A 57,671-nucleotide genomic window follows, 5' to 3' on the forward strand; every position below is an offset into this window, starting at 1 on the left:
GTCGCGGGTCAAAGCGAGATTCGGTTCTAGCCTGAAATCACCCGGCAGCTGCAAACCATCGGCAGCAGCGCTCATGCGCGCGAGTGGTTTCTGGAACATGTAGCGAGGCACCGGCAACCCATGTCCGACGGCAGCCAGCAGTTCCTGAAAAACTGGCGCCATGAAATCCACAGCAACGTCATTGCACTGTACCCAGCAATGAAAGGCGTCACTATTGCTCTCCACGCGCTCACCATCGAGCACGCCAAACGACAATGCAGCACTGTCATCCTGACTGATCAGATAGAAAGCAGCGCCGGCAACCGGGAAGGCATTGAGCTTGTAAAACTTCTTCAATATCTGCGCCGCGGTGACGCTAAAGAAGAAACTGGCAGCCGGGATATTGGCGTCGACACTGTCGAGCACGGAATGGATGACACGGAAGATACGCTGGTAGTCAGCCAAAGGCAGCAAAGGGCGAGAAGATGTTTTCATGCGCGCATTTTCTCACATCCCCCGGTCGTTCAGACCAGTTGCTGCAAGTCATTGCGGTGTGGGATCGTGCAAGAAGCAGGTGCAGCCAACTTCATGGTATCTGCAGCAACGCTGCATCGCCCCCAGCCGCAGAGGTGCTACTTCGTCTACCAGCAAACGCGCCAGACGCTGGCGCGAATACTTGAGCTGCCGTGCATTGCGGTATGCATCAATCCGCACAAGCAAGCCCATTAGCAACAGCCACGAGCCAACGTAAGTTACCAGCATCAAAGCAAAATCGTTTTGTGCCGCATCAATGATGACTTCCATGAAATTTTCCTTCTCCAAGTCATGCTGTAACCGATGACTTCATGATAGAAAAGGATGCGGTATCTAACTATCGGAGAATTCCTGAAGCTGCTTTGACAATGTCGACGTCGGCAATTGCTAGCGATGTAGAGCTTGCATCGACTCAGCCATTGCCGCGACTCTGGGCCTGTGCATCGATATCGGTTATCGATTCACGACCACGCTGGGTGATGTCATAGGCTTTGGTGTCAGCCCTTTCCACAATGTGTCCTTTGCGGCTTAGAAACACTGCAACATCGGCATCGACACTGGCATTAGGATCAGCAGCAAGTGCCCGCAGTGTTTCAATACAGCGGTAGATGAACAGGGTCTGCTTACCCTTCTCTGTCAGGGACAACTGCCCGTCGCGACCATACTCCATCAACTTGATCCCGGTCAGGCGCTTGACATTGCGCGCCACGCAGGCACTAGGACGACCATGATGCTCACGGCGGCTGACTTGCCCCATGGCGTCAAACTCATCTCTTGTCAAATCATCGCTCATGGGTTCCTCCGGTGATGTTAAAGCGCTTTCAAGGGCGCCCATGGTAAGCGTCCCAGCGCCGTCCGGCAATCGAAAAATCCTTTGCAAGGTCGGTGAAAAGCCAATTGCATCGCGAGCATCTTACCCACAAAGACTGTGAACAGCTCTGTGGATAAGCTGTGGGAGATGCGCGCAAACCTTTGCTAGTAGCCGCCCGGCAACAAATTGATTAATTCTTGAGCAACACCGCAAGAATACACGGACATAAAAAAAACCCGTCAGGCAAACGCTTGACGGGTTCAATCTCAAAAACTTCATCCAGGAGGTTTTGTGAGGAGACAGCTCCACTGTAACCCAAACCTTACATGCAGAAAAAGAAGATAAATTCACTCTCTTATACCGATATAAGCATAAAGAGGGAATCACGCCATTGCACTCAATTGAACAGTTCCTTGAGCATGAAGGCTCTCAAGCCGGCCGTATCCTCTTCGCGCGCGGACAGCGTCACGTCACGTCCCAACTTATAGGAGCGCCACACAAAGTCACCCTTGTAACTAAGACGGATGACGCGAATCATGTCGTCCACGATGGCTCTTTCAACATCGCCGCCAGGGCCAGCATCCACGGTAAAGGTCTGTGCCCGACCATGCCGCGGATCAGGGTTCCAGCCTCGGAACACATATTGAGCCACGCGCGGTCCCTTGCTGATGATTTCAAAGATGCCGCCCTTGTTACCTTCGGCCCGACGTTCCTGGAACGCAATATTGGCGCGCGCGATATCGTTGGCCGACGGCTCAGCTTCGGCCGCACGCGCAGCAGCGTTTTCTGCAGCGGCTGACTGGTCAGCCGCACGACGCTCCGCATGACGCTGCTGAATCATGGTCGACATATCCATGTCGGCCGGGAAGTGCTGCATGGTCGAAGGTGGCGTCGGAGGGGTCGGTGTCAGCGCATGGGGCGACGGTGCGCGATTACTCTGTGAGCGCGCTACCTGAGGCACGCGCGGTCTGGGTTGTGGCTTGGCCACGGTTTTCGGTGGTTTAGGCGGTTTGGGAGGTGCTGGTGGCTCGGGCTTAGCAACTGGCACGGCCGGTTTAGGCTGAATCATGCTCACCTGCAATGGCGGCGGCTCAGAGGAGGCTGGCGGGGTAATGTCGAGTACGCTGTTTTTGATCAGCAGGAACAGGCCAATATGCGCCAACACCGACAAAATGATGCCGAGGATGGTCCTGTTGCGTGCGCGATAACGTGCAGCTCTCGAAGAATAGTGCGTATAAATCGTCATTCCATGCAGCAACAGAAGGTATCCATTTTTTTAGCGTTCATCATACCCGATGCCGCTCCCCCAGCCTGATTCGGCAAGCCGCAATGCTACTGGCTTGCCGTCAGGAGTGCAAATCCGGCATGGCAATGTGGCTCCACAGATTTCAAAAAGCACTGTCAGTAGACATACTTATGCCCGATCATGCGCTGACTCACTCAGACATACCAGTGTGATTACGTTTTGTTACTGGCAGCACGCCAATGTGAAGATTGCCATTTGAGCCCCAGTTCAATCGCCGCTAAGATGATGCGCGAGCGACTGGCCACAAAGCACAGAGCACTTACCAATGAGCAATCATCACACCCTAGCAACCAGAACAAGATAAAGACCACATATGACACCACTCTTCGCCCCCATTATCGTGATTGCACCAGACTCCTTCAAAGGCTCTCTAAGCGCCGAGGAAGTCGCCCGCGCCATGGGTGCCGGCGTACTGGCAGCGATCCCGCGGGCGCAGATCCGGCTCTGCCCGATTGCCGACGGCGGCGAAGGTACGCTCGACGCCCTCCTGCATGCCGGTGGTCAACGCCAGTTGCTGCAGGTACATGGTGCCGCTGGCAAGCTGCGAAACGCCGCTGCCGGCTTGCTCGACGATGGCAGTGCCGTGATCGAATCGGCCGAGATCGTTGGCCTGACCGATACCGACGGTACCGCAGTCGCCGTGGAGCAGCGCTCCACCCGCGGTATTGGCGAAGCCTTGCTGCAATTGCTGGAGCAAGGTGCCCGACGCTTCCTGATCGGCCTTGGCGGCAGCAGCACCAATGATGCAGGAATTGGCATGCTCAGTGCACTTGGCATGCGCCTCTATGACAGCAACGAACAAGCACTAGAGGCACTGCCAGCCAATCTGGCACACCTGGCACGGGTCGATCTGAGCGGTCTCGATCCACGACTGGCCGAGCTGGACATTGTCGCCATGTCAGACGTCGACAATCCACTATGCGGGCCCCATGGTGCAACTGCGGTGTTTGGCCCCCAAAAAGGCGTGCAGCCCGAGCAGGTCGCGCCGCTCGATGCTCAGCTCGGCCGCTTTGCAGCCTTGCTGGAGCAGGCCAGCGGGCACCGTGCTGCCGACGCCCCCGGCGCAGGAGCAGCCGGCGGGCTCGGCTATGCCTTGCTGATGCTGGGCGCACAATTTCAGTCAGGCGCGCAAACCGTCGCCGATTACATTGGTCTGGATGAAGCGCTCACCGGTGCGCATTGGCTCATCACAGGTGAAGGCCGCAGCGATACACAGACCTTGCACGGTAAGGCTCCCTTCATCGCGGCACAACGAGCCCGTGCCGCAGGCGTCGCCAGCTCACTGCTGTCAGGTGGCATCGACAGCCAGGCATTGCCGGCCCTGCAGAACAGCTTTTCAGGTTGCTTTTCGATTGTGTTTGGCCCGCTATCACTGCAAGACGCCATTGCACATGCGGCACCACTGCTGCAACAAAGTGCCGAGCAAATGAGTCGTTTGTGGCTGCTGGGACGCCAACAGGGCTGAACCTCGATAAACGCGCCGGGCTATCGCAAAGTTACTCACAAAAAATGGGGGTAACTTTGTGGATAACCCTGAGGAGTTTGACCTAAGACTTTGATTAATAATGATTATTCACCACTGATAAAAGTGGATGCATTTCAGGATCAGGCTAACATCGGACGAACATCAGGCACACTGCGGGAGCCCAAACTCCTGCGCAATCAATTCATAAGAGCGCTTGCGGGCAGCATGCTCGTGGATGATGGTGATGATCATCACCTCATCGGCGGCATATTCTTGTGCCAGTTCCTCGATCTGCTCGCGCACCCGGCGCGGCGAACCAATGACGGCACGACGCCCTGCTGGCAAGGTCGAGATGGGCAACTTATGTTCCTCAAAAAACCTGAGCGCCGTCTGTACCGAAGGAATAGTGTCGAGTCGCCGCCCACTATGCATATGAATCAGACGCATACCGTAACTGCTGGCCAGCAACCGTGCCTGCTCATCCGTTTCCGCACAGATCACCTGCACCGCAACACCTTGATGCGCAGTTGCACCGGCAGTTGAAGGCTGAAATTGCTGGCGGTAGCGCTGCGCAATCTGTTCGCCGCCGGCATGAATGAAATCGGCAAACATATACGGCAAGCCCCATTGCGCGGCCCACACACCGCTCTGCGCTGACGAGCCCAGCAACCAGGGTTGCAGTCCGGCGGGATCACCTGGCAATGCTGCCAGACGCGCAAAGGGATGCTCGGCGGGCATGTCATCCCACAAATAAGCCAGCAGTTCCTGCATCTGCTGTGCAAAATCATCTTCCGGCGTATGACGACGATCCCGTTGCAGGGCCGCCGCGGTCAAGGCATCACTGCCGGGCGCACGGCCCACACCGAGGTCAATGCGGCCACCATATAGGCCATTGAGCATGCTGAAGGATTCCGCCACCTTCAACGCACTGTAATGCGGCAGCATCACACCGCCACTACCGACCCGCAGCCGCTTGGTGGCAGCCGCAATCGGGCCGATCAATACTTCAGGACTGGCACATGCCAACGCGGTCGTACCGTGATGTTCGGCGACCCAATACCGGGCGTAACCAAGATGCTCGGCTAGCACGGCCAGATCCAGCGTATTGCGCAAGGCCTGCGCACTGCTGACACCCTCCGGTACCGGCGCCTGATCCAGAACACTGAGTGTGAAGGGACGTGACGACGAGGGCAAAGCCGAGTCATTGGGTTTAGCGGTCTGCACAGCTGGCGAAATGGGCGAAGAGTGGGAGTCAGGCGAAGCGGTCATACACGATGCAAAGTCATTGCGTAAATCATTAACGCGTCTAGGATAGTCGAAAACAGCAAACCCGTTTTTTCCGGCCCGGATTTCCCAGCGACCCTAAAAATGGAAAAAAGGCTACATGGCAGAAACAAAATTTAAGACTGAAGGTTGACGACACACAACGAAACAAATGCAAAATCAAAGTTACAATTTGGGAGTATTTATTTGAAATATATTTTGTCTTTTTTGCAACTTGAACAGGAAAAACTTCTGCAGTTAAGTTGATTGTTTTTGAAAAATAGACCTGTTTCGCTTAACATTGCGGCACTTAAGTTGTCATCTGCACAAAATTTTCCTTTCTGATAACCGTGCCGCAGTGAAACAGCAAGGGTTTTGTCATCCGCCCACGGAGTTAAGCTTGCGCCGAATTACCTCATTTCTGTTGTCTCTCGCCGTTGTGCTGGCGGTTTTGTCTTACCCGGTTCAGGCTCAAGTTCCTACCGATCCGACGCAAAATCTGAATTTGATGACAGCACCCGCGGATACCTTGTCCACGCCGGGCCTGCCGTCCTCAGTTGTCACCGATACCCGGGTGGGTAATGGCGACGTGATCCGTGTGACCGTATTTGGACAACCGGACCTGTCGGCTGAAGTGGGCGTCAATGACAAAGGTATTCTGACGCTCCCCCTCATTGGCGGCATCGATGTTAAAGGCCTCACCACCAGTGAAATCGCCGAACGCGTGACTCAGGCGCTGCGTCAGGGCCAATACGTGATCAAGCCGCAAGTGTCGGTCGATGTGGTGCAACTGCGTAGTCAGATGGTGTCGGTATTGGGCGAAGTCACCCGTCCCGGGCGCTATGTGATTCCGGGCCATCTGAGCGTACTGGAATTACTTGCCACGGCCGGCGGACTGACCGAACAGGCAGACCAGACGGTCACGCTGATGCGCCGCAAGACCGACGGTGATGCCGGGCAGACCAGCGACAAGATCAGCGATGTACGCATCCCGATCCTGCTGGGCGATAACACCAATCAGCCCCAGACCCCGCTCGACGTTGAGCTGCGCGCCGGCGATGTAGTCTACGTCAATCGCAAGAAACTGTTCTACATTCATGGTGAAGTGAACAAACCAGGTAGCTATCCAATGGAAAAGGATATGAATGTCATGCGGGCCATCGCCATCGGTGGCGGCATGACACAACGGGCATCGCAGCGCCGCATTTTCATCAATCGCGCGGTGCCTGAACAAGGTATCCAGGAAATCAAGGCCAAGCTGACCGATCCGGTACTACCCGGCGATGTGGTCTACATCAACGAAAGTCTCTTCTGATGCAACAAACTGGTCAACTCGTTGCGACACAACTCCCCGACGGCGGTTTATCGTCGAAGCAAATTACGTCGATGCTGGCGGCGCGGCGTGGCACCATTTTTACCACACTGGCAATCACTGTTGCGCTGACGGTAGTCATCACGGTACTACTGCCTAAAACCTATACCGCGACGTCGGACGTCTTTCTGGATTACAAAAATAACGATCCGATCGCAGGACGGCTGTTCTCGCCCATCCTCGACGAAAGCTACATGCAAACCCAGCTGGACATGATCAAGAGCCAGCCAGTTGCCGAAAAGGTACTCGACGCGGTCGGCCTGGAGCGGACCGCTGAATATCAGGAAGCGGTAAAGCGTTACGGTGAGGCACGTGCACATGCCCAGATGATCCGTCGCATCAACGATCAGACGCAGGTCATCACCCGTCGCTCCAGCCGTGTGATTGAAGTCGATTACGAAGCCGGTTCGCCCGACGAGGCACGCGATGTGGCCAATGCCATTGTGCGTGCCTACATGGAACTGAATCAGGAAATTTCCACCGTATCGGCCCGCTCGCGCCGTGAACAATACAATGCACAGCTCGAAGAGTTGCGCAGAGAGGCCGACGAGATTCAGGAAAAGCTGACCCAGTACCAGCAAAAAGTCGGCATCATCGATACCGCTGAGCGTACCGACGTCGAAACACGCCAGCTCGGTGAACTGATCACCACGCTGGTCGCGGTTCAGAACCAGCGCCAGGAAGCTACTGCGCGCAAGAACGCGACCGACACCATGGTGCGTAACGGTACGCCACCTGATCAATTGCCGGTGGTGGCACAGCGGATCAATATTTCCGATCTCAAGTCACGCTTGAGCGATGCCAATCGCCGCCTCGGAGAAATCGACGCCGTACTGGGCCCGCGCAATCCCAAGACGATCGCCCTGGTGCAGGAAGTGGAAGGTCTGAAGGAACGCATCAATCGCGAGTCCGTCAGTGCCGTTGACGCCGACCGGATCGACGAACTCCGCCTGTCCTCGCAAGAGCAAAGCCTGAACCACCAGATTGATATACTGCGGGTCAAAATGCTGGAGCAGAAAGAACATCGCGACACCATCCTGTCCTATCAACGCCAGCTTGACAGCGTGCAACGGGTATATGACTCGGCTGTAGCGAAGTACGACGATATCCTCATGGCCAGCAACATTCACACCTTCGACCTGACCGTACTGCGTGAGGCAGAAGCACCAGCCACCCATACCAAGCCACTGATGTCGCACAATGTTGCCGCCAGCATCGTGATTGGACTGGTACTTGGACTGGCGATCGCGTTGGTCGCCGAACTGGGCCGTCGACGCGTACGCTGCGAAGACGATCTGGCGCGTAACCTGCCGTTGCCGCTGATCGGCCACATCGGTATCCGCTGAGACTATGAGCATGGCAAACGAAACCCAATCCACCCGTCCCGTGCCATCGAACAACGCCGACCAGATGGGATCGCGCTTCATTGAAGCGGGATTGCTGACGGCAGCACAGGTTGAGCGCGTCGTTGAGTTACAAAAAGTCGGCAACCTGCGTTTTGGCGAAGCCGCTGTCCGTCTGGGACTGCTGACCGAGCAAAATGTCCAGATGGTGCTGTCAGAACAGTTCAACTACGCAACCGCGCTGGTGCCTTCTGACAGTCTCGACAAATCGCTCGACATTGCACTATCGCCGTTTGGTATCGAAGCCGAGGCAATCCGTCAGATCCGTGCTGAACTATCGATCCGCCTGAGTCAACAGGAAAAGATCTCGCTGGCGATCGTCAGTGCGGTCGAAGGCGAAGGCAAAAGTTATCTGGCAGCCAGTCTGGCACTGGCGTTCTCCCAGATGGGTAAGCGCACGCTACTGATCGACGCCAATATGCGCTCGCCCACACAGCACTTACTGTTTGGTCTGGAAAACAAGACCGGACTATCCACCATTCTGGCAGGCCGTACCGCCGTATCGGCAGGCTCACTGGCCGAGGGATTTCCGCATCTGCGGGTACTCAATGCCGGTCCCCAGCCGCCAAATCCACTCGAAATCCTGCTTCAGCCTGCGTTGAGCAAGCTGATGCAAGAGTTGGCAGATGACTTCGATGTATTCATCGTGGACACTCCAGCGGCGCAAGTCTCTTCGGATGCGCAAACCATCGCGCAACAGGCTGGCATGTGCCTGCTGGTGGCGCGTCAACACCACTCCGATCTGGCAGCCCTGCGTACTACAGAAGCACAGATGAAGACTTCGGGTACCCAGATCATCGGCACCGTCTACAACGCATTCGCTGAAAAAGAACAGCTCGACCCGAATGCCGGCAAGCTCAAGAAATACTGGCAGCGTCTACGCAAATGGCTGAGCAATCCTCCCCGCTATTGAACAGCGGCAACGCTGACAAGGCAGACAGCGCCATCAGTACCGGCGGCACCGACAATTCCGACAGTACACAACGGTCCGGGGGCGAAGGGAGCAGCAGGCGATTGCTGACGCATTCACTGGCGTCCCTGCTGGATCAGGTACTGCTCAGCGGCCTCAATTTCAGTATCGGCCTGACCTTGATCCGGATGGCCAGCAAGACTACCTACGGTTTGTATTCGCAACTGTTTGTAGCCGGTATTTTCACGGCCGCAGTCATTGAAGCCTTGATTACCGATCCGCTGACAACCATTGTCTCCGGTGAACCGGGCCCGCTGCGCGCGCGCCTTTATTCGCTGCTGCTGCGGTTTCAGTGGCAGCTCAGTATCACGCTGGCGTTGCTGTGCGGGGTCGCCAGCGCGATCCTGGCACGCTTTACCGGCATTGATGTCGATCCGCTCTGGCTGGGGTTGAGTTTCGCACTGTACGTCTTCAGCAATGCCCAACGTGAATACCATCGCAGCATCAGCTTCATTGAAGCCTTGCCCCTGCGCGTGCTGCGCACTGATCTGGTGTATGCGCTGGTGGTTGCCGGGGCTGGCGCGCTGTTGTTACTCACGCATACGCTAAGTGTACCGGCACTGTTTGCGGTCATGGGAGTCGCCAATATTGCTGGCATGTGGGGCACCACGCAACAGCATGATGCCGGTATCCGCACGCTGCGTGCCACCCAGCCGGCATTGTGGCGCAGCGAATATCGTGGTGCTGTCGGTGCGGTACTGCTGCGCGGGCGCTGGGCCTTGCCGGGCGCACTGGTCGCATGGGCCACCAACTACAGCTATCTGTACCTGGCGGCATTGAGTCTGGGGGTTGCTGCGACTGCTGATCTGAACGCTTCACGTTTGCTGCTGACACCGATCTCGCTATCAGTACTGGCCTGGTCCCGTGTGGCCCGGCCGTTAGTGACGCGTTTGCTGGCAGCGCGCGACTGGAAACATCTGGACCGACTGGCATGGGCTTCGGTCGCTGGCATCGAAGTGGTAACTCTCGGCTATGTGGTGGTGCTGTGGCTGATGCTACCCTGGCTGGAAGCCCACATACTGGGCAGCAAATATCATGGACTGGAGCCACTGGTACTGGCCTGGGGTGGCTACTTTGCGATCAACGCTGCGCGCTGGATCGGTTCCTCCTGGCTCACCAGTAACGATCAATACAAATTGCTGCTCATTAGTGGCGTCGCCTGTTTGCTGGTCATGCTGGTCGCCACCGCCATGTTGATCCCGCTGTTTGGCAGCTGGGGCGCCATCCTGGCGCTGATCGTGGTCGAAGTGTTTGATCTGGTGCTGATCTGGTTCATCTTTCTGCCCATGCTCAGAAGGAAACCCGTATGAGCCAGCCAATGGATATCAGCATCTGCATCTGCACCTTTCGCCGGCCGCTGCTACTGGATCAGTTACTGCACGCCTTGCGTCTGCAGGCGCGTGGCGAACTGCGCATCGAAGTCATCGTGGTCGATAACGACCCCCAGGCATCGGCTTTACCGGTACTCACACGCTGGCAGTCACAACTACCAGTGACCTTGCGTCATTACCATCAAGCCATCCCCAATATTGCCGAGACCCGCAACCTGGCTGTGCAGCAGGCGCAGGGGCAATGGGTGCTGTTCATTGATGACGACGAAGCGCCTGATGCCGACTGGATTCTCAAGATCGTCGCGGCGCAAGAACGCTATCAGGCCGATGTCGTCTTTGCGCCTGTACTGCCACGTTATCGCGCTGATACGCCGGACTGGATCCGTGCCGGTGATTTCTTCAACCGACCACGTTACCTGACAGGCACCGTGATCGGTATCAGCGATGCACGTACCGGAAATGTGCTGATCCGCCGCCAGTCATTGCTAGCCATCCCTGGGCCGTTTGATGCTGCCTTTGGCCGCAGCGGTGCCGAGGACACCATGCTGTTTCGCGACATGCTGGCCAATGGTGCACGCTTTGTCTGGTGCGATGAGGCCACCGTCAGCGAGGAAGTCCCCGCCGAACGTGCCAAGCTGAGTTGGTTGCTACGGCGCTCCTATCGCCTGGGACAAACCTATATGCGCTCCGAGCTGGTGCGTCTTGCGACGCTGCCACGACTGCTGCGCGCCACCCAACTGGGGTTGCGCGCCCTGCTACAACTCGTCGTGGCGGCACTGCTGAGCCTGCTGCTGTTGCCCGTTTCCCGCATCAAGGCAATCCGCTGGCTGCGCACGACGCTGGCACAGTGCGGCAAATTAAGCGCACTGCTTGGTCACCGTTACCATGAATACGGTCACTGACATGCGCCACTCAGCCAATCAGATCACCACCAGTCGTACCGACAGCTTGCTGGTCAGGCTGCTGGTGTTCATCAGCATCCTGTTCGCCTTGTTGCCCTCCGGCTTGCGCTGGGGCGACCCGGACCCCAACGCCAATTATTCACAAGGATCGCTGGTCGTTCAGCTGCAGTTCGGCTCTGTATTCCTGCTCGGTGCCTGGCTGGCATGGCGCAACTTCGGCTGGAGTCTGAGCCATGCCCGACGCCTCAATCCGTTTCTGCTGGTACTGATCGGCTACTGCTTCCTCAGTACGATCTGGTCGCCCTACCCGGTGGTGACCATCAAACACAGTATCCAGTTGATCGGTCTGGTAGTGGTCGGGATTGCCGTTGCACCACCAGTCGGTGGCAAGCAAGAGATGTTACGCACCTTGCTGGTGACGTTGATGCTGTTGCTGGTCATTTCAATGCCGGTCTCATTGCTCATTCCCAGTATCGGCGTGGACTACGAGCTTGGCGGAGCCTGGCAAGGCATTCTGCCGCAGAAAAACGCCATGGGTGCGATCTCTGGTCTGTGCGTCATGCTCTGGCTGAAAGAAGGCAATAATAATGCCATTCCGCGCGTGATTTGCCTGTTTGCCATCCTGTTTAGTGCGTTCATGCTGGTGATGGCCAAGAGCAGCACGGCGATCCTGGTGACGGTGATGGGCTCGGCGTTTTATCTGCTGCTGCGGCGACGGATTCTGGCGGGTGAATCGGACGGCATTCGTATGCTGCTGATCGCCTTCATCGCAGTGCTGACCTGCCTGCACTTCTTTTATGTGTTCGAGGCGCGTCTGCCAGATCCGGATGAAGTCATCGCACCGATCACAGCCTTGTTTCACAAGGGTACCGACCTCACAGGCCGTACCGACATCTGGTATCTGGTTCTACAGGAAATCGCGCGCCACCCGCTGCAAGGGATCGGCTACGGTGCTTTCTGGATGGGCCAGGGCAGCCCTTCTCAATTCATTATCGATGCCTTGCACTGGGTCCCGCTGCAGGCGCATAACGGCTATCTCGATATCGTCAATGAACTGGGACTGATCGGTTTGTCCATAGTGATACTGATCTTCGCCTGGCATATCTGGCAACTGGCCCGACTGATCCGCGTGGATCGGGAAGAGGCGGCGATCCATTGGGCCATCTTCCTGCTCATCGCCATCAGTAACACCTCAGAGAGCGAACTGTTCCGTGGGCTCATGTTCCAGAACATGTTCTTCATCTATTCGTCGACACAGATCTCGGCACGGTTGAATCTGGCCCGCCTGGAGCGACTGCAAGCCCCCCCGGTAGCTGCCAATGCGGTCACAGATGCAGCCACCACAGACAAGGCACTGCCATGAGACTAACCAGATTTGTGCTCTCTCGTGCGCTGCTGGTGGCAGCCTGCTGGCAAGCTGTTGCCTGCGATCTGGCGGCACAACCAATGATTATGCAAAATGCGCCACGGCCAGCAGCAGACTTTACCCGTGACGATGGCGGCGTGCAGTACTTCAACTTTGCCATCGACGAAGACAAGCTCGCTGGCGCACCAGATCGCTCTTCCCTGAATCAGCCGCTGGATGCCGCCGCCCGCCTGTTCGTCAAGGATGGACACTTCTACCGTGTCGGGCCTGATCATCGGCCGAACTCCGGCGACGACAGCCGGGTACGTCTGTATGGCGTCAACCTGACCTTTGCCGCCAACTTTCCCTCGGCTGCCGATGCCGAGCGCCTCGCGCTGCGCTTGCGCAAGGCGGGAATCAATGCAGTTCGACTGCATCATCTGGACTCCAGTCCCGATACTCAGAACGATCCGCCACGCAGCGTTCTCACCCCGGGCCCCTACCCCAGCTTCAATCCAGTGGCACTGGCGCGTCTGCGCAACCTGATCAATGCCCTGAGCCACCAAGGGATTTACGTCGACCTGAATCTGCATGTCGGCTATCGCTTCCGTCCGCTGGAAGACCGTCTGCCGCCACTTGATGGTAAAGCCGAGGCGACCGCACTGGGAGCGCCGGTCCATGTCTACACCGCGCGCATGGTGACACTGCAGGAAGACTATGCCCGGCAACTGATCCGCGCGCTTGGCCTGAAGGACAACCCGGCGCTGGCGATGGTGGAGATCAATAACGAATCGTCCCTGCTCGACGCCTGGCAGCATCAGCAATGGAAGCAGGCGGTACCGCTTGCCTATGCACCAGAACTGAAGCGGCAATGGCAGCAATGGCTGGTCAAGCGCTACGGCTCGACCGCCAAGGCCTGCGCCAGCTGGAAGTTGTGCGACGATGATGCGAACGCCAATCCCGAAATTCCGCTGCTGTCGCCGTTGGATGGATCGCAGATCCATCATTGGAAAGAGCAGGTGCAGGGCAAGTTGCGTAGCCTCAGCGATCACCTGTTCGGGCCCGATGACCCGGGCGATCTGATTGGCGGCGGTAAAGCCTTGCGGGTGCGTGATTTTCTGCTGTTTCTGGCCGATACCGACCGCGCCTATTTCAAGCGGATGCGACAAGTGGTGCAGTCCGAGACCGATACGCTGGTACCTGTGACCGGCACCCAGATGAGTAGTGGCGGCGTACTCAACTACGATTCGCAGGCGGACATGGATTACGTCGACGAGCACTACTATGTCGATCATCCTGATTTCCCCGGTGTCGACTGGGACGATAACGACTGGCGCATCCACAACAGTGCAATCAGTGGCGGCGAGCTCAAGGGCTTGCAGGCGCTCGCCTTGCTGCGCGATGTGCGGCGACCTTTCGTGGTGAGCGAATACAACCAGCCCTTCCCGAACCAGCAGGACAGCGAAATCCTCCCGCTCATGGCCACGCTGGCAGCGCAACAGGATTGGGATGGGTTGTTCCTGTTTGACTATCTCGATGGCAATACTTGGGCCGCCACCCCAGGCGAATTCGCGCTCAGCGGAGACTGGTCGAAATACGCTGCCATTGGCCAAAGTGCCATGCTGTTCCGTCAGGCATTGGTGGCACCGCTACCAGCACAATTACGCATTCCGCTGGCGGCGCAAACGCGTCAGGCCATTGCCATGCGTGGCTTCGGCGCGTATGAAACCCATCTCGCGGTGCACCTCGGCGTGACCCCGGAGCTGTCCACACAGGCGCGGCTAGGGATCGATCTCAGTGGCCAGAGCACCCTACCGATACAAAAGAATCCTGCCAAGACCGACGCGAAGCGCACGCTACGCTCGCCCAACGGCGAGTTTGAGTTCCAGCCACAACAACGGCTTATCTTCCTGCGCACGCCACAAGTCCGTGGTGTCTTCGGATTCTTGATGAACCGTCGCGTCGGGGACGATCAGCTGGCAGTCGAACTGCTGGGCAAAAACCGTGGTTTCAGCAGTATTGTGCTGACCGCGCTGGATCAGCGTCCCTTGTCACAGTCACGCCAGATCCTGATTTCTGCGGCCAGTATGGTGACCGGTACCCAACCAGGATCGAAGCCCCTGCGCCCCAAGAATCTGGTGCACTACAAGAATCAGTCGGACTGGTGGACACTGGAGCCGAATGCTGGCGCAGATAACAAACCTTCCGGTAGCCGCACCGCGCTGGGGCCGGTTTGGATGGAGCGCAATCAGGCCCGCATCAGCCTGCGCACACAAGCCCGGCACCTGACGGTCTATCCGCTCGATGGTCGCGGACAACGCCTGCCAGCCCTCGATGGTGCGCATGTCGTGCTGCGCAATGGCGTCGTCACTATCGAGATTCAAACAGATCTGGCGCACACCAGCCCGTGGTACGAGGCGGTGGCCGATGAGTAATAAGTCACTTGCACGTTGGCAAAGACTGGGCCGCACGCTATTGCTGGCGCTGGCAGGATTCATGTTTGGCGCACTCTGGACCACGCCAGTGCACGCGAGTGCAGAATATTCGCTGCAGACCGGCGTCAGCTGGTATCGCTTCAGTAACCCGTTTCAGTATCCGGACGGCGTATCCAGCCCGCTCAACACTAATGGTTCCGCCTGGTCGGACGATTTGCGCGGCGCACTGTTTCTGCCACTGCCAACCGAGCGCAGCAGCCTGCAAGTGACCGGGATGGTCTCGCAGATGCGCTATAACGCGCCCTACAACAACTACACCGACCAACTCAGCACCAGCGGCTCCTACAATCTGGACAGACCGATCAAGCAGATAGAGGCAACCTATAACTGGGAGTTCAGTGATCTGCTGCGCGGTAGCGTCACACATCGGATTGATGACAGGCTGTTCAGCTATCTGGGAGGGGAAATTGTCCCCAACATTGATTCGGTACCGCCCAATGTCTCCAATGTTGAGCCGGAATACCCGCACATCCGTGAAGACACGGTGGAAGTCGCCTATCGCGTCAACAATCACCTCGACCTGCCACTGACCTGGGTCGAGCAAACCCTCAGCTATACGCTTCCGGGCCGGGCCGAGCTGCTCAACATGAACAGTAACGCGCTGCAGGCGGCAGTGCGCTATAACGCCAGTACCAACTCGAACTTCCAGTTTGGCGTGCGCCGCAACAAGGTCAATTTCCCTGGTCGTACCGCATCCGATATCAGCCAGTATGACTCCGGTTATACCGATACCGAATACTTTAGCGACATCGATTGGCTGGTGACCTCCGATACCTTGTTGAAGGTCCACTTTGGGCGGGTCTCACGGCAGTTCGACACGCTGACCGCCAACAACAGTACTCTGCCGTCAACGGAAGTGGGAATGATCTGGAATTTTTCACCAAAGACCACCTTCATTACGCGACTCTGGCATCATCCGCAACCGAATGACGAAGCGGATAACTTTCTCTATGTCATGAGTCGTGGTACGGAGACCATTGCCACCTGGCAGCCCACGCCGAAGACACGTCTGTCGGCGACGGCATCGGTGGAACTGGATAGCACGCAGGGCTTCCCGGGCAGCAATGCCGGCAATGTACTAACCAATGGTACCGACCGGACCAAGCGACTGAGTCTGCGCTACGACTACAACATGACGCGCAATCTGAACCTGCGCATCGATGCCACACGCGAGGTGACCGACACTAATCCCGGTACCCCTGCGACCTATCACGGCAATATGCTGCGCATCAGCCTGAGCTATTCCTTCGACAATCTTGGCGGCACCGTTGATCGTACCAATCCGCTTGGCTTCAATCGTGCGCATCAGCAAATCGAGACCATGCGCTCTGAGTAAGCACAGCTTGGGCTATCATGATGATTCTGATCGTTGCCATATCGCCGCCGGCGTCGCCTGAAATCTCATGACCGAATCCGTTTCCCGACTCTCCCTGCGTATCAGCAGACGCCTGTCACAGCACGCGTTCAAACAGAACCTGCGCCTGCAGGGATCCAACGGCGTGGTCTGCTTCACCTTTGACGATGCACCCGCGTCGGCCTGCCAGACCGGTGCCCGCATACTGGAACAGGCCGGCGCACGCGGCACCTTCTATATCGCCGGTGGCCTGACCGGCCACAGTGAGCAAGGTAAGCCATGCCATACCGAAGCCGATCTGCGCCGTCTGCTGACAGCGGGACATGAGCTGGGCTGTCATAGTTTTTCGCACGTGCGCTGCGATACCTTGACAGCAAAGGCACTGCAGGACGAGCTGGACAAAAATGCGGCGTTTCTGGCGCAACTGGGTGTGGATACCCGACGACTCAATTTTGCCTACCCTTTTGGCGCCTATGCCTATCAGGCCAAACGCATCGGTCGTGCACGCTTTCGCTCCAGCCGGGTGACCGGTGGCGGGCTGGAATCCGGACAGGTCGACCTCAACGCCCTCAAGACCCATCGCCTTTACAATGTGCCGGTCGATACCGATAGTGTCGAAACGCTCATCAGCCGGGCGGCACAGGAACAGGGCTGGCTGATTATCAACACCCATGATGTGGAAGACACCCCGAGTCGCTACGGCATCTCACCGGCGCGTCTGGAACAGGTCGTGGCAGCCGCCCTCGCAGCCGGCTGCAAGCTCATGACCATGAACGCGGCAATCGATTACTGGCAACAACAGGAAGATGCAGGCACCGATTAGCCTTCCCTTACTGGGCAGTGATCGGCGCCCGTCCGCGCAGTCGTCTGACCAGATTGCGCAGTCTGGTATTGGCTCGCAACCCGGCATATAGGTCCTGCCAGCGTTGATTGACGGCGACTGCCATCTTGCCGCGTCGGGTGACGCCATGTTGGCCGCCATAGAGCATCAGCGTGTGATCTGCCCATTGCTGCTTGAACGATTCATCACCGACGGTCAGATCGAATATCTTGAGCCCAGTCGCGATGCTGTGTTTAAGCACCGCATCGAGTAACTGGCGACCGACTGCATAACGGGTCCAGTCGCCATCCTGATAGGCTGGCATCAGCCAGTAAAAGCGCTTGCCATAGCGCAGCCCCCAATGCGTAGCCACCAATTGTTCGTCTACGTATAAGCCTGACAACACCACGCTACCGCCCGTGATGCCCTGTGCTGCCAACGTCTGATAAAAGTCCAGATAGCCGGGTTCGCGAAAGATATCCCGCGCCTGTGTTTCGCGCCAGCGGCGTGACTTCTGGCGCGCCATCGTCGCCACCACTTCGGCGCGCTGTGCACCGACAGCATCGATCTCGACGCGTACCTTGCCGATGGCTTCCAGATTGCGCAAGCGACGACGGGTATCGGCAAACATTTTGGCGCTACGGCTTTTCTGAAATTCGGCATAGGTATCCGGCAACGTCGCAGCATGTGCCTGCTCGTTGGCCTCGATACCCGGCAGCAAACTGAATGGATTGCAGATATTTTCAATCGTGGCCGGCATACGTCGGCTACGAAACAGATCCACCTGCAACAGCGACAGTAAGGCCGTCCACAGGCTGCCAAATAGTGTTGTCGGAAAATCAGAGGCAATCAGGGGCGCACGATAGTCGGTAAGTTCACCACCGAGAAAATCCAGCCTGCGCAAGCCAACGATGCGGCGGATCCCCAATGGCAACAGCAGACGAATACGCCCATCGCCATCGCGCAGCACGACAATGCGCACCTGCCAGCCTTGCCGCTGCCCCAGATGCTGCTGCCAGCAAGCCAGCCATTCATAGGTCTGAAACGCGTATCCCTGACACTGTTGGCGGGCTTCCTGCCAGCAGGCTTGTGCTGCCTCACATGTGGTGTAAATGGCGATACTGGCATCCTCTCCGAGACTCGCACAGGCTGACGGCAACAGGTCACGCAGCGCGATGCGGGAAACAGACAGGTGCTTCATAGGATTGCTAATTACGCCACCAGCTGCACCGACTTCAATAGGCATGACGATCCTTCAATACGATCAGAACGGTGCGCAAAATGATGCGGAAGTCGAGCGCCAATGACCAGTGACGGATGTAGTAGAGATCAAACTCGATGCGCCGCTGCATCTTTTCCAGGGTATCGGTCTGACCGCGCAAGCCGTTGATCTGGGCCCAGCCGGTGATCCCGGGCTTGACCATGTGACGCAGCATGTAACCCTTGACCTGTTTGCGATACAGCTCATTATGCTCAACCGCATGCGGACGCGGACCAACGATACTCATGGAGCCTTGCAATACATTGAAAAACTGCGGCAACTCATCCAGTGAGGTGCGCCGGATCAGGCGGCCAAACCAGGTCACGCGCGGATCATCAACGGTCGCCTGCACGACCTCACCATCGATCGACGGCGGCTGTTGGCGCATTGAACGGAACTTCGAGACCATGATCTGCTGTCCTCCAACGCCATAACGCATCTGACGGAACAGGACCGGCCCTGGCGACGACAGTTTGACGCCGGCGGCAATGGCCAGCATCAGCGGACTCAGCAGCAGCAAGATCAACGCCGACAGGACAATGTCAACAAAGCGCTTGAGAAAGCGCGTCACGCCAAGAAAGGGGGTTTCATAGGCCACCAGCACCGGCGTACTGGCCAACTCGGCGTATTGGATATGACCAAGACCAAACAGGGTCGAATCCGGCACAAAATAGACCGATGCCACCGAATCATGCAAAGCGTCAACGACCGGTGCAATGTCGCTGGAGCGGGCTTGCAACAAGCCGACAAAGACCATATCGACCTTGTTGTTCTCGAACCACTCAATCGCATCGATGAGACGTCCCAGCCGTGGCAGTTCCAGTCCCATACGGTCGCTCGTCTGGCGGTTGTCGAAGTAACCAAGTGGCGTAATACCGAAGATGGGCGAGGTCTGAAAAGACTCGGACAAACGTTGCGCATCTTCACTAAAGCCGACAAAGACCGCCGTACGACGCTGCCCTTTGGCAGTATTCATGCGCAACACCAACCAACGGCACAGCAATGACGTCAGCGTCAGCGTAAACGGTGTGCACAGCAGCCACAGCATCATCACCACACGGGAAAACTCGGCAGCCGACTTGGTCAGATAGAGTGCCAACACGACGACAAAAAAGATACCGCTCCAGAGCCGCACAATGGCTGGAAAGTCATGCAGTGTGATCGCCCGGTTATCGATCGTATAGCGACGCGCATCGCTAAACACAATGAAACTGGCGATACCTGCAACTGCCGCCACAAAATTAAAGGTGGTGAATTCCGCAAATTGATACAAAGCGACGCATAACTCCAGCGTCAGCAAAATGGTCAACGCATACACAGCCCCGACCAATGGCCCCAGCCAGGCGGTTTGATGATTGCGTTTATCAGAATAAAAGCCCACTGCTGCCATCCTTCACGTTGATCTGGTTGATCTTGTTACTGTTGTTACGACTGCGGCCTGTGCGATCACGACTGTCGCTTCTATCGTTTCTGTCGCTCACGGCGCCACATGCCAATAAAACGCGAACCCTGAATGATATAGCGGCGCCATAGGCGGCGTGGCTCGGAGAGCAGCCGCCAGAGCCACTCCAGTCCCGACTTCTGCATCCACAGCGGGGCCCGCAGCTTGAAGCCCAGCGCAAACTCCATGGCAGCACCAACGCACATGACCACACCGGCGTCGATCTGCTCACGCAGCAGCAAGGCCCATCGCTCCTGCTTGGGCATGCCGAGACAGACAAAGACGATGCCAGGACGACTGGCATTGACGCGTCGCAAGGCTTCCAGGCCTTCTTCACCAAGCGGATCAAACTGCATCGAAGGGCAATACAGCTCAACCGACAGGCCCGGATAAACGCGCTCAAACGCCGCCGTTAACATGGCTTCCTGTCCCGGCATGCCGCCGATCACAAAGATTGGCAAGCCCTGCCCGGCACATGCTCGCGCCAGTAGCACAAACAGATCCGAACCCGTCACCCGTTCTGGCAACCGCACCGTGTTACCACGACTGGCCCAGACCAGAGGCATGCCATCGGCAAAGATGTAATCTGCCTGGCAATACAACTGCTGAAAGGCCGGGTCCGCATCAAGCCGCACCAGATGATCAACATTCGGTGTCACCACCACCGCTGGCGGCCCGCTGCGAGCTGCAGCATGGGCTAACAATTGCGCGCACGCCTGCGCCTGCGTGGTCGCACTGATATCGAGACCAAACAGTCTGGTGGTCGTAAAAACCTTGTTTTTGCTCATCCGATCGAGGCTCCCGATGTGACAAAAAATGGCGACATTCGGGCAAATGCAGTTAGAATTAATGCGGTAGCATTTTAACAATATTGCAGTTTATATCTCGAATATTTACCAATTTCCCGATTTTAAAAAATTGCAGTTGACTCGCGCTGATTTGTGCTGATTCGTGCTGCTACAGGATGCCCAGCGTAAGGTATCCCAACAAGAACACAAGGATGTGACATGCAAGACCAGCAGCATCAGCCATTACAGCCCGTCGCGGCACCACCGGCTGTGAACCCGCGCATTGTGCCGCTGGTGGTGATTTCGCCGGTGCGCGACGAGGCCAAGTATTTGCGACTGACCATGGACTCCATGGTGGCCCAGACCTGCCGTCCGGTTGAATGGATACTGGTTGACGACGGCTCTGAAGATGAAACCGCCGATATCGTGCGTGAGTATGCTGAGAAATATGCGTTCATTCGCCTCGTTCCCCGTCAGAACCGAGGCTTCCGCAAGCTGGGAGGTGGTGTCGTTGCGGCCTTCAATTTTGGTCTCGAACACGTCACCCACAAGGATTACCAATATATCGCCAAACTCGATGGCGACATGTCATTTGGCCCTCTGTATCTGGAACGCATGCTGGCCAGGCTGGACGCTGATCCCAAGCTGGCTGCTGCCTCCGGCAAGGTCTATCGTCACGAGGACGGCCGCTACATTGAAGAGAGCCACATGGAGCAACAGGTGGCTGGCCAGTTCAAGCTCTACAAGCGGGTTGCCTTTGAGGATATTGGCGGATTCGTACAGCATTTGTCGTGGGACGGGATTGACGTCCACACTGCCTGGATGAAGGGCTGGGAGACGTTCTGCTACTACGATGCGCATGCCTGGCTGTGGCATCACCGCATCATGGGATCGTCAGACAAGCACATCTACGAAGGACGGCTGCGCTGGGGGCGCGGTAACTGGTATATGGGTTACCACCCGTTATATGCGATCGCCACCGGCATCAATCGCATGCGTGACAAGCCGGTCATCATCGGCGGCCTGCTGATGATTTTCAGCTACTTCTGGTCTGCACTGCGCGGCTTGCCACGCTATGACAATCCTGAATTCCGACGCTACCTGCGGCAATGGCAGATGACACGCCTGAAAAATTTCGTGCTACGCAAAAAATAAATCATTCCAAGGATCCTATGGTCATGCTCGCGGCACTGCCGGTCGACACCCAGTTTGACATTTGTGTGATGGGAGCCGGCCCGGTCGGGCTGACGCTGGCGCTGGAGGCGGCCGCACAGGGGCTGCAGGTACTGGTACTGGAGGCCGGCACGCAACAACCCAGCCCGACCAGCATGGCAGACGTGCAGGCCGAGATTGCCGATCCAAAGACGCATGCGCCATTAGCATTGGCCACCAACCGCGCCTTCGGCGGCAACGCATGGCTATGGGGTGGTCGTTGCGTGCCATTTGAGGCGATTGATTTTGAGGCACGCGCCTACGTGCCGCATTCTGGCTGGCCACTCACGCTGGCCGAAATCACACCGTGGTATGCCAAGGCCGCAGAGTATCTTGATTGTGGTCATGCCCAGTTCCGCGATGAGGCGCCCAGCTGGAGTGAACTTCATGCGGGACCGGTTGCGCTGTCCCAGCTGGAGCGCTGGGCCCGCCAACCGAAGCTGGCACCGCGACTGGGTGAGCGCGCCTTGGGCCACCCTCATATTCACTTCCTGTTTGACGCGACGGTCACCGGGATATCACTGACACAAGACGGTGCCGCCGAGGGGCAGGTTACGGCATTGCAGGTGCATCACCGGCCAGCCCAGCAACAGCAACCTCAACAGCCGCCATTGATGGTACAGGCGCGTCATTACGTACTGGCCGGTGGTGCCCTGGAAATTACCCGCCTGCTGCTACTCACGCAGCAACGTCATCCCGAATTACCCACCCTGTTCGGCGGCGCAGAAGGACCTCTGGGTCGCTATTACATGGGGCACATTTTCGGTAGCATTGCCAGTATCGTGCTGAAGCAGCCACAGGATTTTGATGATCTGGATTTCACCCGTGACAGCAGTGATACCTATGTACGCCGCCGCTTCACGCTATCGGAACTGGTGCAACGCGAGCAAGGTCTGCTTAACACCTCCTTCTTTGCCGATAACCCACCGTTCTACGATGCACGCCATCGCAACCCGACCTTGTCGCTGGTCTTTCTGGCACTGGCCATCCCGGCAATCGGACGGCGCATGCTGTCCGAGGCGATCCGTCTGATGCATCTGGGACCACCGCCCCATCGCTATGGTGCGCATATCCTCAACGTGCTGCGGCGTCCCTGGGCGGCAGCCACTGATGTGCTGACCATCCTGCGTCTGCGTTATCTGTCATCGGTACGCAAGCCGGGCTTTGTGTTGCGCAATCAGGGCGGTACTTATGCGCTCAAATACCACGCCGAACAGATTCCCAATCCTGATAGCCGCGTGACCCTGGGTTCCGAACGCGATGCACTGGGCGTTCCGCGCCTGCGCATCGATTTCCGATACCTGCCGGAAGATGCACAATCGGTGCTCAAGACCCATACGGTATTGGATCAGGCCTTGCGTGCCAGCGGTAAAGGCACGGTTGATTATCACCGCGCCCCTGAACAACGTATGCAACATGTGATGGAGCAGGCGACCGATGGCTTCCACCAGATCGGTCTGACCCGCATGCATGCCGATCCAACGTTAGGTGTGGTTGATAGTCACTGTCGCGTACATGGCATCGGCAACCTCTACATCGCCTCCAGCAGCGTCTTCCCGACGGCAGGTGAGGCCAATCCGACCTTCCTTGCCGCCGCACTGGCAGCACGTTTAGCCGCGCATCTGGTCCAGCTTGGCGATGCCCCTGCAGACAAAACCGAGCTGCCGGTCAAAGCCACAGCGTAAGCTGCGTCTGCCAGCTCAGTGCGGGTTACCTATGTTGCGTAAGCACCGCGTCAGATAAACGGCTTGCGCGTCGTAACTGGCCATCTTGTCGCACAGGCGTTGGTCTATCCCGGCGTAATCATCAAAACCACGCTCACGCCAGTAGCCTTGCGACTGATTGACGGCCGTCAGTGCCAGACTGTCAAACCCGTGGGCCTGCGCCTGCCGCACCAACAAGTCGACCAACGCGATACCCAGCCCTGCACCGCGAGTGGCCTGAGTCAACGCCAGATCGTGCAGATACAGACAGTCTGACTTGGGATTACATCGGTGGAGCAAGGTATCAAGCGCTGGTGGCTGACCCAGTACCGCAGGGTGTGCAATGGCATAACCATGCAATTGAAATTGATCACGGTCGTCGGCAACTACCCAGCACGTCGCTGGCGATAACACCAGCCGCTCCGCAAAGACTTCGGGTGACTCGGGATAGTCAGGATGCACAATTGCAGCAATGGCGTTCACCTGATGCAGGTCTTGCTGGTGCATGGCGCGCCAATGCAATGTGGCATGGGTAGTCATTACGTTTTATGGATTGATCGTGTGATCCAGACAAAAAGAGCCGCCTCAGGCAGCTCTTTGATTACAGACAGCATCTACACTACTCAAAGACCGACAGGTTACGGCTTGAGCAAATGGAGAATATCGATCAGCTCGGCCCGCAAGGCTTCAATCTCGGCAGCACCGAGCGCAATTTCCGGCACTTGCTCCACCACGGCTTCGGCTGCAGCATCATTGCCATGCGCATGGCCGTCAAGCTTGTTGCGTGCACCGCTGATAGTGAAGCCCTGTTCATAGAGCAGCTCACGGATACGACGGATCAGCAGCACCTCATGATGCTGATAATAGCGTCGGTTGCCGCGTCGCTTGACTGGCTTGAGCTGGGTAAATTCCTGCTCCCAATAGCGCAACACGTGCGGCTTGACGCCACACAGCTCACTGACCTCACCGATGGTGAAATAGCGTTTGGCAGGAATGGGCGGCAACACGATCACCGCCGCTTGTTTGACACGTTCGTTCATTGATTAATGATTACACGGCGAGAGAAAATGGTTGCGCATCAACGCCTTCCACCATTTCCTTGAGTTTTTGACTGGCATGAAAAGTCACCACGCGCCGTGCGGTGATCGGAATTTCTTCTCCGGTTTTGGGATTGCGGCCAGGACGTTGGGGTTTGTCACGCAACTGGAAATTACCGAAGCCGGACAATTTGACCGACTCGCCGCGTTCCAGCGCATTGCGGATTTCATCAAAGAAAGTTTCCACCATATCCTTGGCTTCACGCTTGTTCAGACCCACCTGCTCGAACAACAGCTCGGCAAGTTCAGCCTTGGTCAGCGTAGGGAGATTTTTTTCAGCCTGCGAACGCACTTGCGACTCGAGTACCGCACGCTCCAGATCAGCATCCAGTACCGATTGAAATTCGCTTGAATTCACATTGTTCATGACGATAAATTTGCCAGTTTTTTTTTTGCGTTTTTTTCGGGGGTGAAAGACCAAACAAGACCTTGAGTTTGCCAGATTCTGCATCGGCAGAATCTGACGCCAAGACCTTGTCAAGCACGCAATTTCGCAGCAACTTTACTGGTTGCAGCAGCAATCACGGCGCTGATTGCAGCGTCGACTTTATCGTCCTGGAGTGTGTTCTGAGTATCTTGCAAGGTGAAGCGGAAAGCAAGGCTTTTTTCGTCGCTTTCCAGACCCTTGCCATGATATTCATCAAATAAAACAATGGCTTGGACGATCTCACAAACGGCATTAGCCTGCTTCTCGGCAGCAAAGATATCGAACAATTCTTGCGCCTGCACTGACTGCTTTACGACCAATGCCAGGTCACGGGTAACGGCTGGGAATTTCGAAATTTCCGCGTAATGTGGTACCTCGCGGTGTTGCAGAGCAAGCGCATCCACTTCGAACACCACCGGCGCCAGCGGCAGGTCATATTTTTGCTGCAGGCGTGGATGCAATTCACCGATAAAACCGATGTTCTTGCCATCCAGTTCGATCTGCGCTGAACGTCCCGGATGCAACGCTGGATGATCGATGCGCACAAAGCGCAAAGTGCGTGGCGCAAACAAGGCTTCCAGATCTGCCTTAACGTCGAAAAAGTCAACATTGCGCGATTCCAGGCTCCATTGCTCATCGGCGACCGGACCATAGGCCAGTGCGGCAACACGCTTGGGTTGGTGGTAACCGGCGACTTCCAGCGGACCATCCTGCACTTGCGCATCGCGGTGGAACACAGCACCAACTTCAAACACGCGCACGCGGTTAGCCTTGCGGTTGATGTTGTAACGCACGTTGGCAACCAGACTACCGATCAGTGACGAGCGCATCACGTTCATCTGGCTGGCGATCGGGTTGAGCAACTTGATCGGGGCTTGATTGCCGGCAAAGTCAGCTTCCCAGGCAGTCTCGACAAAGCTGAAATTAACCACTTCCTGATAATCCAGGTCGGCCAGCTGGTGACGCACGGCAAACAATGAACGCACGTTTTCCGGCGCAATGCGCATGGCACTGGCAGCCACTGGCGGCAAGGCTGGAATGTTTTCAAAACCGTAGACGCGGGCAACCTCTTCAATCAGATCTTCCTCGATCTCGATATCGAAACGATAAGACGGTGGCGTCACGGAGAACAAACCCGGTTCCTGCGTAAATTGCAGACCAAGGCGAGTAAATACGTTAGCGACCAGTGCGTCATCCACGGCTACACCGATCACCTTGGCCGCACGCGCGGTGCGCAGCTTGACTGGTTCACGCTTGGGCAGATTGACGATCTGGTCATCAACTGGACCGATCTTGGTATCAGGCGTACCGCAGATTTCAATCAGCAAGGCAGTGATGCGCTCGATATGCTCGACCACGGTCGCGAAATCCACGCCACGCTCAAAGCGGTGCGCCGCATCGGTCGAGAAATTATAGCGACGGGCACGGCCCTGAATCGCCTGCGGGAACCAGAATGCGGCTTCCAGATAGATGTTGGTGGTATCGAGCGAGACCGATGTGGCGTCACCGCCCATGATACCGGCCAGCGATTCGAGTTCCTTGTCGTCAGCGATCACGCCAACCCATTCATCGACTTCAACGGTATTCCCGTTGAGCAGCTTGATCTGTTCGCCCTTCTTGCCCCAGCGCACATCCAGACTGCCGTGAATCTTGTCCAGATCAAACACATGCGACGGACGTCCCAGCTCCAGCATGACGTAATTGGAAATATCTACCAGTGCCGAAATCGGACGCTGACCACTGCGCTCCAGACGCTGCTTCATCCATTGTGGCGTGGCTGCCTTGGCGTTGAGTCCGCGAATGACGCGACCAGCAAAGCGACCGCACAGGTCTGGCGCCGAAATTTTGACAGGCAGTTTTTCGTCAAGGTTGACCGCGACGGTCTGGAAAGTTGGTTGCTTCAACGGCGTATCGGTCAGTGCCGACACTTCACGCGCCACACCCAGCACCGACAGACAGTCAGCCTTGTTGGGTGTGAGCTTGATAGTGAACTTGAGATCGTTGAGCAGGAAGTAATCGCGGAAGTTTTGTCCCACTGGTGCATCATCGGGCAATTCCAGCAAGCCGCCGTGATCTTCCGACAGCTTCAATTCACGTGCCGAGCACAACATGCCTTGCGATTCAACACCGCGCAACTGTCCAACCTTGATCTCAAACGGCTTGCCATCCGCACCAGGCGGCAGCACCGCACCAGCCATGGCGCAAGGCACCTTCATGCCGACGCGCACGTTCGGCGCACCGCACACGATATTGAGGATGGTGCCGGTCTTGACATCGACCTGACAGACATTGAGGCGATCCGCATTGGGATGCTTGACCACTTCCAGCACTTCACCGACGACGACGTTGGAGAATGGCGGCGCGACCGCTTCCACTTCTTCCACTTCCAGGCCCGACATTGTCAGCAGATGCGACAACTCATCCGAAGTCATCTTCGGATTGACCATGGTACGTAACCAGTTTTCAGAGAATTGCATGATTCCAACCTTCAGCTAGGGTGAGGACGCGGCGAGCGTTCTGCACAGTTAACTTGTCAGCCGCTGCAGCACACGATGGCGCCTGCAGCGGGCATTACATTGTTCAATTGAATTGTTTCAGGAAGCGCAAATCGCCTTCGTAAAACAGACGCAGATCGTTGATGCCATAACGCAGCATGGTCAGACGTTCAAGACCGGAGCCAAACGCAAAACCGATGTACTGCTCAGGATCCAGACCCATGTTGCGCACCACCGTCGGATGCACCTGACCAGCACCGGAGACTTCCAGCCAGCGGCCTTTGAGCGGGCCACTACCAAAGGCGATATCGATTTCTGCCGATGGTTCGGTGAACGGGAAATACGAAGGACGGAAACGCACCTGCAAATCATCGGTTTCAAAGAAAGCCTTGACGAAATTGAGGTACACGCCCTTGAGGTCGGCGAAACTGATGTCTTCGGCGATCCACAAACCTTCGACCTGATGGAACATCGGCGAGTGCGTGGCATCGCTGTCGACGCGATAGGTACGACCGGGAGCGATGACCTTGATTGGCGGCTTGTTCATCCGTGCATAGCGCACCTGCATCGGGCTGGTATGAGTACGCAGCAGCAGTGGCTTGCCCTGAGTATCGTTACCTTCGATGTAGAAAGTATCCTGCATGGAACGGGCTGGATGATTTTCCGGGCTGTTGAGTGCCGAGAAATTGGTCCAGTCGGTTTCGATCTCAGGACCGTCGGCGACATCAAAGCCGATCGAGCGAAAGATCTCTTCGACGCGCTGCCACGAGCGCATCACAGGGTGAACACCACCCTTGCCACGACCGCGACCGGGCAACGTGACATCAATCGCTTCGGCATTCAGACGCGCCTGCATCTGGGCATTGGCCAATGCATCACGGCGCGCAGTCAGCGCGTTCTCGATCTGCTCCTTGGCGGCATTGATGACGGCACCTTGCGCCTTGCGCTCGTCCGGTGCCAGTTTGCCCAGGCCTTTCATCTGCTCAGTGATCTGACCAGTCTTGCCAAGATATTTGGCCTTGGCGTTTTCCAGTGCGGCGGCGTCAGCAGCGCCAGCGAAGTCGGCCTGAGCCTGTGCAACGAGTTGGTCTAGGGGATTCATGCGGTAAGTCTCGCTCCAATCAGAAATCTAAGAACCCGCTTCGGGTTCTGACGACGAAGTCGAAAAGAAGAAAACAGTGAAGATCAAAAACAAGACGGGGCACAGGTATTTCAACCTCTGCCCCGCAGGATTTGCTGCCACCATCAGTACGCACTCAGCGCACCAGTAGTGGCTGCAGCAACAACGCGAATTACTTGGCGATGTTTGCCTTGACCTGATTGACAATCGCAGCGAACGCTGGCTTGTCAGTCACAGCCATATCGGCCAGAACCTTACGGTCCAGTTCGATCGAGGCACGCTTCAGGCCGTTCATGAACACGCTGTAGGTAACGCCATGCTCACGAGCAGCAGCGTTGATACGAGCGATCCACAGTGCGCGGAATACGCGCTTCTTGTTGCGACGGTCACGGTAAGCGTATTGACCAGCGCGCATGACTGCTTGCTTGGCAATACGGTAGACGGTGCTGCGGCGACCACGATAACCCTTAGCTTGGGCTAAGACTTTTTTATGACGGGCACGTGCTGTTACCCCACGTTTAACTCTAGGCATAGTAGCTCCTTAGTGTGAGGTTAAGCGAACGGCAGCATTGCACGAACTGATGTCAGGTTAGTCTCATGGACTCCCACTGCACCGCGCAATTGACGTTTGTTCTTGGTGGTTTTCTTGGTCAGGATGTGACGTTTGAACGCTTGACCGCGTTTAACAGTACCGCCTGGACGGACGCGGAAGCGCTTTTTGGCGCTGCTTTTCGTCTTCATTTTTGGCATAACACTATCTGTCCTTGTGGACAGCTCCATTTTTTGATGATTGCAGGTGGTAGCAAAACGCTACTCTTTGATGCCTGCTCTCACTTATTGGCAACAGCTTGCGCTGCTGCTTTTGCAACAAGTCCCAACTGCAGACTTGCCGGCAAAAACATCGGCCTGACGTTACCGCCAGGCCGGTATTCACAGGCACCAGACAAGGCCGGCACACTGTGTGAAAAAGTAGGAATTACTTCTTCTTTTTCGGTGCCAGAACCATGATCATCTGGCGACCTTCCATCTTTGGAAACTGCTCCACCTGACCAAATGGCTCGAGGTCGGCTTTCAAGCGCTCCAGCACGCGCATCCCAATTTCCTGGTGGGCCATCTCACGACCGCGGAAACGCAGTGTGATCTTGGTTTTATCCCCTTCTTCCAGGAACTTGGTCAAATTGCGCAACTTAATGTTGTAATCGCCGTCATCGGTACCAGGACGGAATTTAACTTCCTTAACCTGAATGACCTTTTGCTTCAGCTTGGCTTCATGAGCTTTTTTCTGCTCCTGATACTTAAACTTGCCATAATCCATCAAGCGCGCTACCGGAGGTTGCGCAGTTGGTGCGATTTCCACCAGATCCACGTTCGCCTCTTCCGCCAGACGGAATGCCTCTGCCAAACTGACGATGCCTAGCGGCTCGTTATTGACCCCGGATAAACGCAGTTCAGGTGCTGTAATTTCACCATTAATGCGATGCGACTTATCAGTAGCTATTGCAGTTTCCTTTTAACGTCCAATAAATTAAGCCGTGCTCTTGCGCTGGAAGATGCCTCCAGGCATCTTTAGGCTTTGGTGTCGACCTCAGTTTTGAGGCGCTCCACCAACACGTCGATAGGCATCACACCCAGGTCGACATTGCCCCGCGCACGCACGGCCACTGTATTTGTATCACGCTCTTTATCACCGACTACGAGAATGTAAGGCGGCTTCTGTAGAGAATGCTGCCGTATTTTATAGGTAATCTTCTCGTTACGCAAATCGGTCTCTACTCTAAACCCTTGTTTTTTCAGCGTTTGCGCAACGTTTTTGACATATTCAGATTGCGCATCGGAAATATTCAGGATCACCACCTGAGTCGGCGCCAGCCACAATGGCATCGCACCAGCGTGGTTTTCGATCAAAATCGCGATAAAACGCTCGAGCGAACCAACGATAGCCCGGTGCAACATCACTGGTACCTTGCGATCATTGTCTTCTGTGACATATTCCGCACCCAGACGTGCTGGCATCGAGAAGTCGACCTGCATGGTGCCACATTGCCAGGAGCGGCCAATCGAATCCTTCAGATGATATTCGATCTTCGGACCATAAAAGGCACCTTCGCCCGGCAACTCTTCCCATTCGCTACCGGAGGCACGAATCGCTTCCCGCAGGGCATTTTCAGCCTTATCCCAGACCGCTTCTTCGCCGATACGCTTTTCCGGACGCAGCGCCAACTTGACGGCCACGTCAGTAAAGCCAAAGTGGGTATACACCTCGCGCACCACTTTGTTAAAAGCGGCGACCTCTTCCTGCACCTGATCTTCCGTACAGAAAATGTGACCATCATCCTGGGTAAAGCCGCGCACCCGCATCATGCCGTGCAACGCGCCAGAAGGCTCATTGCGGTGGCACTGACCAAATTCACCATAACGCAATGGCAAATCGCGATAGCTATGCAGACCGGAGTTGAAAATCTGAATATGACCCGGGCAATTCATCGGCTTCAGGGCATAAGCGCGATTTTCAGACTCGGTGGTGAACATGTTTTCACGATAATTCTCCCAGTGACCGGTCTTCTCCCACAACGAACGATCCAGAATCTGCGGCGCCTTGACTTCCTGATACCCATTGTCTTGATACACGCGGCGCATGTACTGCTCCACCTGCTGCCAGATCGACCAACCCTTGGGATGCCAGAAAATCAGGCCAGGTGCTTCGTCCTGAAAATGGAAGAAATCCAGCGCACGGCCAAGCTTGCGGTGATCGCGCTTTTCCGCCTCTTCCAACATGAGCAGGTAATTTTCCTGATCTTCCTTCTTGGCCCAGGCAGTGCCGTAGACACGCTGCAACATCTCGTTCTTGGAGTCGCCGCGCCAGTAGGCACCAGCCAGCTTCATCAGCTTGAACACCTTCAGCTTGCCAGTGGACGGTACGTGTGGACCGCGACACAGATCGGTGAAACCACCCTCTGTATAGAGAGACACATCCTGATCCTGCGGAATCGATTCAATGATTTCCGCCTTATAGGCTTCACCGATGGATTTGAAATAAGCAACCGCCTCATCACGCGGCAAGACCTTGCGTGTGACCGGCTCATCCTTCTTGGCCAGCTCTGCCATCTTCTTTTCGATCGCCGCCAGATCCTCAGGCGTGAAAGGACGCTTGTAGGAAAAGTCATAGTAAAAACCATTATCGATCACCGGACCGATGGTGACCTGCGCATCCGGGAACAACTCCTTGACGGCATAGGCCAGCAAGTGGGCGGTCGAGTGACGGATCACTTCCAGACCATCCGCATCCTTGTCGGTCACAATGGCCAGATCGGCATCGCGCTCGATCAGAAAAGACGTATCGACCAGCTTGCCATCAACCTTGCCGGCCAAGGCTGCTTTGGCCAAGCCCGCGCCAATATTGGCCGCAACCTGCGCCACTGTGACAGGCGCATCGAACTGGCGTTGCGAACCATCGGGAAGACGAACTGAAACCATTTTTAACTCCCTGCCGTCAGGACTAGGCCGAACGGATCAAATAAATAAAATGAAATACGAGATGAAATACAAGACGGAAAATGCGGACGAAAAAAAACGCGGACTAGCCGCGCTTTTTCAAAAGACGAAAAAGAACCCGACTAGCGTCGCGTAACAAGCGCGGTGGTAGTTCGCGGTGTCATAACCAGGATGCCTTTCTCGCTCTTACAGATGTGAGGGTAATGCTTGAATCGCGTTAAATTGACGCCATTGCGCCAAATAGAGCCAGAATTATATCAAATTAATGTGAGGTTGCCGATACCAGAGCAGATTCGCGATGCCCGATCCTATCTGGAAAGTGGCATCGCCGAATTGCGGAACGCCCAAACCTATCTGGAAAGTGGCGGGCCGGCAGATCGAATCTACTCTGGTATCGGCACCGGGAGGGGCTGCCGAAGTGCCTGCGCGATCATACAGATAAGAGAGAAGACTCCGATGCCCAGACCTATCTGGAAAGTGGCACCGTCACAAGGTGAATCAACTCTATTATCTGCACGAACAGGCAGTAACAGGCTTTGACACGGATAAGAGAGAAGATTCCCGGCACCCAGTCCTATCTGGAAAGTGGCACCGACGAAAGGTGAATCTGCTCTGCTATCCGCGCATCAGCGAATAAGACAAAGAACATACGACAACGGCGCCAATAACAACAGGCAGCACGCTAAGCGTTCAAAGGGGAAGATTTACAGATGAATTACTAAAACAGAGATGGCCTGTGATGACCAGAAATGCAGAAGAAATGCGGAGTAACTGTTAACCTTCACTTGGCAGCCAACTTGACCGTGTTATTTATTTTTTTTATTAACACTATTGACTGCCGACTTTTTGCTTCCCAAAAATCAATACCGAAATATAGCACAAGAATTCGCGCTGTGCAAAATATTTGCATAAAAATTCTCACACAGCGCGATTATTCCATTTCGCCAACTTTCCCGCACCTACACCAGTGCTGCCGCCAACACCCGCGCCACATGCAAGGCCTCACGCGCAGCACCATCCTGTATCTGATGACGGCAACTGGTGCCATCCGCCACCACAATGGTATCGGCAGATGCCTGACGTACCGCTGGCAACAGGGATAGTTCAGCCATTGCCATGGAGGTATCGTAATGCTCCTTCTCATAGCCGAAGCTGCCTGCCATGCCACAACAGGACGACGCCACCAGATCCACCTGCGCCAGAGGAATCCATTGCAACACTTGCGGTACCGGGCGTAAAGCGTCGAAGGCCTTTTGATGGCAATGACCGTGCAATAGTATCTTCTTGCCCGATAACGGTTTGAGCTTCAATGCAAGGCGGCCGGCCTGATGCTCCTGCAACAGGAATTCTTCAAACAGGAAGGACGACTGCGCCAGCTGCTGCGCCTCATCACCATAACCATACTGCAGGAACTCATCGCGCAAGGTCAGCAGGCATGATGGCTCCAGCCCTACCACGGCTACCCCGCGCTGTACGTAAGGCAACAAGATATCAAGTGTACGGCGCGCCTCAGCCTTTGCCTCTTCAACCAACCCTGCGGCCAGATACGTGCGGCCGCAACACAGAGGGCGCTCACCATTGACCGTATTGAAATGCACGGTATAACCGGCAGATTCCAGCACCTGTTGCGCGGCCCGGGCGTTTTCCGGCTCAAAATGATTGTTGAAGGTATCGACAAACAGCAATACCTCTTTACCGTCAACACCAGAGGGCGAGGTCAGCGCATTACCGAGAAACGGCTTCCGAAACCGCGGCAAGGAACGCTGCGGTGCCAGCCCCAACCAGTTCTTTGCCAGAGTCGACAGCAAAGGAATCCGCTGCGCCAATGCCAGTATGCCGCCAATCTTTGCTGCTTGCCCTGCATACGCTGGCAACTGCGCCACCAGCCGCTCACGCAAACTCACACCATGACGTCCAACCCATGCTGAGCGCGCCTCAATCTTAAGCTTGGCCATATCCACTCCGGTAGGACAATCGCGCTTGCACCCCTTGCACGAGATGCACAGATCCAGCACCTCCTTGACCACCGGACTGGCCAGCCCATCTTCATCAATCTGCCCCGACAGCGCCAGCCGTAAGGTATTGGCACGCCCACGCGTGACATGCTGTTCATCGCGGGTGACACGATAGCTGGGACACATCGTCCCAGCATCAAACTTGCGGCAATGACCGTTGTTGTTGCACATCTCGACTAGCTTGGCGAGCCCTCCACTGCGATCGCCGCCACTACCGGGTGCACTCTCCTGACCGCTCAACGGATGGCGTTTGACGTTCCATGCCGACCAGTCCAGCGCTGGCGTATACGGCAATTCACGATAACCAGGCGGGAAGCGGAAGTTACTGACATCATCCATCTTCGGTGGCCGCACGATCTTGTCCGGATTGAGACGATTATCGGGATCAAACAATTGCTTGATCTCAGCAAAGGCAGCATTGAGTCGCGGACCATATTGCCAGGCCACCCATTCGCCGCGACACAAACCATCACCATGTTCACCGGAATACGCGCCCTTGTACTTGCGCACCAGTACCGCTGCGGCTTCGGCAATCTCACGCATATGCTTCGCACCATCGCGTCGCATATCCAGAATCGGACGCACATGCAAGGTACCGACACTGGCATGCGCATACCAGGTGCCTTCCGTACCGTATTTGTGAAACACCTCTGTCAAGGCACTGGTGTATTCGGCCAGATGCTCCAGTGGCACAGCGCAATCTTCGATAAAAGACACCGGCTTGCCATCCCCCTTCATGCTCATCATGATATTGAGCCCGGCCTTGCGTACTTCCCACAAGGCTTTTTGCTGGCTTGCCCCCGGCATCTCGACCACGCTACCCGGCAACCCTAAATCACTCATCAACTCACCAAGAAGCCTGAGTTTTTCCAGTAACGGCTGCTGGGCTTCGCCAGCAAACTCGACCAGCAGAATTGCCTGCGGCTGCCCGCTCAAGGCTTGCTCGATCACCGGCCTGAAAGCGGGATTGCTCATCGATAGATCAATCATCGTGCGGTCCACCAGCTCCACCGCAGTAGGCCCGAGCCTGACGATATGCTGGGTCATATCCATGGCTTGATAAAAGCTCGGGAAGTTCACCACGCCCAGCACCTTGTGCTCCGGTAGCGGCGCCAATGCCAGTGTGATCTGACGGGTATGCGCCAGGGTTCCCTCCGAACCGATCAGGATATGCGCCAGATTGGCGACACCATCATCGGTGTAAGCACGCGGATTTTGACAATCGAAAATATCAATGTTGTACCCCGCCACGCGACGCAAGACCTTGGGAATGTTATCGACGATGTCGGCCCGCTCACGTCGCGCAATCCCCTGCAAGCCTTGCACAATGCCAGCCACACGCGGATGACCAAGATCCATCTCCGGCAGACGCTCGAATCGCGCCTCAACACCATCGGCCAGAATTGCATCAATGGCCAATACGTTGTGCACCATGTTGCCGTATTCAATCGAGCGAGAACCACAGGAGTTATTCCCCGCCATGCCGCCGATGGTGCATTGTGCCGCCGTCGATACATCGACTGGAAACCACAAGCCATGCGGTTTCAGCCAGGCGTTCAGATGATCAAGCACCATCCCCGGCTCCACCGTCACGGTGCGCGCCACAGCATCGAAATCAATGATCTGGTTCAGATACTTGCTGTGGTCAATCACCAGCGCCTCGGCAACCGTTTGCCCGCACTGACTGGTACCGGCACCTCGCGCCAGCAAGGGCAAGCCGTGCTGACGGGCGATATCCAATGTCAGGCGCAGATCAGCCTGATCACGCGGCACCACCACACCAAGCGGCATGATCTGGTAGATCGATGCATCGGTCGCATAGCGACCACGGTCAGCCAGACCGAACAGCACGTCGCCACGCAGTTCCTGTTGCAGTTGTTTGACGAAAGTCGGCGCGATGGCAGCGCCCCGAGTGCCCGAAGGCACCAGATGAATTGGCTTGATCAACATGGATTTTCCTGTTCAGATTCAGAAGGCAAGGCTGTTATACGCCTACTTTCATCGGCTTGTGCCGTGCCGATGGCAACTGGGTTTCAAACTTCTGGTCTGGCTGCAGACGGTAAGCCAGCACCATACCCAAAGCCATCAACAGCATGCTGCCCAGGAACGGCAATTCCCAATTACCGGTACGATCAATCACGAAGCCTGACAACACCGGCGAGATAATCGCCGCTAGCGCGGAACCACTATTCATCATGCCGCTCGCAGTACCGGCATACTCCGGTGCAATATCCATCGGTAAGGCCCACATTGGACCGATCGTCATTTCCGCAAAAAAGAAACCCGCACTCAAGGCCAGCGTGCAGATCGTCAGATCATGCACAAACAACAACGGCAACAAGGACAGCAAGGTCAGGAACATGCAAACCGACACCATGATGCTGCGCGCCTTGCGCAAGTTACCGGTACGCCGCAAAATACGGTCACTGATCAGGCCGCCCAGCGTGTCACCAATCACACCCGCAAGAAAAACACTGGAAGCAAACAGCGCCGACTTCTGAATCGCCAGGTTGTAGCTATGCAGAAAATATTGCGGAATCCAGCTCAGGAACAACCACAAGGTCCAGCCATAACAAAAGTACACAATCGTGACCGGCAACATGCGCTTGAATAATGGCCCCCAAGGCACCTGCGGTTTGCTCTTGCGGGTGGCTGGCAAGTCTGCCAGTTCGGCTTCGGTAATGCGCGGATGCGCAGCCGGATCCTCCGTAAATACCAGCGCCCAGACGATCACCCATACCAGACTGAAAATGCCGCAGATATAAAACGCCTGACGCCAGCCATAGACACTCATGACCAGCACAATCGCTGCGGGGGCAACCGCATTGCCAACCCGTGAAAATGCATGCGTAATACCTTGCGCAAAACCGCGCCTGTCCTTCGATACCCAGCGCGACATCGCCGTCGTCGCCGCCGGGAAAGTAGCTCCCTCTCCAAGACCGAGCAGTAGCCGCGCCAATAACAAGGACACCAGACCGCCCGCCAGACCGGTCAATATCGTCGCCACCGCCCATAGCAAACCACACCAGATGAGCGTGCGGCGCGCACCAAATTTGTCACTGACCCAGCCACCGATGATTTGAAACACCAGATAAGGATAGGCAAACGCAGAAAACACCAGACCGATCTCGGTCCTCGACAAACCAAACTCAGCAGCAAAACCGGCTGCCGCGGTACTGACATTGACACGGTCCAGATAGGTAATGAAATACATCAGGCACAGCATCAACAACACGATGCTGGTCGCTCGCAAACGTAGGGCTCTCATTGCTTGTCTCCATGATGGGTGAAGCGGCATGGTCCGACGCGTTCTATGCGCGTTTTTAGCACTTGCTGCGTGTGTACTTTGCAGGTGCTGCTGGTGCATGGTCGATGCCGCACTTTCGGTCCGGGCAGCTCAGCCCGGCCGACTCAAAAGCGTTATCAATAGCGCGGTACGGCAGCTTCGGCGCTGCCGTACCGGCATGCAGGTTTCCGCTCTAGGCGATCTTGCGCAACTGCTGCTCATGCTGCTGCGCCATCAGTTGTTGCATGGCCGCTGCCACACCACTACCAGCCAGCTTCACACCCGCCTGCTGCAGGCCCATTTCGCAACCGGCCAGCGTTGCCATCAAGGTCAATTCATTGGCTTCGCCAAGATGACCAATCCGGAACATGCGGCCCTTCATCTTGCCCAGACCGGTGCCGAGCGACATGTTGAAATTCTCGTAAATGGTTTTACGGATCGCATCGGCATCAAAGCCGGCCGGCGTCATCACACCCGTCAGCACCGGCGAATAGACCGCCGGATCAGCACACTGAATCTGCAATCCCCAGGCATTGACCGCTGCACGGCACGCAGCAGCAAGGCGCTGATGACGCGCAAAAACATTGTCCAAACCCTCGCCCAGAATCATGTCTAAGGCTTCCGACAGGCCATACAACAAGTTGGTATTGGGCGTGTAAGGCCAGTAGCCGCTGGCATTCATTTCAATGATTTCAGTCCAGCCCCAGAAGGCTTTCGGCAACCGCGAATGCTTGCTGGCTTCCAGTGCCTTTTTCGATACCGCGTTGAAGCTGATACCGGGTGGCAGCATCAAGCCCTTCTGCGAACCCGACACCGTCACATCAACACCCCACTCATCGTGGCGATAGTCCGCCGAGGCCAGACCAGAAATGGTATCCACCAACAGCAACGCAGGATGCCCCGCTGCATCAATGGCGCGGCGCACCGCAGCGATGTCCGAAGTGACGCCGGTCGAGGTCTCGTTATGCACCACGCAGACCGCCTTGATCTGATGGCCGCTGTCTTGCCGCAAACGCTGCTCAATCGCCTCAGGCTGCACCCCCCGCCGCCAGCCCTCGATACCGGGCAAGCCGAGAAACTCCGGCTGCAAACCAAGTGCTTCAGCCATTTTTTTCCAAAGAGTGGCGAAATGACCAGTCTCAACCATCAAGACGTGATCACCAGCACTCAGGGTATTGGTCAGGGCCGCTTCCCATGCGCCGGTGCCGGAGGCTGGATAAATCACAACTGGTTGCTCGGTCTTGAAAATCTTCTTGATACCCGCCAGCACCTGCAAACCCAAGGCGCCGAACTCCGGGCCACGATGGTCGATGGTGGGATAACTCATGGCACGCAGGATCCGGTCAGGAACCGGGCTTGGGCCAGGGATTTGCAGGAAGTGACGACCGGCGGGATGAAAATCTAACTTCAACATGAACTCCTCCTTTGAGAATCGAATTGGTTACCGAACTGACTGCAGCGAATATGCACTTACATTTTGTATTTTGAATACAAAATACTTTATCAGCCAATTTATGGTCGGTAAACAGATTTCTCTGCTGCGCAGCGGAAGAAATGCACTAAGCTCTATCAAAAATCGCTTACATGAATAATTAAACCCATTAAATACAATAGGTTAAAGAATTTTCTCGATGCAGAAAAAGCAATGACGAAGACCTGTAACATGGTCATTTTTCCAGCCATGGCGGTCGTGTTAAAATACCCACGAGTAGGCAATTAAGGATTTTGAATGCAAAATATGGAAGCCAAACAAGAAGCGGCCCAGGAAATCAGTGCCCCATCCGGCCTGACCAAGCTTACCCGCCAACACCTGCACGACAGCGTGGTCGAGCATCTGCGTCATTTGATCGTGGAGGCGATTCTGCCGGCTGGCACCAAGCTCAATGAACGAGAGCTATGCGAGACGCTCGGCATTTCCCGCACACCCTTGCGCGAAGCATTGAAGGTATTGGCTGCAGAGGGCTTGATCGAGCTCGCCCCCAATCGCGGCGCCTCGGTCTCTAAGATGTCCGAAACCGAGATCTGGGAAACCTTTGAACTGATGAGCGCGCTGGAAGCGCTATCCGGAGAACTGGCCTGCGAACGCATCAGCGCGGTTGAACTGGCAGAAATCAAGGCCCTGCATTACGCCATGCTCTCCTGCAAGGCGCAAAATGATCTATCGGGTTACTACAGCCGCAATCAAGAGATTCATAACCGCATCAACGCCGCCGCCCGCAATGCGGTGTTGAGTCAGACCTACCTGAGTCTGAACCGGCGCTTGCAGGCCCTGCGCTTTAAATCGAACTTTCATCAAGATAAATGGGATCGGGCCGCCGACGACCATGAAAACATGATCAAGGCACTGGAAGCGCGCGATGGCAAGGCACTTGCCGCGGTATTGCGCAAGCACTTGCTGGACAAACGCGACGCCGTATTGAGCGTGCTGGCCGAGATAGCCTGAAAAGCAAAAACGCAAGCCTGATGAACTACATTTCCGTTTTTGTTTGATGCTACGCCAGGCCTGTCGCCTCGCTCCACCAGCCTAAACCACTAAATAGAGCACCAACTGCCTCCGCTGTTTGAGTGGGTTGCAGTCGCCCACAGCCTTGCCTGCAGCACCAGGAAGCACAACATTCAGCGCGAAATAAATGTTTTATTTGCAAAAACTAGAAAAACAAAACAACAAATTGCTCGATTTAAAACATATAAATTGATTTTTTGTGTTATTTGGTGATATTGTTATTTAACGGTGAATTTAATAGCCATCCGGCTAATTGACTTCTGGACGCCCCGCCGTTGGGCGCACACGACTTAGCACTAGATGGAGGATATATGGCCCGCGCTGACACTATGGACCTCATGCTCAATATTTTTGAAACCAGGGCGAGCGCGCTGGACGCAGCAGGAAATGACGAAGGATTACACGAAGCCAGCACCCGCCTCGCCACCTGGATCGAAAGTACCGAGGGCAAGCTAAGCCAGCGCGAGCTCATCGCATTGATTCACATCGGCGCGATCGTCTTCCGGGAAGGCGTGCGGCAGTGGGATTGATCCGATAGCAATCTCCAAGAAAAACAATCCGCGCCTGCCACATTCTTTCTTTATTAATTTCTGCAATAAAGAGAAGGGGTTCTCCAGCCTTTGTTGCGACCAATGCATCCTTCAGGAGCGCATGACAATACTGTTCACCTAAACAAAAAGCCCGCATTTCAGCGAGCTTTTCTGTGTTCCTATGAGCTATTCATTGCCCAAATATTTAACTCTTCAGGCAGGATAAATACTAAAACCAACAGGAGAAATTCTGGCAATCGTCTTATGGCCTTCCGCTACTGGTGCCATTACAGAAAACGGGTCCCTGAGGCTATACATGACAAGCATATATTGATTAGAAGTATAAGTAACAGAGCCGCTGAATTGGATCAGATACTCTCCAGAGTCATCCGTAGACACTACTAAGTCATTTAGTGTGCTATTGGTTTTGTCATAATTCAGATACCCGTCCGAAAACGACCAATCTGTAATAGTGCTAGTGATATCGACACTTTTCAGATTTCCTTGCAACTGTTTGGGGACCGCAAAAGATCCCTGAGTATTCAGTGCTGTTGTGTACTGTGGGTAATCTGGATCAACGTAATCAAAATGACCGCCAGTAAAATTATATGTTTGCGCCATGACAGTAGTTAATTGAGGTTAAGGATATTAACTCTCCCACACAATTTATTAGTCTGCAAGTTGATACAAAGTGCCTATCCAATAGCTGCCTCCGAGTAGGTTTTTATTGCCCGCGCTCGTGGGCTTTTTTGAGCCTCTGATTGCTTGATCGGGGCCAAAGAAACTTGGTTCGTTTAGGTATATGGCACCAGGCTAATTCCGGGTATTGAATCACACATAAACGGCCATATTACCAATTTGCGATTAGTACCTCGCGAGGTCAGCGTCAGTTCACCCGCGATTGTCACCAAACACATTCGGATTTGCCTGCATCTTGCCGCGAAAGTAGGACGCGATACCTAGCACTGGTGCCATGTTTCGTAGAGCAATTGAAGTTGGGACGAAACAGTTCAGTAACGACATTGATGTGTTCGAGCTTGAGAAGCGCATCCATAAACTTGCCAGCGATGATCGAAGGGTACGCGATAAAAGGGCGTAAACGTGAAAAAGCCCCCGCTAACTACTCGGAGGCATTCGCCGGTGACTCGCACCATTGTGTTTCACTTTTGTCTTCTGCCAACATTGCCCGGATATCCGGAAAATATTGGTAGGCACGATTGGACTCGAACCAACGACCCCTACCATGTCAAGGTAGTGCTCTAACCAGCTGAGCTACGCGCCTAACGAAGAAGCGAGATTATAGGGGCAATTTTTCTTTTTGGCTAGCTTTCTGAAAAATATTTTAAAAATAATTTCAAAAGCCTTTTCCAGCCCGCCCCCAGCTATCTCACACTCACTCCTGCAACCCTTACTGCCTGCGGGCTTCCAGCACACCCTTGACGTCGCGGATCACCGTCAAGGCCTTTTGCAATTGTGCGGTAGAGGCAATTTCCGCTGTAAAGCCCATGCGCGCCTGCCCCTTCACACTCTGCGTACTCACCCCAATGACATTAATCTTCTCACGCAAGAAAATTTCTGAAATGTCGCGCAACAAACCCTGGCGGTCACCCGCCAGGACAAAAATATCGACCGGATAGACCGTATCCTTCTCCGGCGTACCCCAATCAGTCTGAATCACACGCTCTGGCGCCTTGGCGCTCATCTCGACAAAGTTCTTGCAGGTCAACCGATGAATCGATACCCCCTTGCCTCGCGTCACAAACCCGACAATGCCATCCGGCGGCGCTGGCTTGCAGCAACGCGCCAACTGCGTCATCAAGCCATCGGTACCCACCACCAGCACGCCAGACTTAGCACCCTGCACGATACTCGACGCCCGGCTCTTGCGCGTGATCGATGCCTCATCCGCTTCCTGCTGCTTGTCTTCCTCGCCCTCGTGCAGCGCATTCTCGATCTGCCGCGGACTAAATTCATCCTTGCCCAGCGACAGACATAGATCATCGACTTTGCCAAAACCCAGCTTATGCGCCAGCTCCTCCAGATTGACGGCCGTCTTGCCTTCGCGCTGCAGGGTCTTTTCCAGAATGGCGCGGCCATGGGCCAGCGTTTCCTGCTGCTCAATGGCGTTGAACCAGGCGCGCACCTTTGAGCGCGTACGTGCACTGACGGCGTAACCCGGACTGAGCCAGTCACGTGACGGACCGACGCCAGGACCACTCTTAACAGCGATCACCTCCACCGTCTGGCCATTCTTCAACGGCGTATTCAGCGGCACCATCACGCCATCCACTCGCGCCCCGCGACAACGGTGACCAAGGTCACTGTGCAGGTGATAAGCGAAGTCAATCGGCGTTGCACCACTGGGCAGCTCCAGCACGCGCGCCTGCGGCGTCAGCACATAAATACGTTCATCGAGGGTAGTCGACTTGAGCTTTTCCACCCAGTCGCGACGCACGTCTTCCTGCTCCACGACGGCATCAGCCACCTCACTCTTCCAGGCCAGTAACTGCCGCAGCCAGGCAATCTTTTCATCGTACTTCTGCGCAGCAAAATTGGAGCTGCCACTTTCCTTGTAACGCCAGTGCGCCGCCACACCATACTCAGCGAAACGATGCATCTCACGGGTACGGATCTGCACCTCCAGAGGGCGACCATCTTCGGCCACCACCACCGTATGCAATGATTGATAACCATTGGGCTTGGGCCGGGAAATGTAGTCGTCAAACTCCTTCGGAATCGGCACCCAGATGTTATGGATAATGCCCAGCACGGTATAGCATTGCTTCACATCGTCCACGATGACGCGGAACGCCCGTACATCGTAGAGCTCGGAGAATTCCAGATCCTTGCCGCGCATCTTGTTCCAGATGCTGTAAATATGCTTGGGACGGCCCGACACCTCAGCCGTGATGCCGGCACTCTTGAGCTCGGCATGCAAGCGGTCAATCGCCCGTGCCACAAACTCGGCACGCTCGATACGCTTCTCTTCCAGCATCTTGGCGATGCGCTTATAGGTCACCGGCTCCAGAAAGCGGAACGACAAATCCTCCAGCTCCCACTTCAGCTGCCAGATCCCCAGACGATTCGCCAGGGGCGCATACAGATCAAAGGTTTCACGCGCATATTGCGCAGTGGTCTGGTTCTCCAGCTTCTGCTCGGCAAAATAGCGCAACGATGCCACCCGCGACGCCAGCCGCACCAGCACCACCCGCATATCTGACGCCATCGCCAGTAACATCTTGCGCAGGGTTTCCACCTGCGCCGCGGCGTGCTGCGCAGCATTTTTGCCGCGCATGACTTCTTGCGGATACGCAAAGGTCATCCCGTGGAAGCGCATCAACTGGCGCACTCCCGCCACCAGATCGGCAATATCCTTACCGAAACAATCCTCGATGGTGCCAGCGATGTCCAGATTGATCACATACAGCTCAAACAACAAACCGGCGATACGGGTCTCCGCGTCGACGTTCAGCGACGCCAGCACCGTCACCACCTCTTCAGCAAACGCTAATGCGTCCTGCCCGGTAGCGATGGACTTATTACGATAGATAGGGGCGACAAACGCCCGTGCCTCGATCACCCGGGCACTGTCTTCCGGACTTAATCCAGCGATGAGGGAATCAACAACCTCTTGCGATGCGGCGACTACGGAAACCATGAATCCTTGTTTTTACTTTTGTGCAGCGACGATAATAATTTCGACCAGCAATTCTGGACGGGCCAATTTGGCTTCCACGGTAGCACGCGGTGGCGCATGACCAGCAGGCACCCAGGCATCCCAAGCAGCATTCATGCCTTCGAAGTCCTTGATGTCGGCCAGATAAATCTGGGTCGACAAAATATGCTCTTTGCTGCTGCCAGCCTCAGCCAGCAAACGGTCGATATGGCCCAGCACCTCGCGGGTCTGACCTTCAATCAATTCGGAAGTCTCTTCCGCAATCTGCCCGGCCAGATAGACCGTACCGTTGTGAATTGCCACCTCAGAAAGGCGTTTACCGACGTGAAGACGTTGCACTGACATGATGTTTCCCTGTTGAAAATATTGGTTGATGCGCTCAGACCGCAGCGCCTAGCAAAAAGTCCCTGGCCAGCTTGATCTGTTCGGCCTGCACGAAAGTCGGTGCATGCCCTACCCCCGGCACCTCCACCAGCGTCGCACGCGGGCCACGCTGTGTCATTGCCTGCGCCACCTCCGGCAACAGCAGATCAGACGCTGATCCACGCACCAGTAAGGTCGGACAGGTAATGGCGTCATAGGCGGCCCACAAAGCCGCCTCACCCATACTGGCAGCCTCCGGCGTCATGGTCTTGAACGGTTCGGCCAGAGCCAAATCGTAATGACGGCGCCACTTGCCCTGCTCATCCTGACGCAATACATCCGACGCCAGCTTGTGCCATTGCTCATCCGTATGCGGACCAAAACTGGCCGAAATGGTGCGGATATAGAGCGCCGCCTCATCAAAACTGTCGAAGCGTATATCCTGCCCGATGTACTCGCCGATGCGCGCCAATGCCGACGCATTGATCGACGGCCCGATATCGTTCAACACCAGACGGCGAATCGGATTCTCTGGCAACGATGCCAGCGCCATCCCGATCAATCCGCCCATGGAAGTCCCGAACCAGTCGACCGTCTCCGCATCCAGGCGTGCCAGCAGGCACACCATGTCGCTTACGTATTGCGGCACCACGTAATACTGCGGATTACGCAACTTGCCGGAGCGGCCACGGCCGACCACATCAGGGCAAATCACGCGATAGGTCTCGGCAAACTCCCGCGCCATGATGTCAAAATCATCACTCACCCGGGTCACGCCGTGCACGCACACGAGCACATTCGGATTATGCGGATCACCCCACTCCTTGTAAGCCATGGTGTGCAAACCGGCGGGAGAGATGCATTGCACTGTTTTCAGAGCAGCCTGAGTCATATTGACAGCCTGGGTCAAAATAGAAAGTAGCGACATTTTACTCTGTGCAAGCCCGCTTTTAGCTTGCTGCCAAAGGAGAAATCAGACAGAGAAATGGGGCTACCAAACGACGGGAATGCGCCAGCAGCCCCAAAAATGTCAGCAGAAATGCCAGACTGCGTCGAGATTTGACTGGAACTTAGCGAAGTCGCTGCTATAATGCCTTCCTTTTTCGGGGGTCACCTCCCCGGAATGCTGCACCAGCAAGCTGCCTGAGTGGTGAAATTGGTAGACACAGCGGACTTAAAATCCGCCGCTTACCCGAGAGGGGGCGTACCGGTTCGATTCCGGTCTCAGGCACCAGAAGCACGTTTTAAGACGTCCAAAGATATTCAAAAACCCGCCTCAAGCTCAACGCTGACGCGGGTTTTTTGTTTCAGGAGTGTTTTTAACGTCCATTGACAGCCAGATTCTTTGACAGTACCTTTGACAGTACCCCGATCAGTTTTAACAGTATACGGGCCTCACCTCAGAGATAGGCGCTGTCACCATGCCAAAACTAGCCACTCCACTGACTGATATACAAGTCAAGAACTCGAAACCAAAGGCCAGCCCCTACCGGCTGACGGACGGTGGTGGTCTTTACTTGCTGGTCAATCCTGATGGCGCTAAGTATTGGCGTATGGACTACCGTCACGCTGGAAAAAGGCTGACGCTGGCATTTGGCAAATACAGTCAGAGTGGGCCTGTTTCGCTTGCTGATGCCAGGAAGAAGCGCACAGAGGCAAAGAAGTTACTCGACAATGGGATCGACCCCGGCCAGTTCAAGCGGGAAGAGAAGCAAGCCAAGGCCAACGAAGCAGTAAACACCTTTGAGCGAGTAGCCCGGGCGTGGCTGAGCAAGTCTGCAGCCAAGCGCGCAGAAAGCACGCACAAGAAAAGCGTCACCCTGCTGGAGCAAGACATTTTCCCGGCGATAGGCCAGATGCCGATATCTGCCATCAAACCCACCGACGTTCTGGAAGCACTACGCAAGATCGAGCGGCGCGGCGCACTGGAAACGACCAGCAAAGCCCGGCGATTGTGCAGCCAAGTTTTTAAATATGCGGTGGCCGAGGGTTTGATTGAGCGCGATGCTACGGCTGATATCGGCGGCGCGCTGGCGACCGCAGAAAAGAAGCACTATGCAGCCATCACCGACCCCAAGCAGGCCGGAGAGTTGATGCGCGCAATCGCTGGGTACCAAGGCAATATCTACTCAGTCGCTGCGCTCAAGCTCTCCCCTTTGGTGTTCGTTCGCCCAGGTGAGCTGCGCGCCGCGGAGTGGTCGGAAATTGATCTGGATGCCGCCGAGTGGCGCATACCTGCCAGCAAAATGAAAATGAAGACTGACCACCTGGTGCCGCTGTCCACGCAAGCCGTGGAGATATTGCGTACCGTTCAGGCGGTCAGCGGTCGGGGTAAGTACGTTTTCCCTAGCATCCGCACAGGTGAGCGCTGCATGAGTGAAAACACCGTAGCAGCAGCACTACGCAGAATGGGATACGACAGCGAAACCATGACAGCGCACGGCTTCCGGGCAATGGCGCGCACCATCATGGATGAGGTGCTGGGTGAGCGGGTGGACCTGATCGAGCACCAACTGGCCCATGCGGTGAAAGACCCGAACGGGCGTGCATACAACCGCACGGCACACCTTCCAGCACGACGCCAAATGATGCAACGCTGGGCTGACTTCCTCGACAGTCTCAAGTCTGGCGCAGAAGTCATACCGTTTAAGGCAGCATAGCGCCTACAGTTTTGCCATGCCTACCGCGACGGCGGGAAAACAGACTTTTGCCCCTTTGGTCTGCTGGCATGGCTTCCGAGTTAAAGGGGTAAGGGGTTAGACATAAAAATGAAATCAACTTTTTCACTTATCAATGCTGAGCATGATGCAAAGTTCATTAGCTACAGGGAATTGATGGAGAGACTCGCAGACGCAAGCGGGGATAGCTATTCACAGATAGCAAGAGCGCTGAAGCTCAGAAAAACGCATGAAAGAAACGCAATTTGGCGCGGCGGTAAAGAAGGTGTGTTCATCAAGGATGAGCAAGGCTATTATCTCGCTAATCTTCTGGATGCAACGATAGAGGAAAATACTTTACAAGCGGTATATGATGGCTGGGGGAATGAAATCTCATCGCCGGAAAGCTCTGGATGGTGGCGAGATGCTCTAGCATTTGATTTGGAAGTTATTGAGGGATTCTTAACCCCTAATTTATTAGAACCCCAAATTCGCTCCGGCTTACAGACTCAAAACAGCCTACCCAAAACAGATGCTGAGATAACGGAAAGATTAAAACGTACTGAGCAAACTTTGGCCGAGGCTATGAGCCAATCGGAGTCATTAAAAATACAGCTTGGGGAAGCACAAAAAACAATCGATGATTTGCGCCGAATCATCGGTGATCAAAGTGCCATCGCACCTCACAATACGCACTTAATGAAAATCGCTATCCAAGCACAACGCGACTACTGGGGAAATCCAGAGTCCCCTCCAAAACAGGAGGTTCTGATTGGAGAATTAATGGAAAAATACAGTCTATCAGAGCCTGAGGCGCGGGCCGTCGAGCGGGTAGCGTGTCCAATAAATCGTAAAAAATAAATTTTACCCTCAGGGTAAGTTTCCAGTGCTAGCACAGCTTTCCGCCCACCCTAAGGGTGGATATTGCCATTTACCCTAAGGGCAATATCGCTTGCCCTTAGGGTTATGAGCAGTCCTAACCTTGCAGCCATGTCTAACAACCACCCAAGAGGTGCAAACATGGCTGCAATCGTTCTCCGACTTCCACAAGTCAAGGCCAAAGCTGGTCTATCCCGCAGTGCAATCTACTCCTTAGAAAAAACCGGCGACTTCCCCGCCCGTATCCCGCTGGGTGCTCGCTCAGTCGGATGGCTGGAATCTGAGGTGCAGGCGTGGATTGAAAGCCGCGTAGCAGCCCGTAAAGGGGCGAAATAATGGCCTCCCGACTCGAATCACTAGCCGCAATCCTCAAGGCCATACCAGGCAATGACAGTGCAGCCCAGCGCACCCGGATGCTGACAGCAATGGAGCGCCTGGGCCACATCACCACCTTTGAGGCTTCGCGCTATCTCGATTGCTACGACCCGCGCCCTCGTATCCATGAGCTACGCGGACAAGGCAAGCGGATCAAGACCATCATGCGCCAAGAGCAAACAGAGAGCGGTGTGCATCACTCCGTTGGCGTGTACATCCTGGAGGGCCGCATTGATGCATAACGCAAACCGTTTGACGCCCTCCCCTGCTTGGCCTGATAATCGATTCGTCCCCGAGAAAGAGGGGAACGGGTTTGGCGACCTGATCAACACAACGCGCACGGGCCGCGCAATGCGGCTTTTTTACGTGCGTTCGCTGTCGCATGTCCCTATGGGTGGCGGTAGTGGGGATACCTTCGGGTATGCCGGTTTTCCGTTGTGTACCGGTTCGCCAACCCCGCTATTTGCCGCCCACCCGTTTGGCGACGGGAGCGGCTCCAACATCACACAACGGAGTCAGCCATGACATGCACCAACACGCCTAAACAGAAGCAAACCCCTCAATTCACCAAGCCGACCGGCCCAACCACCACGCACGCTGTCATTACTGAGCTTTGGGAACGCGCCCAAGGAAGCATGAGCCAGGATGATCTGCAATGGTTTTCCTTCGCAGGTGACCAAGCAAGCTGCGTCATGCTCAATCTGAGGCAGGTTATCAACGGCATTGCCGGTCTTATCGATGCAGACAACGCTCAAGTCAGCGCGGGAAACTTCCAGCACAAGAGCGATATCGTGCCTCTCCTGTATTTCATCGAACAATCACTCAGCACGATTGATGCAATGTCAGAGATTGGGCGAGAGGCTGATTACTTTCTGAGAGCCGGTGCGAAGGGAGGCGCATGATCGCAACCCTATCAAGCATAGAGGCGCAATTTGGTGAGGCGATGGCCGCGTATGGCCTAGCGCCGCCTGAGATTGTGGCTGACGGCCAGCGGCACCGGTTTGACGGGCCAGAGGACAAGCGCGGCAAGAAATCAGCCTGGTACGTGCTCTACTCCGATGGCGTCCCGGCTGGTGCCTATGGCGATTGGAAGCTGGGCATCTCCGAGAAGTGGAGCGGCAGGCCCGATCAAACCCTGACGCCGACAGAACGGGCCGAGTATCGCGCCAAGATCGAGAAGGCTAAACAGGTGGCCGAGTTTGACCGGCTGGAACTGGAAGCGGCAGCGGCCAAGGCGTGCACCGAGATTCTGGCGGCTGCACGTGATGCTACCGACGATAACCCCTATTGCCAGAGTAAGGGCATCAAACCCTATGGGCTGAGGGAGTTCAAAGATAAAAGGACCTTGATTGTCCCGATCCGTGACGCCAGCGGCAAGGTAACGAGTGCGCAGTTTATCGATCAGGATGGGGCTAAGCGGTTCAAGAGCCACGGCAAGATCAAGGGCTGCTATTACAGCTTCGGCGGCAAACCCGTCGATACCCTGCTGATCTGCGAGGGGTTTGCTACTGGTGCCAGCCTTCATGCTGCGACAGGCTGGCCGGTGGCAGTGTCTTTCAACGCTGGCAACCTTGAAGCGGTGGCGCTGGTCCTACGCGGCAAACTCCCCGATATCAAGATCATCGTCTGCGCGGATAACGACCAATTCAACGAGGGCGGCAATATCGGCATCGAGAAGGCCACAGCAGCAGCGCTGGCCGTGGGCGGCTATCTGGCAGTCCCCCGTTTCAGGGAAAAGCTGCAAGGTCAGACTGACTTTAACGACCTCTCCCAAAGTGAGGGGCTGGGCATCGTCAAAGCACAGATTGAGGCCGCACAGATGGTGCAGCCCGACCAGGTAGAAGTAGTTCGCACTGAGTTGGTTCGCACTGAGGTTCGCACCGAAAGCAGACCCAAGACTTGCCGCTATGGCGATGGGCGCTTTGAGTTATCAATGTCTCGCGGCGTGTTCTATGTCGGGACTGATAGCCAAGGTAATAGCACTACCCCGCAATGGATCTGCGCACCGCTGGAGGTAATCGCCAAGACGCGGGATACCAAAAGCGGCGCATGGGGCCGTCTGCTGGTCTGGCATGACGATGACGGTGTGAGGCACCAGCAATCTATCCCGATGGAAGCACTGCAAGGCGATGGCATGGACATGCGCCGGGAACTGGCAAGCAATGGGCTGGCTATCACCACCAGACGCGGCACCCGCGACCACTTGGCGACCTATATTCAGGTTTGGCCGGTTGACGCCAGAGCGCGAAGCGTAGAGCGGCTGGGATGGCATGGGCCGGTCTATGTGATGCCATCGGAGTCTATCGGGCAGGAAAGTGAGGTAGTGGTTTTCCAGAACTCTCACGCCATCGAACCCGCCTTTTCTACTGCTGGCACCTTAGAAGCCTGGCGCGATACCGTGGGCAAGCTGGCTGCTGGAAACTCCCGCCTGGTATTCGCCCTGTCTGTTGCCTTCGCTGGGCCGCTGGCGGATATCGCTAATGAGGACTCGGGAGGCTTCCACCTTCGCGGTGGTTCGTCATCCGGCAAGACAACGGCCCTCAAGGTGGCAGCATCGGTATGGGGTAGCCCCAGCACTTACCCGAGGCTTTGGCGCTCTACTGCCAACGGCCTAGAGGGACTGGCAGCGCTGCACAATGATGGCCTGCTGATCTTGGATGAACTGAGCCAGATTGACCCCAAGGAGGCCGGAGAGTCGGCCTATCTGCTAGCGAACGGTCAAGGCAAAGCCAGAGCGTCCCGTACCGGTACCGCCCGTCAATCTTCCCGCTGGCGTGTCCTGTTTCTATCTGCTGGTGAAGAGTCGCTATCTGCCCTTATGGCGCGTGCTGGCAAGAAAACCAATGCCGGGCAGGAAATCCGCCTGGCTGACATCGAGGCCGACGCAGGCGCAGGCATGGGCGCGTTTGAGGTACTGCACGATCAACCGACACCGGCAGCGCTGGCATTGGCAGTCAAGGAAGCCGCCATACTCAATCACGGCACCGCTGGCATTGCCTGGCTACGCGCTATCGTGGCTGATCGTGATGCGCTGGCTGAGATGATGGCCGACAGCCTCAAGCAGTTTGTCAGTGAAGCTGTCCCCGAGGATGCCGCTAGTCAAGTGCTGCGAGTGGCCCAGCGTTTTGCCTTAGTGGCCGTTGCCGGTGAACTGGCGACCCACTACGGCCTGACCGGCTGGGAACAGGGAGAAGCAGACCGGGCAGCACATAAATGTTTTGCCGCATGGCTACATGCCTTCGGTGGCACCGGTAACCGGGAAGAGAGAAACGTCTTGTCTCAGGTGCGCGCCTTCTTCGAGGCACACGGAGCAAGCCGGTTTGAGGATATCCACGCCACCAATGACACACGGATCATTAACCGGGCCGGGTTCTATCGTACTGGTGAGAATGGGGACCGTGAGTTTCTGGTATTGCCCGAGGCTTTCAAGCGCGACGTATGCAGCGGGTTTGACGTCAAGGCGGCAACGGTAGCTCTATTGGCTGCTGGATGGTTGCAACCGGGCAAGGATGGCAAGGCATCCCAAAAACCACGTATCCCGATTCTGGGCAGCACCACCCGGTGCTATGTGTTCACCAGCAAGATGTGGGAGGGGGAATAATGCGCCTCGACTTCTCAAAGCTAACGCGGAATCAGCAAAAAGTAGGTGGGACAGGTGGGACAAGTGGGACAAGCCCTGTTTATAAGGCTTTCAGCCGTCCCACCCCCTCAGAAACTGGTGGGACAAGGTGGGACAAATTGGCAGAATCACAAGATTTTGTCCCACCTGTCCCACCTGCCCTAAAAATAGTGGGACAGCGCAAACCCGCGCCAATGCTGGTTGTCCCACCTGTCCCACCTGTCCCACCACAAAAACAGTGTTCCGCACTTCGTCATCAAAATGACGGGGTAGAGAGCAAAGCCCTGTCCGGTGACGTCGATCTGATCCGTAAGTTTATGGAGGTGGACGGCCTGACTTTGGAGGAAGCACAGGCAATGGCAGCAATCAGCATCAAGCCCAGATCGCCAGATGAATGGCTGGCGCTGATCGCAGAACTTGACCAGGCAATCGAGGCTTATTGTCTGGCGGCGGGTTTGCCTGATGATGCGCGGGTGCAATTGCTGGCGGTGCGCAATCGGCAGTCGCTTGCATCGATCCCCGAATCACTGGCGTGGTTTAGGCGCGAGGTAGAGGCATTACAGCAGCAGGCCCAGCCAAAGCCGCCAGAGCCACCCAGAGAGCGCATAGAGCGGTTTGCCAGCAGGGACACTGCCAAGGCAGCGGAGCGGCGTCTGATGCTGGGGTATCGGGCAATGCTGGAGCAGGACAGGCGCAAGAACGGCTGATGCTGAGTGTTCCGCGCGCGTGCGCGAGGCCGGACGAAAGCAGGCATTGGAAAACAATCAAAATAAATCAAACGGCACGGGCTGGTGTGTTCTATTTTGGAACGTACCAGTTTCTAAGCAACCAGATAGGGGCGCAACCGTTGCCGGGCGCGGGGCTTGATGTTTCTAAACAGGCCAATATCTAAACACGGAGGCATGGTAGATATGCATAGGTTGACATGCCCTTTACGGAAGGCAACATCTAAACACTAAGGCGCAGTAGATGTACTGTGTATTTATACAGACTCGAATCAGTGAAGGTGTAAAGATGCAATTGAGAAATACTTTATCGAAAGCTCTGCCCTATTTGCTGGGCGTATTGGCCGGTCTTGGTGCTGGTCTGCTGCTGATGTTTCTTGGCGGCGCTCTGCCGTGGGCCTTCATTGCTGGCAAGGCGTTCGCATAGTCGATTTTGAAACAATCCCATAACGCGCGCGCGAGGGCTGATATTCGCGGACCAATACGTGCGCGTACTGGTCGAAAAATGCAAGGTATCCACTCAGGTATCCACGGTTTAGGCGTGCTGGCGATGATGCAATAAGACCGGCTAGTAGCAGGTTTTGACCAAGCAAGGAAAAAACCCGATCCGACATGCCCACTTAGGGCTCTTCGATAAGACGCTGAGGGCTGGATGCCCAGAACGGGCTAGCAGATAAGTGCGCACCCTATCGTGCTGCAAGCGGCTCAGGGTTTGATCTGGTGGCATGGCATGGGCTGAATAGGTGCGCAGATAGGTGCGCGTCAAACGCAACTTTGCGCGGGTCAGATAATGCCTTACCAAAAACTTCATTTTGAGGGGATTGATCCAGGCGACATTGATGGCAGAATTACGGAATTATCCATAAGAAAGAAAAATCAAATTGAATCAGCTATCACGGCATCTCGTGCTCCACGCTTCAATCATCCTTTTTGCGGCGCTTGTTTTCGGCGCTCCTTACGCTCGCTCTATAAAGCAAAACGCGGAGTTGCAAATAATCAATTCTTGGAGAGTTGCCCACCAGTCATTAACAATTGGCGCGTTATTGCTTTTCGTAATGGCCTACGTGTTGCCTATGCTGCTTGTTCCCAACCTTTTAAAAGTCACGATTGCAGTATTTTTTATCTTGTCAGGCTACGCATTTACTATTTCCACGCCACTGGCCGCAATTACCAAAGATAGAGGTCTTTCGGCAGGTGCATCCGGGCTTGCTCGCCTGGTTTACGTTGGAAATATTATTGGTGCGTTTACTTCATTAATTGCTGCACTACTCCTTGTTTTTGCCACCCTGTTCTCAACCTAGTCGCGCACATCCTCTCCTTACTCCAAGCATGGGGCGAAACGGCCACGACTTGACCAAACTTTACCTTTTGGCGGAAAGGCCGTAATCCACAAAACTGAGGAAAACTAGAGAAGGAATGATTTTTGACAGTATCAGTGACAGTATCTGGAGATTCATAAAATCATGAAGCCTTTACTGACAGTGCTTTCAAGCCACTTTTCGATACAGGTCTCACACCAGTAAAGGCTTTCAGCCTGATGCGATACTTTCAAATTGAAGGGTCGTAGTTCCGCAAAAGTACCTTAGTCATCTACAGTCCTCAGTGCTCTGATGAGCAAGCTCCAGTTAAAGTGGCCGTAATATTGCACCCAACCTCTGAGAGTCGGGCGAATTTGTTGCGCCACCTCGTCCAGACTTAACGTCGTCTTCAGATGCAGCCTCCAGCTTCGTATTGTCTGCCGCATGGCTTTGTTCGCTGTGGGACTGACTGCCGGTGCGAATCGCGCAAATATTGTTCCTCGTTGACTATTGCTCACCCAGCGGGGCCGAAACTCGTAGCCGAGGAAGGAAGGCGATTACGCGGCGTCTCTGGAGACCGCGCAATGGCTGATCAATCTGAAATGAATTTGAGCAGGTGACTGGCGACTTCATCCGGACACTCTTGCATCACAAAATGTCCGCAATCGGCCAGCACATGGCCTTACACGTTCCTGGCAATGCCCTTCATGGTGTTCAATAGCGACAAACCCACGCTAGCTTGCTTGCAAGCTGCTCTTGGCTTCATCGAATTTAAGCAGTATTGAGGTCGTTTGTTGAATCAAACTTTTCGTACAGACGCACAATTAACTAGGGTGTATCCTCAATCTGCTGACGAGTGGGTATTCGTCGACGGAAGTTATGTCCGCGCTCACCAGCATGCAAGCGGAGCTCGGCATGGCGAAGAACGCGCCATTAGAAAATCCAGAGGAGGTGCTACAACCAAGATCCACATGGCAGCTGACGCGCATGGAAATCCGGTTGATTTTACGGTCACTGGGAGTGAAGTCCACGATGCCAAAGCTGCGCCAGAACTGATCAATAAAATCAAGGTGGCAGAAAATCTGATAGCTGATAAAGGCTATGATTCAGAGGCAATCCGTGAACAGGTAAGGCAGGCGGGAATGAACCCTGTGATTCCACGTAAATCTAACAGTACAAAGCCGAACCCTCAATTCGATGCACATCTTTACAAGCAGCGCCATCTGGTAGAAAACCTGTTTTCCAGACTGAAACATTTTCGCAGCATCGCAACACGGTTTGAAAAACTTGCCAGAAATTTCAAAGCGATTCTCTTTCTCGCTTGTACTTTTATCTGGCTTAAATTGAATTGAGGACACGCCCTAGTCATGCTCCGGCGATGTTTTAGGACCTGTTCAGCACCGATAAAGCAGGATCCCCCACCCCAAGCACCCCAAGCACCCCAAGCACTCAAAAGCCCCAGGTCAAATTAACCCGAATACCATTGTCATGCACACCACTGCCGACCTGGCCCGTATAAGCAATATTCAAGGTCGCATTTTTCGCCACCGCCGCATCCACCGACAACTCCAGCAGCGCCGTATCGCCAGCCACCGCCACACCATTGGTCGTAAAGGTCGTCGAACCCGCCAGATTCACCTGACTGGCCGGCAGCGTGTCACCGAAGGCATGACGCCACCCCAGCATCCCATGCGTTGTCCACGGCTTACCCTCCACCTCGAAGCTGGTCGCCGCCCGCACCCCCAGCGTCGTGAAGGTCGTGGTCATGTCGCTACTGCGCGCACTCAGCGCTGCATACGAGCCGCTTTCCGTAAAACCATTAGTACTCTCCTGCACCAGCGACACATTGGCGAACGGTTCGAAATCGACTTGCCCATGATGCAGCGTGTAACCCAGCTCCCCAAATACCTGCGTCGTATTGCCCTTGTAGCTGGCATTGAGCTGGTCGCTATAACCGGTAAATGCCACCGCACGACTACTGCTGATGTTGTGCCAGGTATAGCTGGTACCCACCCGCAGACTCAGCGCATCCCATTGATTACCCGCATACAGCCCCAGCGTATAGTCGTCACTATCGGCCGACGACGACAAATCACCGACCCGGATCCTGGAATGCGTCACGCCCGCCAAGGCCCCCACCCGCCAGTCATCACTGACGTGCGTATCGGTGCCGACAAACATGCCGCTGATGGAGCGGTCCGCGCCCGCCGCATTGCCATCACTGCTGGTACTGCCCCAGGAGCCAAACACCCGGCCCCAGACCTGCGACGCATCCGGGTTGACCATGCCCAGTCCCAGATAAGGTTCGCCCTCGATATCGGCGGCGGCAATATCACTTTTAGCACCGCCCGTCGCACCAAACACCTGGCGCAGCCGGTCATTGGCCACATCGCGCTCAAAGTGACTCTGCTCCATGAACTGCGACTGCAACGATGCATGCATTTCACCGGTCAACTGGCGAAAGGCATTGCGCGCCTCCTCTTCGCTACCCAGCAGGGCCACCGCCTCTTTGAGCGGATTGCCATCGGGCAGACTTTGCAAGGCATCGGCGATGCCGCGCTGATTGGGCGTGGTGGCGATATCCACAAAGCTGACGTCCTGCAACACCGTCAGATACACATTCTGACTATCATAGGAATCCTCCAGCCGGGTAAAGGCACTCGTAATATCCCCCGTCAACGCGTAAGTGCCGGTGAGGGTGCCAGTCGCATTGAGCACCTTATATTTGGTATCGAGGATAAATTCCATCGGGTCCAGCTTTTGCACCTGCAATATCGCCCCCGGGGCCAGCGTGACATCGCCATTGACCTGCAACAGATCGGCACCACTGCTGGCCGGATCCACCCGCGCCCGATAGATGGAACCCGCCTGCTGCGTCAAATTACCCGCGATGGTCAACGTCGATACACTGCCCGGTTGACTCGGGGCAATCGTGCCGCCACTGTTGATGGTGGTCGCGCCAACCGTACCGTAGCCCGATAGCGTCGCGCCACTTTGCACCTGCACGTTCGAGTTGCTCAGCGTCCCGGTCACCGCCAGCGTCCCGGCAGCGACCGTGGTGGGCCCCGATAGCGCACTGTCGTAGAGCAGCGTGAGCGTACCGGCACCTTCTTTGGTCAAGCTGCCAGCGCCGATGATCTCATTACTGAAGTTGGCATCCGTACTCTGATTGATGACCAGTGCGCCTTCAATATCCACCGTGCCAGTCCCAAAGCTGCTGGCCGAACCAATCAGCGTACCGGCACTGATCGTGGTGCCGCCGCTATAGCTGTTGACCCCGCTCAGCGTCAGGCTGGCGGTGCCACTCTTGCTCAGCTTACCGTCACCGCTGATGGTCCCGGCAAACGTCGTAGCGCTGC

At 55.6% G+C, this 57,671-nt stretch carries 50 protein-coding genes, 2 tRNA genes and 1 pseudogene (2 of these 53 running past the window's edge); 26 read left to right on the top strand and 27 right to left on the bottom strand.

Annotated features, from left to right (window positions below):
* The 4 genes from FHW66_RS03735 to FHW66_RS03750 form a co-directional block, all read right to left on the bottom strand.
* Positions 1 to 474, bottom strand: the 5' portion of a protein-coding gene (locus FHW66_RS03735) for a DUF2026 family protein (protein WP_183378362.1). Its footprint begins 171 nt before the window's first position; the window shows 474 of its 645 coding nt (coding positions 1–474); it begins with the start codon at positions 472 to 474; the stop codon falls past the left edge of the window.
* Positions 475 to 522: 48 nt separating this feature from the next.
* On the bottom strand, positions 523 to 783 hold the full coding sequence (locus FHW66_RS03740; protein ID WP_183378363.1) for a hypothetical protein: 261 nt from the start codon (positions 781 to 783) through the stop codon (positions 523 to 525).
* Between the two features lie 142 nt (positions 784 to 925).
* Positions 926 to 1,306 (bottom strand): hypothetical protein, encoded by a 381-nt coding sequence (locus FHW66_RS03745; RefSeq protein WP_183378364.1) that lies wholly within the window; start codon positions 1,304 to 1,306, stop codon positions 926 to 928.
* A gap of 415 nt (positions 1,307 to 1,721) precedes the next feature.
* Positions 1,722 to 2,570, bottom strand: coding sequence for a hypothetical protein (locus FHW66_RS03750; protein ID WP_183378365.1), 849 nt, complete (start codon positions 2,568 to 2,570; stop codon positions 1,722 to 1,724).
* Positions 2,571 to 2,943: 373 nt separating this feature from the next.
* On the opposite strand from FHW66_RS03750, the gene FHW66_RS03755 reads away from it, so the two are divergent.
* Positions 2,944 to 4,095, top strand: coding sequence for a glycerate kinase (locus FHW66_RS03755; RefSeq protein ID WP_183378366.1), 1,152 nt, complete (start codon positions 2,944 to 2,946; stop codon positions 4,093 to 4,095).
* A 162-nt stretch (positions 4,096 to 4,257) separates the two neighbouring features.
* On the opposite strand, the gene FHW66_RS03760 is transcribed toward FHW66_RS03755, so the two are convergent.
* On the bottom strand, positions 4,258 to 5,364 hold the full coding sequence (locus FHW66_RS03760; RefSeq protein WP_183378367.1) for an LLM class flavin-dependent oxidoreductase: 1,107 nt from the start codon (positions 5,362 to 5,364) through the stop codon (positions 4,258 to 4,260).
* Positions 5,365 to 5,758: 394 nt separating this feature from the next.
* On the opposite strand from FHW66_RS03760, the gene FHW66_RS03765 reads away from it, so the two are divergent.
* From FHW66_RS03765 to FHW66_RS03805, 9 genes are all read left to right on the top strand, one after another.
* Positions 5,759 to 6,673: an SLBB domain-containing protein gene (locus tag FHW66_RS03765; RefSeq protein ID WP_183378368.1), complete on the top strand. Its 915-nt coding sequence runs from the start codon at positions 5,759 to 5,761 to the stop codon at positions 6,671 to 6,673.
* Positions 6,673 to 8,076 (top strand): Wzz/FepE/Etk N-terminal domain-containing protein, encoded by a 1,404-nt coding sequence (locus FHW66_RS03770; RefSeq protein ID WP_183378369.1) that lies wholly within the window; start codon positions 6,673 to 6,675, stop codon positions 8,074 to 8,076. Before FHW66_RS03765 ends, FHW66_RS03770 begins: the two co-directional genes overlap by 1 nt.
* 10 nt (positions 8,077 to 8,086) lie before the next feature.
* Complete coding sequence (locus FHW66_RS03775; RefSeq protein ID WP_255458793.1) at positions 8,087 to 9,046, top strand: polysaccharide biosynthesis tyrosine autokinase; 960 nt, start codon at positions 8,087 to 8,089, stop codon at positions 9,044 to 9,046.
* The gene (locus tag FHW66_RS03780; RefSeq protein ID WP_255458794.1) at positions 9,019 to 10,413 is read left to right on the top strand and encodes a lipopolysaccharide biosynthesis protein; all 1,395 of its coding nucleotides are present in this window, start codon (positions 9,019 to 9,021) and stop codon (positions 10,411 to 10,413) included. Before FHW66_RS03775 ends, FHW66_RS03780 begins: the two co-directional genes overlap by 28 nt.
* Complete coding sequence (locus FHW66_RS03785; RefSeq protein WP_183378371.1) at positions 10,410 to 11,336, top strand: glycosyltransferase family A protein; 927 nt, start codon at positions 10,410 to 10,412, stop codon at positions 11,334 to 11,336. Before FHW66_RS03780 ends, FHW66_RS03785 begins: the two co-directional genes overlap by 4 nt.
* Positions 11,320 to 12,699 carry an O-antigen ligase gene (locus FHW66_RS03790; protein WP_255458796.1) on the top strand — a complete coding sequence of 460 codons (1,380 nt, stop codon included), beginning with the start codon at positions 11,320 to 11,322 and terminating at the stop codon, positions 12,697 to 12,699. The genes FHW66_RS03785 and FHW66_RS03790 overlap by 17 nt, the downstream gene beginning before the upstream one ends.
* Entirely contained in the window at positions 12,696 to 15,116 is a 2,421-nt protein-coding gene (locus FHW66_RS03795) for a capsular biosynthesis protein (RefSeq protein ID WP_183378372.1), read from the top strand. The genes FHW66_RS03790 and FHW66_RS03795 overlap by 4 nt, the downstream gene beginning before the upstream one ends.
* The gene (locus FHW66_RS03800) at positions 15,109 to 16,512 is read left to right on the top strand and encodes a hypothetical protein (protein ID WP_183378373.1); all 1,404 of its coding nucleotides are present in this window, start codon (positions 15,109 to 15,111) and stop codon (positions 16,510 to 16,512) included. The genes FHW66_RS03795 and FHW66_RS03800 overlap by 8 nt, the downstream gene beginning before the upstream one ends.
* A gap of 67 nt (positions 16,513 to 16,579) precedes the next feature.
* Positions 16,580 to 17,353 (top strand): polysaccharide deacetylase family protein, encoded by a 774-nt coding sequence (locus tag FHW66_RS03805; protein ID WP_183378374.1) that lies wholly within the window; start codon positions 16,580 to 16,582, stop codon positions 17,351 to 17,353.
* 7 nt (positions 17,354 to 17,360) lie between these two features.
* Here the strand turns inward: FHW66_RS03805 and FHW66_RS03810 are convergent, their stop codons facing one another.
* The 3 genes from FHW66_RS03810 to FHW66_RS03820 all read right to left on the bottom strand — a co-directional run bounded on the left by FHW66_RS03810 (position 17,361) and on the right by FHW66_RS03820 (position 20,840).
* Positions 17,361 to 18,596, bottom strand: coding sequence for a GNAT family N-acetyltransferase (locus FHW66_RS03810; RefSeq protein WP_183378375.1), 1,236 nt, complete (start codon positions 18,594 to 18,596; stop codon positions 17,361 to 17,363).
* Positions 18,586 to 19,992: an undecaprenyl-phosphate glucose phosphotransferase gene (locus FHW66_RS03815; protein WP_370543395.1), complete on the bottom strand. Its 1,407-nt coding sequence runs from the start codon at positions 19,990 to 19,992 to the stop codon at positions 18,586 to 18,588. Before FHW66_RS03815 ends, FHW66_RS03810 begins: the two co-directional genes overlap by 11 nt.
* A gap of 80 nt (positions 19,993 to 20,072) precedes the next feature.
* Positions 20,073 to 20,840: a WecB/TagA/CpsF family glycosyltransferase gene (locus FHW66_RS03820; protein ID WP_183378377.1), complete on the bottom strand. Its 768-nt coding sequence runs from the start codon at positions 20,838 to 20,840 to the stop codon at positions 20,073 to 20,075.
* Between the two features lie 219 nt (positions 20,841 to 21,059).
* Between FHW66_RS03820 and FHW66_RS03825 the strand changes: the two genes are divergently transcribed.
* Complete coding sequence (locus FHW66_RS03825; RefSeq protein WP_183378378.1) at positions 21,060 to 21,995, top strand: glycosyltransferase family 2 protein; 936 nt, start codon at positions 21,060 to 21,062, stop codon at positions 21,993 to 21,995.
* 23 nt (positions 21,996 to 22,018) lie between these two features.
* Positions 22,019 to 23,737, top strand: coding sequence for an FAD-dependent oxidoreductase (locus FHW66_RS03830; RefSeq protein ID WP_221196893.1), 1,719 nt, complete (start codon positions 22,019 to 22,021; stop codon positions 23,735 to 23,737).
* 15 nt (positions 23,738 to 23,752) lie between these two features.
* Here the strand turns inward: FHW66_RS03830 and FHW66_RS03835 are convergent, their stop codons facing one another.
* The 12 genes from FHW66_RS03835 to FHW66_RS03890 form a co-directional block, all read right to left on the bottom strand.
* A complete protein-coding gene (locus tag FHW66_RS03835) occupies positions 23,753 to 24,295 on the bottom strand; it encodes a GNAT family N-acetyltransferase (RefSeq protein ID WP_183378380.1) in 543 nt (180 codons plus the stop codon).
* A 98-nt stretch (positions 24,296 to 24,393) separates the two neighbouring features.
* Positions 24,394 to 24,795, bottom strand: coding sequence for a MerR family transcriptional regulator (locus FHW66_RS03840; protein ID WP_183378381.1), 402 nt, complete (start codon positions 24,793 to 24,795; stop codon positions 24,394 to 24,396).
* Positions 24,796 to 24,805: 10 nt separating this feature from the next.
* Positions 24,806 to 25,219, bottom strand: coding sequence for an integration host factor subunit alpha (locus FHW66_RS03845; protein WP_183378382.1), 414 nt, complete (start codon positions 25,217 to 25,219; stop codon positions 24,806 to 24,808).
* A 110-nt stretch (positions 25,220 to 25,329) separates the two neighbouring features.
* Entirely contained in the window at positions 25,330 to 27,756 is a 2,427-nt protein-coding gene (gene pheT / locus FHW66_RS03850; protein ID WP_183378383.1) for a phenylalanine--tRNA ligase subunit beta, read from the bottom strand.
* A 103-nt stretch (positions 27,757 to 27,859) separates the two neighbouring features.
* The gene (gene pheS / locus FHW66_RS03855) at positions 27,860 to 28,876 is read right to left on the bottom strand and encodes a phenylalanine--tRNA ligase subunit alpha (protein ID WP_183378384.1); all 1,017 of its coding nucleotides are present in this window, start codon (positions 28,874 to 28,876) and stop codon (positions 27,860 to 27,862) included.
* Positions 28,877 to 29,066: 190 nt separating this feature from the next.
* Positions 29,067 to 29,426, bottom strand: coding sequence for a 50S ribosomal protein L20 (rplT, locus tag FHW66_RS03860; RefSeq protein WP_007882754.1), 360 nt, complete (start codon positions 29,424 to 29,426; stop codon positions 29,067 to 29,069).
* Positions 29,427 to 29,446: 20 nt separating this feature from the next.
* Complete coding sequence (gene rpmI / locus FHW66_RS03865) at positions 29,447 to 29,644, bottom strand: 50S ribosomal protein L35 (protein WP_034291984.1); 198 nt, start codon at positions 29,642 to 29,644, stop codon at positions 29,447 to 29,449.
* A 226-nt stretch (positions 29,645 to 29,870) separates the two neighbouring features.
* Complete coding sequence (gene infC / locus FHW66_RS03870) at positions 29,871 to 30,392, bottom strand: translation initiation factor IF-3 (protein ID WP_183378658.1); 522 nt, start codon at positions 30,390 to 30,392, stop codon at positions 29,871 to 29,873.
* 68 nt (positions 30,393 to 30,460) lie between these two features.
* The gene (gene thrS / locus FHW66_RS03875; RefSeq protein ID WP_183378385.1) at positions 30,461 to 32,368 is read right to left on the bottom strand and encodes a threonine--tRNA ligase; all 1,908 of its coding nucleotides are present in this window, start codon (positions 32,366 to 32,368) and stop codon (positions 30,461 to 30,463) included.
* 977 nt (positions 32,369 to 33,345) lie between these two features.
* Positions 33,346 to 36,351 (bottom strand): FAD-binding and (Fe-S)-binding domain-containing protein, encoded by a 3,006-nt coding sequence (locus tag FHW66_RS03880; RefSeq protein ID WP_183378386.1) that lies wholly within the window; start codon positions 36,349 to 36,351, stop codon positions 33,346 to 33,348.
* Positions 36,352 to 36,385: 34 nt separating this feature from the next.
* Complete coding sequence (locus tag FHW66_RS03885) at positions 36,386 to 37,669, bottom strand: MFS transporter (RefSeq protein ID WP_183378387.1); 1,284 nt, start codon at positions 37,667 to 37,669, stop codon at positions 36,386 to 36,388.
* Between the two features lie 211 nt (positions 37,670 to 37,880).
* Positions 37,881 to 39,101, bottom strand: coding sequence for an alanine--glyoxylate aminotransferase family protein (locus FHW66_RS03890; protein ID WP_183378388.1), 1,221 nt, complete (start codon positions 39,099 to 39,101; stop codon positions 37,881 to 37,883).
* Between the two features lie 315 nt (positions 39,102 to 39,416).
* On the opposite strand from FHW66_RS03890, the gene FHW66_RS03895 reads away from it, so the two are divergent.
* Both FHW66_RS03895 and FHW66_RS03900 read left to right on the top strand, forming a co-directional pair.
* A complete protein-coding gene (locus FHW66_RS03895) occupies positions 39,417 to 40,130 on the top strand; it encodes a GntR family transcriptional regulator (RefSeq protein ID WP_183378389.1) in 714 nt (237 codons plus the stop codon).
* A gap of 371 nt (positions 40,131 to 40,501) precedes the next feature.
* A complete protein-coding gene (locus tag FHW66_RS03900) occupies positions 40,502 to 40,720 on the top strand; it encodes a hypothetical protein (protein ID WP_183378390.1) in 219 nt (72 codons plus the stop codon).
* 213 nt (positions 40,721 to 40,933) lie between these two features.
* On the opposite strand, the gene FHW66_RS03905 is transcribed toward FHW66_RS03900, so the two are convergent.
* The 5 genes from FHW66_RS03905 to FHW66_RS03925 form a co-directional block, all read right to left on the bottom strand.
* Entirely contained in the window at positions 40,934 to 41,341 is a 408-nt protein-coding gene (locus FHW66_RS03905; protein WP_183378391.1) for a hypothetical protein, read from the bottom strand.
* A gap of 584 nt (positions 41,342 to 41,925) precedes the next feature.
* Positions 41,926 to 42,002: transfer RNA gene (locus tag FHW66_RS03910), tRNA-Val, on the bottom strand.
* A 126-nt stretch (positions 42,003 to 42,128) separates the two neighbouring features.
* Complete coding sequence (locus tag FHW66_RS03915; protein WP_183378392.1) at positions 42,129 to 44,378, bottom strand: bifunctional (p)ppGpp synthetase/guanosine-3',5'-bis(diphosphate) 3'-pyrophosphohydrolase; 2,250 nt, start codon at positions 44,376 to 44,378, stop codon at positions 42,129 to 42,131.
* Positions 44,379 to 44,390: 12 nt separating this feature from the next.
* Positions 44,391 to 44,741, bottom strand: coding sequence for a RidA family protein (locus FHW66_RS03920; RefSeq protein WP_183378393.1), 351 nt, complete (start codon positions 44,739 to 44,741; stop codon positions 44,391 to 44,393).
* A 34-nt stretch (positions 44,742 to 44,775) separates the two neighbouring features.
* Positions 44,776 to 45,651 (bottom strand): alpha/beta fold hydrolase, encoded by an 876-nt coding sequence (locus tag FHW66_RS03925; RefSeq protein ID WP_183378659.1) that lies wholly within the window; start codon positions 45,649 to 45,651, stop codon positions 44,776 to 44,778.
* 249 nt (positions 45,652 to 45,900) lie between these two features.
* Between FHW66_RS03925 and FHW66_RS03930 the strand changes: the two genes are divergently transcribed.
* The 11 genes from FHW66_RS03930 to FHW66_RS03980 all read left to right on the top strand — a co-directional run bounded on the left by FHW66_RS03930 (position 45,901) and on the right by FHW66_RS03980 (position 54,315).
* Positions 45,901 to 45,993 (top strand) — tRNA-Leu (locus FHW66_RS03930).
* A gap of 187 nt (positions 45,994 to 46,180) precedes the next feature.
* Positions 46,181 to 47,419, top strand: coding sequence for an integrase arm-type DNA-binding domain-containing protein (locus FHW66_RS03935; protein WP_183378394.1), 1,239 nt, complete (start codon positions 46,181 to 46,183; stop codon positions 47,417 to 47,419).
* Between the two features lie 108 nt (positions 47,420 to 47,527).
* Positions 47,528 to 48,277 (top strand): hypothetical protein, encoded by a 750-nt coding sequence (locus FHW66_RS03940; protein ID WP_183378395.1) that lies wholly within the window; start codon positions 47,528 to 47,530, stop codon positions 48,275 to 48,277.
* A gap of 159 nt (positions 48,278 to 48,436) precedes the next feature.
* On the top strand, positions 48,437 to 48,631 hold the full coding sequence (locus FHW66_RS03945; RefSeq protein ID WP_183378396.1) for an AlpA family transcriptional regulator: 195 nt from the start codon (positions 48,437 to 48,439) through the stop codon (positions 48,629 to 48,631).
* Positions 48,631 to 48,912, top strand: coding sequence for a helix-turn-helix domain-containing protein (locus FHW66_RS03950; protein ID WP_183378397.1), 282 nt, complete (start codon positions 48,631 to 48,633; stop codon positions 48,910 to 48,912). Before FHW66_RS03945 ends, FHW66_RS03950 begins: the two co-directional genes overlap by 1 nt.
* The gene (locus FHW66_RS03955) at positions 48,905 to 49,195 is read left to right on the top strand and encodes a hypothetical protein (protein ID WP_183378398.1); all 291 of its coding nucleotides are present in this window, start codon (positions 48,905 to 48,907) and stop codon (positions 49,193 to 49,195) included. The genes FHW66_RS03950 and FHW66_RS03955 overlap by 8 nt, the downstream gene beginning before the upstream one ends.
* On the top strand, positions 49,192 to 49,572 hold the full coding sequence (locus FHW66_RS03960; protein ID WP_183378399.1) for a hypothetical protein: 381 nt from the start codon (positions 49,192 to 49,194) through the stop codon (positions 49,570 to 49,572). Before FHW66_RS03955 ends, FHW66_RS03960 begins: the two co-directional genes overlap by 4 nt.
* Positions 49,569 to 52,271, top strand: a complete 2,703-nt coding sequence (locus FHW66_RS03965) for a DUF927 domain-containing protein (RefSeq protein WP_183378400.1) — start codon at positions 49,569 to 49,571, stop codon at positions 52,269 to 52,271. Before FHW66_RS03960 ends, FHW66_RS03965 begins: the two co-directional genes overlap by 4 nt.
* Positions 52,272 to 52,645: 374 nt before the next feature.
* Entirely contained in the window at positions 52,646 to 52,996 is a 351-nt protein-coding gene (locus FHW66_RS03970) for a hypothetical protein (RefSeq protein WP_183378401.1), read from the top strand.
* A gap of 307 nt (positions 52,997 to 53,303) precedes the next feature.
* Entirely contained in the window at positions 53,304 to 53,441 is a 138-nt protein-coding gene (locus FHW66_RS03975) for a hypothetical protein (protein WP_183378402.1), read from the top strand.
* Positions 53,442 to 53,895: 454 nt separating this feature from the next.
* The gene (locus FHW66_RS03980) at positions 53,896 to 54,315 is read left to right on the top strand and encodes a hypothetical protein (RefSeq protein WP_183378403.1); all 420 of its coding nucleotides are present in this window, start codon (positions 53,896 to 53,898) and stop codon (positions 54,313 to 54,315) included.
* Between the two features lie 281 nt (positions 54,316 to 54,596).
* Here the strand turns inward: FHW66_RS03980 and FHW66_RS21170 are convergent, their stop codons facing one another.
* Positions 54,597 to 54,758, bottom strand: a complete 162-nt coding sequence (locus FHW66_RS21170) for a group II intron maturase-specific domain-containing protein (protein WP_183378404.1) — start codon at positions 54,756 to 54,758, stop codon at positions 54,597 to 54,599.
* Positions 54,759 to 55,133: 375 nt separating this feature from the next.
* Between FHW66_RS21170 and FHW66_RS03990 the strand changes: the two are divergent.
* Positions 55,134 to 55,664, top strand: a pseudogene (locus FHW66_RS03990) (IS5 family transposase); the annotation flags it as partial.
* A gap of 97 nt (positions 55,665 to 55,761) precedes the next feature.
* On the opposite strand, the gene FHW66_RS03995 reads toward FHW66_RS03990, so the two are convergent.
* The coding region annotated (locus FHW66_RS03995) for an autotransporter domain-containing protein (RefSeq protein WP_183378406.1) crosses the window boundary (this coding region is incomplete at its 5' end): on the bottom strand, positions 55,762 to 57,671 show 1,910 of its 2,769 nt. Its footprint extends 859 nt past the window's final position.

Source organism: Herbaspirillum sp. Sphag64, from assembly GCF_014192645.1.
Taxonomy (GTDB): domain Bacteria; phylum Pseudomonadota; class Gammaproteobacteria; order Burkholderiales; family Burkholderiaceae_D; genus Herbaspirillum.

Excerpts from the sequence above, each read along its gene's own strand:
- FHW66_RS03740 (WP_183378363.1), bottom strand. The coding sequence starts at position 783 with ATGGAAGTCATCATTGATGCGGCACAAAACGATTTTGCTTTGATGCTG.
- FHW66_RS03745 (WP_183378364.1), bottom strand. The coding sequence starts at position 1,306 with ATGAGCGATGATTTGACAAGAGATGAGTTTGACGCCATGGGGCAAGTC.
- FHW66_RS03750 (WP_183378365.1), bottom strand. The coding sequence starts at position 2,570 with ATGACGATTTATACGCACTATTCTTCGAGAGCTGCACGTTATCGCGCA.
- FHW66_RS03755 (WP_183378366.1), top strand. The coding sequence starts at position 2,944 with ATGACACCACTCTTCGCCCCCATTATCGTGATTGCACCAGACTCCTTC.
- FHW66_RS03760 (WP_183378367.1), bottom strand. The coding sequence starts at position 5,364 with ATGACCGCTTCGCCTGACTCCCACTCTTCGCCCATTTCGCCAGCTGTG.
- FHW66_RS03770 (WP_183378369.1), top strand. The coding sequence starts at position 6,673 with ATGCAACAAACTGGTCAACTCGTTGCGACACAACTCCCCGACGGCGGT.
- FHW66_RS03775 (WP_255458793.1), top strand. The coding sequence starts at position 8,087 with ATGGCAAACGAAACCCAATCCACCCGTCCCGTGCCATCGAACAACGCC.
- FHW66_RS03780 (WP_255458794.1), top strand. The coding sequence starts at position 9,019 with ATGGCTGAGCAATCCTCCCCGCTATTGAACAGCGGCAACGCTGACAAG.
- FHW66_RS03785 (WP_183378371.1), top strand. The coding sequence starts at position 10,410 with ATGAGCCAGCCAATGGATATCAGCATCTGCATCTGCACCTTTCGCCGG.
- FHW66_RS03790 (WP_255458796.1), top strand. The coding sequence starts at position 11,320 with ATGAATACGGTCACTGACATGCGCCACTCAGCCAATCAGATCACCACC.
- FHW66_RS03795 (WP_183378372.1), top strand. The coding sequence starts at position 12,696 with ATGAGACTAACCAGATTTGTGCTCTCTCGTGCGCTGCTGGTGGCAGCC.
- FHW66_RS03800 (WP_183378373.1), top strand. The coding sequence starts at position 15,109 with ATGAGTAATAAGTCACTTGCACGTTGGCAAAGACTGGGCCGCACGCTA.
- FHW66_RS03805 (WP_183378374.1), top strand. The coding sequence starts at position 16,580 with ATGACCGAATCCGTTTCCCGACTCTCCCTGCGTATCAGCAGACGCCTG.
- FHW66_RS03810 (WP_183378375.1), bottom strand. The coding sequence starts at position 18,596 with ATGCCTATTGAAGTCGGTGCAGCTGGTGGCGTAATTAGCAATCCTATG.
- FHW66_RS03820 (WP_183378377.1), bottom strand. The coding sequence starts at position 20,840 with ATGAGCAAAAACAAGGTTTTTACGACCACCAGACTGTTTGGTCTCGAT.
- FHW66_RS03825 (WP_183378378.1), top strand. The coding sequence starts at position 21,060 with ATGCAAGACCAGCAGCATCAGCCATTACAGCCCGTCGCGGCACCACCG.
- FHW66_RS03830 (WP_221196893.1), top strand. The coding sequence starts at position 22,019 with ATGCTCGCGGCACTGCCGGTCGACACCCAGTTTGACATTTGTGTGATG.
- FHW66_RS03835 (WP_183378380.1), bottom strand. The coding sequence starts at position 24,295 with ATGACTACCCATGCCACATTGCATTGGCGCGCCATGCACCAGCAAGAC.
- FHW66_RS03840 (WP_183378381.1), bottom strand. The coding sequence starts at position 24,795 with ATGAACGAACGTGTCAAACAAGCGGCGGTGATCGTGTTGCCGCCCATT.
- FHW66_RS03845 (WP_183378382.1), bottom strand. The coding sequence starts at position 25,219 with ATGAACAATGTGAATTCAAGCGAATTTCAATCGGTACTGGATGCTGAT.
- pheT (WP_183378383.1), bottom strand. The coding sequence starts at position 27,756 with ATGCAATTCTCTGAAAACTGGTTACGTACCATGGTCAATCCGAAGATG.
- pheS (WP_183378384.1), bottom strand. The coding sequence starts at position 28,876 with ATGAATCCCCTAGACCAACTCGTTGCACAGGCTCAGGCCGACTTCGCT.
- rplT (WP_007882754.1), bottom strand. The coding sequence starts at position 29,426 with ATGCCTAGAGTTAAACGTGGGGTAACAGCACGTGCCCGTCATAAAAAA.
- rpmI (WP_034291984.1), bottom strand. The coding sequence starts at position 29,644 with ATGCCAAAAATGAAGACGAAAAGCAGCGCCAAAAAGCGCTTCCGCGTC.
- thrS (WP_183378385.1), bottom strand. The coding sequence starts at position 32,368 with ATGGTTTCAGTTCGTCTTCCCGATGGTTCGCAACGCCAGTTCGATGCG.
- FHW66_RS03880 (WP_183378386.1), bottom strand. The coding sequence starts at position 36,351 with ATGTTGATCAAGCCAATTCATCTGGTGCCTTCGGGCACTCGGGGCGCT.
- FHW66_RS03885 (WP_183378387.1), bottom strand. The coding sequence starts at position 37,669 with ATGAGAGCCCTACGTTTGCGAGCGACCAGCATCGTGTTGTTGATGCTG.
- FHW66_RS03890 (WP_183378388.1), bottom strand. The coding sequence starts at position 39,101 with ATGTTGAAGTTAGATTTTCATCCCGCCGGTCGTCACTTCCTGCAAATC.
- FHW66_RS03895 (WP_183378389.1), top strand. The coding sequence starts at position 39,417 with ATGCAAAATATGGAAGCCAAACAAGAAGCGGCCCAGGAAATCAGTGCC.
- FHW66_RS03900 (WP_183378390.1), top strand. The coding sequence starts at position 40,502 with ATGGCCCGCGCTGACACTATGGACCTCATGCTCAATATTTTTGAAACC.
- FHW66_RS03905 (WP_183378391.1), bottom strand. The coding sequence starts at position 41,341 with ATGGCGCAAACATATAATTTTACTGGCGGTCATTTTGATTACGTTGAT.
- FHW66_RS03915 (WP_183378392.1), bottom strand. The coding sequence starts at position 44,378 with ATGGTTTCCGTAGTCGCCGCATCGCAAGAGGTTGTTGATTCCCTCATC.
- FHW66_RS03920 (WP_183378393.1), bottom strand. The coding sequence starts at position 44,741 with ATGTCAGTGCAACGTCTTCACGTCGGTAAACGCCTTTCTGAGGTGGCA.
- FHW66_RS03925 (WP_183378659.1), bottom strand. The coding sequence starts at position 45,651 with ATGACTCAGGCTGCTCTGAAAACAGTGCAATGCATCTCTCCCGCCGGT.
- FHW66_RS03935 (WP_183378394.1), top strand. The coding sequence starts at position 46,181 with ATGCCAAAACTAGCCACTCCACTGACTGATATACAAGTCAAGAACTCG.
- FHW66_RS03940 (WP_183378395.1), top strand. The coding sequence starts at position 47,528 with ATGAAATCAACTTTTTCACTTATCAATGCTGAGCATGATGCAAAGTTC.
- FHW66_RS03945 (WP_183378396.1), top strand. The coding sequence starts at position 48,437 with ATGGCTGCAATCGTTCTCCGACTTCCACAAGTCAAGGCCAAAGCTGGT.
- FHW66_RS03950 (WP_183378397.1), top strand. The coding sequence starts at position 48,631 with ATGGCCTCCCGACTCGAATCACTAGCCGCAATCCTCAAGGCCATACCA.
- FHW66_RS03955 (WP_183378398.1), top strand. The coding sequence starts at position 48,905 with ATGCATAACGCAAACCGTTTGACGCCCTCCCCTGCTTGGCCTGATAAT.
- FHW66_RS03960 (WP_183378399.1), top strand. The coding sequence starts at position 49,192 with ATGACATGCACCAACACGCCTAAACAGAAGCAAACCCCTCAATTCACC.
- FHW66_RS03965 (WP_183378400.1), top strand. The coding sequence starts at position 49,569 with ATGATCGCAACCCTATCAAGCATAGAGGCGCAATTTGGTGAGGCGATG.
- FHW66_RS03970 (WP_183378401.1), top strand. The coding sequence starts at position 52,646 with ATGGCAGCAATCAGCATCAAGCCCAGATCGCCAGATGAATGGCTGGCG.
- FHW66_RS03975 (WP_183378402.1), top strand. The coding sequence starts at position 53,304 with ATGCAATTGAGAAATACTTTATCGAAAGCTCTGCCCTATTTGCTGGGC.
- FHW66_RS21170 (WP_183378404.1), bottom strand. The coding sequence starts at position 54,758 with ATGCGGCAGACAATACGAAGCTGGAGGCTGCATCTGAAGACGACGTTA.